Origin of the sequence: Kocuria sp. ICS0012, assembly GCF_001665945.1 — a bacterium.
In the GTDB taxonomy this organism is placed as follows: domain Bacteria; phylum Actinomycetota; class Actinomycetes; order Actinomycetales; family Micrococcaceae; genus Kocuria; species Kocuria marina.
Genome location: NZ_LZMM01000058.1, coordinates 1 through 57671 on the forward strand (window position 1 = coordinate 1; position 57671 = coordinate 57671).

50 protein-coding genes, 4 tRNA genes, 2 pseudogenes and 1 riboswitch (1 of these 57 running past the window's edge) are annotated in these 57671 nt (G+C 69.4%); of the genes and pseudogenes, 46 read left to right on the top strand and 10 right to left on the bottom strand.

Annotation, left to right across the window (positions count from 1 at the left end):
• Positions 1-17: 17 nt before the first annotated feature.
• Positions 18-1337 carry an esterase-like activity of phytase family protein gene (locus A5728_RS09420; protein WP_064846792.1) on the bottom strand — a complete coding sequence of 440 codons (1320 nt, stop codon included), beginning with the start codon at positions 1335-1337 and terminating at the stop codon, positions 18-20.
• 377 nt (positions 1338-1714) lie between these two features.
• On the opposite strand from A5728_RS09420, the gene A5728_RS09425 reads away from it, so the two are divergent.
• The 5 genes from A5728_RS09425 to A5728_RS09445 all read left to right on the top strand — a co-directional run bounded on the left by A5728_RS09425 (position 1715) and on the right by A5728_RS09445 (position 10264).
• Entirely contained in the window at positions 1715-2374 is a 660-nt protein-coding gene (locus tag A5728_RS09425) for a TetR/AcrR family transcriptional regulator (RefSeq protein WP_064846836.1), read from the top strand.
• Positions 2371-3318 (top strand): arsenic resistance protein, encoded by a 948-nt coding sequence (locus A5728_RS09430; RefSeq protein WP_064846793.1) that lies wholly within the window; start codon positions 2371-2373, stop codon positions 3316-3318. Before A5728_RS09425 ends, A5728_RS09430 begins: the two co-directional genes overlap by 4 nt.
• Before the next feature lie 127 nt (positions 3319-3445).
• Complete coding sequence (locus A5728_RS09435; protein WP_231885599.1) at positions 3446-4393, top strand: hypothetical protein; 948 nt, start codon at positions 3446-3448, stop codon at positions 4391-4393.
• 337 nt (positions 4394-4730) lie between these two features.
• Positions 4731-8834 (top strand): Pls/PosA family non-ribosomal peptide synthetase, encoded by a 4104-nt coding sequence (locus A5728_RS09440; RefSeq protein ID WP_064846794.1) that lies wholly within the window; start codon positions 4731-4733, stop codon positions 8832-8834.
• The gene (locus A5728_RS09445; protein WP_082943378.1) at positions 8831-10264 is read left to right on the top strand and encodes a DUF418 domain-containing protein; all 1434 of its coding nucleotides are present in this window, start codon (positions 8831-8833) and stop codon (positions 10262-10264) included. The genes A5728_RS09440 and A5728_RS09445 overlap by 4 nt, the downstream gene beginning before the upstream one ends.
• Positions 10265-10307: 43 nt before the next feature.
• Here the strand turns inward: A5728_RS09445 and A5728_RS09450 are convergent, their stop codons facing one another.
• On the bottom strand, positions 10308-11090 hold the full coding sequence (locus tag A5728_RS09450) for a 4'-phosphopantetheinyl transferase superfamily protein (RefSeq protein WP_064846795.1): 783 nt from the start codon (positions 11088-11090) through the stop codon (positions 10308-10310).
• Positions 11087-11851: a thioesterase II family protein gene (locus tag A5728_RS09455; RefSeq protein WP_064846796.1), complete on the bottom strand. Its 765-nt coding sequence runs from the start codon at positions 11849-11851 to the stop codon at positions 11087-11089. The genes A5728_RS09450 and A5728_RS09455 overlap by 4 nt, the downstream gene beginning before the upstream one ends.
• Positions 11852-12182: 331 nt before the next feature.
• Between A5728_RS09455 and ybaK the strand changes: the two genes are divergently transcribed.
• From ybaK to A5728_RS09480, 5 genes and pseudogenes are all read left to right on the top strand, one after another.
• Complete coding sequence (ybaK, locus tag A5728_RS09460; RefSeq protein WP_064846797.1) at positions 12183-12704, top strand: Cys-tRNA(Pro) deacylase; 522 nt, start codon at positions 12183-12185, stop codon at positions 12702-12704.
• An 87-nt stretch (positions 12705-12791) separates the two neighbouring features.
• Entirely contained in the window at positions 12792-13187 is a 396-nt protein-coding gene (locus A5728_RS14810) for a hypothetical protein (protein WP_231885600.1), read from the top strand.
• 12 nt (positions 13188-13199) lie between these two features.
• Positions 13200-13550, top strand: a pseudogene (locus A5728_RS09470) (enoyl-CoA hydratase-related protein); the annotation flags it as partial.
• Positions 13551-13552: 2 nt separating this feature from the next.
• Complete coding sequence (locus A5728_RS14190; protein ID WP_064846799.1) at positions 13553-13936, top strand: hypothetical protein; 384 nt, start codon at positions 13553-13555, stop codon at positions 13934-13936.
• 33 nt (positions 13937-13969) lie between these two features.
• Complete coding sequence (locus A5728_RS09480; RefSeq protein WP_064846800.1) at positions 13970-14536, top strand: SDR family NAD(P)-dependent oxidoreductase; 567 nt, start codon at positions 13970-13972, stop codon at positions 14534-14536.
• A gap of 13 nt (positions 14537-14549) precedes the next feature.
• Here A5728_RS09480 and A5728_RS09485 read toward each other — a convergent pair whose 3' ends face one another.
• From A5728_RS09485 to A5728_RS09495, 3 genes are all read right to left on the bottom strand, one after another.
• Complete coding sequence (locus tag A5728_RS09485; protein WP_064846801.1) at positions 14550-14885, bottom strand: putative quinol monooxygenase; 336 nt, start codon at positions 14883-14885, stop codon at positions 14550-14552.
• A gap of 435 nt (positions 14886-15320) precedes the next feature.
• The gene (locus A5728_RS09490) at positions 15321-15740 is read right to left on the bottom strand and encodes a PIN domain nuclease (protein WP_064846802.1); all 420 of its coding nucleotides are present in this window, start codon (positions 15738-15740) and stop codon (positions 15321-15323) included.
• Entirely contained in the window at positions 15731-15958 is a 228-nt protein-coding gene (locus A5728_RS09495; protein ID WP_064846803.1) for a hypothetical protein, read from the bottom strand. Before A5728_RS09495 ends, A5728_RS09490 begins: the two co-directional genes overlap by 10 nt.
• Before the next feature lie 189 nt (positions 15959-16147).
• Here A5728_RS09495 and A5728_RS09500 point away from each other — a divergent pair, with 189 nt between their 5' ends.
• From A5728_RS09500 to A5728_RS13665, 10 genes and pseudogenes are all read left to right on the top strand, one after another.
• On the top strand, positions 16148-16558 hold the full coding sequence (locus tag A5728_RS09500; RefSeq protein ID WP_064846804.1) for a hypothetical protein: 411 nt from the start codon (positions 16148-16150) through the stop codon (positions 16556-16558).
• 102 nt (positions 16559-16660) lie between these two features.
• On the top strand, positions 16661-20314 hold the full coding sequence (locus tag A5728_RS09505; RefSeq protein WP_082943385.1) for a DNA polymerase III subunit alpha: 3654 nt from the start codon (positions 16661-16663) through the stop codon (positions 20312-20314).
• A gap of 173 nt (positions 20315-20487) precedes the next feature.
• Entirely contained in the window at positions 20488-21702 is a 1215-nt protein-coding gene (locus A5728_RS09510) for a metallophosphoesterase family protein (RefSeq protein WP_064846805.1), read from the top strand.
• A gap of 178 nt (positions 21703-21880) precedes the next feature.
• Positions 21881-22951, top strand: coding sequence for an App1 family protein (locus A5728_RS09515; RefSeq protein WP_064846806.1), 1071 nt, complete (start codon positions 21881-21883; stop codon positions 22949-22951).
• Positions 22952-23040: 89 nt separating this feature from the next.
• Positions 23041-23898 carry an NAD(P)H-binding protein gene (locus A5728_RS09520; RefSeq protein WP_064846807.1) on the top strand — a complete coding sequence of 286 codons (858 nt, stop codon included), beginning with the start codon at positions 23041-23043 and terminating at the stop codon, positions 23896-23898.
• A gap of 295 nt (positions 23899-24193) precedes the next feature.
• The gene (gene nrdH / locus A5728_RS09525) at positions 24194-24430 is read left to right on the top strand and encodes a glutaredoxin-like protein NrdH (protein ID WP_064846808.1); all 237 of its coding nucleotides are present in this window, start codon (positions 24194-24196) and stop codon (positions 24428-24430) included.
• A 128-nt stretch (positions 24431-24558) separates the two neighbouring features.
• Complete coding sequence (gene nrdI, locus A5728_RS09530) at positions 24559-25053, top strand: class Ib ribonucleoside-diphosphate reductase assembly flavoprotein NrdI (RefSeq protein ID WP_064846809.1); 495 nt, start codon at positions 24559-24561, stop codon at positions 25051-25053.
• Positions 25050-27209, top strand: a complete 2160-nt coding sequence (gene nrdE / locus A5728_RS09535; protein ID WP_064846810.1) for a class 1b ribonucleoside-diphosphate reductase subunit alpha — start codon at positions 25050-25052, stop codon at positions 27207-27209. Before nrdI ends, nrdE begins: the two co-directional genes overlap by 4 nt.
• A 186-nt stretch (positions 27210-27395) precedes the next feature.
• Positions 27396-28085 (top strand): annotated as a pseudogene (locus A5728_RS14980) (ornithine cyclodeaminase family protein); the annotation flags it as partial.
• A gap of 206 nt (positions 28086-28291) precedes the next feature.
• Positions 28292-28684 (top strand): MerR family transcriptional regulator, encoded by a 393-nt coding sequence (locus A5728_RS13665; protein WP_231885603.1) that lies wholly within the window; start codon positions 28292-28294, stop codon positions 28682-28684.
• A gap of 223 nt (positions 28685-28907) precedes the next feature.
• On the opposite strand, the gene A5728_RS09550 is transcribed toward A5728_RS13665, so the two are convergent.
• The 3 genes from A5728_RS09550 to A5728_RS09560 form a co-directional block, all read right to left on the bottom strand.
• Positions 28908-28982: transfer RNA gene (locus A5728_RS09550), tRNA-Val, on the bottom strand.
• A 36-nt stretch (positions 28983-29018) separates the two neighbouring features.
• Positions 29019-29089 (bottom strand) — tRNA-Cys (locus tag A5728_RS09555).
• Positions 29090-29146: 57 nt separating this feature from the next.
• Positions 29147-29219: transfer RNA gene (locus A5728_RS09560), tRNA-Gly, on the bottom strand.
• A 243-nt stretch (positions 29220-29462) separates the two neighbouring features.
• On the opposite strand from A5728_RS09560, the gene A5728_RS09565 reads away from it, so the two are divergent.
• The 6 genes from A5728_RS09565 to rpe all read left to right on the top strand — a co-directional run bounded on the left by A5728_RS09565 (position 29463) and on the right by rpe (position 34711).
• Positions 29463-29534 (top strand) — tRNA-Val (locus tag A5728_RS09565).
• A 179-nt stretch (positions 29535-29713) separates the two neighbouring features.
• Entirely contained in the window at positions 29714-30634 is a 921-nt protein-coding gene (locus tag A5728_RS09570; protein ID WP_064846812.1) for a hypothetical protein, read from the top strand.
• 45 nt (positions 30635-30679) lie between these two features.
• A complete protein-coding gene (gene def / locus A5728_RS09575) occupies positions 30680-31360 on the top strand; it encodes a peptide deformylase (RefSeq protein WP_064846839.1) in 681 nt (226 codons plus the stop codon).
• On the top strand, positions 31357-32307 hold the full coding sequence (locus tag A5728_RS09580; RefSeq protein WP_064846813.1) for a methionyl-tRNA formyltransferase: 951 nt from the start codon (positions 31357-31359) through the stop codon (positions 32305-32307). The genes def and A5728_RS09580 overlap by 4 nt, the downstream gene beginning before the upstream one ends.
• Positions 32304-34001: an RsmB/NOP family class I SAM-dependent RNA methyltransferase gene (locus A5728_RS09585; protein WP_064846814.1), complete on the top strand. Its 1698-nt coding sequence runs from the start codon at positions 32304-32306 to the stop codon at positions 33999-34001. The genes A5728_RS09580 and A5728_RS09585 overlap by 4 nt, the downstream gene beginning before the upstream one ends.
• A 44-nt stretch (positions 34002-34045) precedes the next feature.
• Positions 34046-34711 carry a ribulose-phosphate 3-epimerase gene (gene rpe / locus A5728_RS09590; protein WP_064846815.1) on the top strand — a complete coding sequence of 222 codons (666 nt, stop codon included), beginning with the start codon at positions 34046-34048 and terminating at the stop codon, positions 34709-34711.
• Between the two features lie 46 nt (positions 34712-34757).
• Here the strand turns inward: rpe and A5728_RS09595 are convergent, their stop codons facing one another.
• Positions 34758-35114 carry a helix-turn-helix transcriptional regulator gene (locus tag A5728_RS09595; protein ID WP_064846816.1) on the bottom strand — a complete coding sequence of 119 codons (357 nt, stop codon included), beginning with the start codon at positions 35112-35114 and terminating at the stop codon, positions 34758-34760.
• A gap of 55 nt (positions 35115-35169) precedes the next feature.
• Between A5728_RS09595 and arsB the strand changes: the two genes are divergently transcribed.
• From arsB to pyk, 20 genes are all read left to right on the top strand, one after another.
• Positions 35170-36303 (top strand): ACR3 family arsenite efflux transporter, encoded by a 1134-nt coding sequence (gene arsB / locus A5728_RS09600; RefSeq protein WP_064846817.1) that lies wholly within the window; start codon positions 35170-35172, stop codon positions 36301-36303.
• On the top strand, positions 36300-36740 hold the full coding sequence (locus A5728_RS09605) for an arsenate reductase ArsC (RefSeq protein WP_064846818.1): 441 nt from the start codon (positions 36300-36302) through the stop codon (positions 36738-36740). Before arsB ends, A5728_RS09605 begins: the two co-directional genes overlap by 4 nt.
• A 57-nt stretch (positions 36741-36797) precedes the next feature.
• Positions 36798-36973: riboswitch (FMN riboswitch) on the top strand.
• A 147-nt stretch (positions 36974-37120) separates the two neighbouring features.
• A complete protein-coding gene (gene pnuC, locus A5728_RS09610; RefSeq protein ID WP_064846819.1) occupies positions 37121-37828 on the top strand; it encodes a nicotinamide riboside transporter PnuC in 708 nt (235 codons plus the stop codon).
• A gap of 95 nt (positions 37829-37923) precedes the next feature.
• The gene (gene ribD, locus A5728_RS09615; RefSeq protein WP_082943386.1) at positions 37924-39093 is read left to right on the top strand and encodes a bifunctional diaminohydroxyphosphoribosylaminopyrimidine deaminase/5-amino-6-(5-phosphoribosylamino)uracil reductase RibD; all 1170 of its coding nucleotides are present in this window, start codon (positions 37924-37926) and stop codon (positions 39091-39093) included.
• A gap of 88 nt (positions 39094-39181) precedes the next feature.
• The gene (gene ribB / locus A5728_RS09620; protein WP_082943381.1) at positions 39182-40576 is read left to right on the top strand and encodes a 3,4-dihydroxy-2-butanone-4-phosphate synthase; all 1395 of its coding nucleotides are present in this window, start codon (positions 39182-39184) and stop codon (positions 40574-40576) included.
• On the top strand, positions 40573-41274 hold the full coding sequence (gene ribA / locus A5728_RS09625; RefSeq protein ID WP_082943382.1) for a GTP cyclohydrolase II: 702 nt from the start codon (positions 40573-40575) through the stop codon (positions 41272-41274). The genes ribB and ribA overlap by 4 nt, the downstream gene beginning before the upstream one ends.
• The gene (ribH, locus tag A5728_RS09630; protein ID WP_064846821.1) at positions 41271-41750 is read left to right on the top strand and encodes a 6,7-dimethyl-8-ribityllumazine synthase; all 480 of its coding nucleotides are present in this window, start codon (positions 41271-41273) and stop codon (positions 41748-41750) included. The genes ribA and ribH overlap by 4 nt, the downstream gene beginning before the upstream one ends.
• 114 nt (positions 41751-41864) lie before the next feature.
• Positions 41865-42128, top strand: coding sequence for a phosphoribosyl-ATP diphosphatase (locus A5728_RS09635; protein ID WP_035962118.1), 264 nt, complete (start codon positions 41865-41867; stop codon positions 42126-42128).
• 69 nt (positions 42129-42197) lie between these two features.
• Positions 42198-43043 (top strand): ATP phosphoribosyltransferase, encoded by an 846-nt coding sequence (gene hisG, locus A5728_RS09640; protein WP_064846822.1) that lies wholly within the window; start codon positions 42198-42200, stop codon positions 43041-43043.
• A 48-nt stretch (positions 43044-43091) separates the two neighbouring features.
• On the top strand, positions 43092-43856 hold the full coding sequence (gene hisF / locus A5728_RS09645; RefSeq protein WP_064846823.1) for an imidazole glycerol phosphate synthase subunit HisF: 765 nt from the start codon (positions 43092-43094) through the stop codon (positions 43854-43856).
• A complete protein-coding gene (hisI, locus tag A5728_RS09650) occupies positions 43856-44260 on the top strand; it encodes a phosphoribosyl-AMP cyclohydrolase (protein ID WP_231885604.1) in 405 nt (134 codons plus the stop codon). Before hisF ends, hisI begins: the two co-directional genes overlap by 1 nt.
• Complete coding sequence (locus A5728_RS09655) at positions 44261-45850, top strand: anthranilate synthase component I (protein WP_064846824.1); 1590 nt, start codon at positions 44261-44263, stop codon at positions 45848-45850. It begins immediately after the preceding gene.
• Between the two features lie 2 nt (positions 45851-45852).
• Positions 45853-46494, top strand: coding sequence for a Trp biosynthesis-associated membrane protein (locus A5728_RS09660; RefSeq protein WP_064846825.1), 642 nt, complete (start codon positions 45853-45855; stop codon positions 46492-46494).
• A 132-nt stretch (positions 46495-46626) separates the two neighbouring features.
• Positions 46627-46872, top strand: coding sequence for an HGxxPAAW family protein (locus tag A5728_RS09665; RefSeq protein WP_064846826.1), 246 nt, complete (start codon positions 46627-46629; stop codon positions 46870-46872).
• A 131-nt stretch (positions 46873-47003) separates the two neighbouring features.
• Entirely contained in the window at positions 47004-49169 is a 2166-nt protein-coding gene (locus A5728_RS09670; RefSeq protein WP_064846827.1) for a bifunctional phosphoribosylanthranilate isomerase/tryptophan synthase subunit beta, read from the top strand.
• A 38-nt stretch (positions 49170-49207) separates the two neighbouring features.
• Positions 49208-50014 (top strand): tryptophan synthase subunit alpha, encoded by an 807-nt coding sequence (trpA, locus tag A5728_RS09675; protein WP_231885607.1) that lies wholly within the window; start codon positions 49208-49210, stop codon positions 50012-50014.
• Entirely contained in the window at positions 50014-50877 is an 864-nt protein-coding gene (gene lgt / locus A5728_RS09680) for a prolipoprotein diacylglyceryl transferase (RefSeq protein WP_064846828.1), read from the top strand. Before trpA ends, lgt begins: the two co-directional genes overlap by 1 nt.
• 327 nt (positions 50878-51204) lie before the next feature.
• On the top strand, positions 51205-55920 hold the full coding sequence (gltB, locus tag A5728_RS09685; protein WP_231885605.1) for a glutamate synthase large subunit: 4716 nt from the start codon (positions 51205-51207) through the stop codon (positions 55918-55920).
• Positions 55913-57376, top strand: a complete 1464-nt coding sequence (locus A5728_RS09690) for a glutamate synthase subunit beta (RefSeq protein ID WP_064846829.1) — start codon at positions 55913-55915, stop codon at positions 57374-57376. The genes gltB and A5728_RS09690 overlap by 8 nt, the downstream gene beginning before the upstream one ends.
• Before the next feature lie 182 nt (positions 57377-57558).
• Positions 57559-57671 carry the start of a pyruvate kinase gene (pyk, locus tag A5728_RS09695; RefSeq protein ID WP_064846830.1) on the top strand. Its footprint extends 1390 nt past the window's final position, so only the first 113 of its 1503 coding nucleotides appear in the window; it begins with the start codon at positions 57559-57561; its stop codon lies beyond the right edge, outside the window.

Below are 57671 nucleotides of genomic sequence, written 5' to 3' on the forward strand. Positions count from 1 at the left end.
CCACCCACCCTCCCCATCTATTTGTGGGTGTTCACCCGGAGCAGGTGGAACACCGTGTCCTGGGTGGCCAGGTTGAAGTTGTCGTCCGCCGCGAGCACGAGGGATGCGTCACCGTCCGCGAAATCCGGACCGAAACTCACGGCCTCCACGTTCCCGGGGGACATCCCCGATACGGCCAGGTCGATGACCAGTTCCTTCTTCATCGGGATTTCCGTACCCGTGAGGGCCGCCGAACGGGATACATCGGTGGCACCCTTGGTGCTGGCCCGGTAGACCTGGATCTGGTTCTCACCCTCGACGTACTGACGCTCGATCACCAGGTAATCGGCCTTGCTCAATTGCAGCATCTCGGAAGCGCCGCGGTCGCCGCCGGTCGAACCCCGCGGGACGGACATCGGCTCGGTCTCGTAGACGTACTGGGCCAGGTCGTGACCGGTCCGCCGGTCGAGCTGGGTCAGGCGCAGCGGACTCCCGGTCTCGGGTGAGGCGACCGGGCCGTCCTGGACCAGCGTTGCCTCGTTCATCACGGAGAACGTGGTGCCGCACGGCCCCAGGGTCAGATTCTCCAGCGCGAGGTTGTTGCGAACGCCCCGGATCTGATTGCCGCTCCGGTCGAACGCTGGGAGGTACTGCCGGGGCACGTCGAACGCGCGAACGAAAGCCCCTGTGCCGGTCATCTCCCGAATGGCCGGGGCGAGTCCCTTGGTCACGTCTCCCTCGTCCGTCCAGAGAGCCGTGTGCGAGGTGCGGTCCCATCGGATGGACTCCGGATCCACGGAGTTCTCCGGGTACGGGGAGCCATCTGCGCGCTGGAGCACCGTGGTGTCCGCGACGGAGTACCCCGGTGCGTCGAAGCCATCATCGTCGAAGGGTAGGTCCAGGGTGTAGAACCTGGCGGGTGCTTTTTGGGAACGGTCGTCGCTGAGGGCCAGATAGGAACCGTCCTCGGAGCGATAGTCCACCCCGGAGATCCCGCCGAAAGGCACGCCGTTCACGCTGCGCAACTCGTTCGGCAAGACCATGCTGTCCACGTAGCTCACCTCGAAGGCGTGCCCCTTGTGATGCCCTCGCCCCGGGCGGTGCTTTTTCCCGTGGCGACGATGCCGATCGTGATGGGCCCCGTGATCTCCCCGGTGCTCGCGTACACGGTGTCCCTGCGTGTTGGTCTTACCCTCGTGCGGGTGGGTGCCCGGTGCGGGAGAGCGGTCGTGCCCTCCCATGGGGACCTGGACGGCGGAGCCGGTGTTCACCGCCGGCGCCGCGGCCGCGGCCGGTCCCGCGGCAAATAGGCCGAACCCCACGGTGATCGCGGCCGCAGGGACGAGTGATCGGTGCATGGCGGTACTCCTCGGTCTGACCCGCCCGGGTCGGCGGTGGGTGTGCCGCAGACCCTACGAGCGTCCGGAAACCGCGAGGTGACCGACCGGTGAACGTCTCTGCGCGACGTCGGGCCCCGGTATGTCCGGGATGGCCGGGCGCCGCGCGGCACGGCCGTCGACAGCGAACGTCGATCGAACCCGTCCGGGCTGGCCAGAAACCGGGCAGGGGCAGGCCTGAGATGGACCCGGGCATGTCACGGGGCGTCGCCGGGGGTATGGGCGCGTAGCCGGAGCCGTTCGGTGACGAGGGGCAGGGACAGCCCAGAATCGTCAGGCATGTCCTTAAACTACTTAGTTCGCGTGCCGGGTGAACAGTGTTCGTTTACGCTGACCCCGTGAGTTACTGGGACCATCGCAAACCGGTGCACCGCACCCGCGCCGTGGACGCGGACGAGATCGGCCGAACCGCCGCCGCTCTGCTGGATGCGGGCGGGCTCCGGGCCCTGACGGTCCGCGCCGTGGCCGGTCGGTTGAACGTGGCGCCGGCGAGCCTGTACTCGCGCGTGTCGTCCGTGGACGACCTGTTCGACCTCGGGCTCGACCACGCGCTCGGCGCCGACCCCGCCATGCGACACGCGGTGGACACCTGCGAGCTCACGGACCTGATGCTCGCCTATCACGCGCACCTCACGCGCCACGGGTGGGCGTGCCTGGTAATCGGGATGCGTGCTCCCATGGGACCCCACTACCTCCGCTTGTCGGAGCGGATGATCGCTCTCCTGGACGAGCTCGGTGCGCCCGATCCCCTCAGTGCTGCGTACACACTCGCTAACTTCACGCTCGGCAGCGCTCTGACACAGCCGATGGCCCCTTCCGAGCGCGCCGCCCCGGTCGATGCGGAGATCGCGCCGCGCTATGCCCGCCTGCACACCGAGCACCCCGTGGACACCGACGCCGTCTTCCGGTCGGGACTCACGGCCCTGACCCGAACCGCGCTGACACGGGACGACACCGACGGCGCCGGACATGGTGGCGCGCGGCAGGGGCCCCGATGACCCGGTTCATGGAGCGGTTCCAGATACCCCTCTACCTCGCGGCGCTCGCGGTGGGCGCGCTCGCCGGCTGGTGGGCCCCGGGCCTCGGCGGCCTCGCCGCCCCCGCGGTGACCCCGGTGCTCGCGGCCCTGCTGTACGTGACGTTCCTGGGTATCCCGCTGCGCCGCGTGGGCGAAGGTCTGCGCGACCTGCGCTTCATGGCGTGCCTGGTGATCGTCAACTTCGCGGTCGTCCCGGTCATCGTGTTCGCGCTCGTCCGCGCATTCTCCATCGAGGGCCCGATGCTGATCGGGGTGCTACTGGTCCTGCTCACCCCGTGCATCGACTACGTGATCGTGTTCTCGGGCCTCGCGGGCGCCGCGAACGACCGGTTGCTCGCGGCGTCCCCCGTGCTGCTCGTCCTGCAGATGCTGACCCTGCCCCTGTATTTGTGGTCGTTCCTGGCGCCCGACGTCGCCATGGCCGTGTACTGGGGGACATTCGCCCAGGCCCTCGCGGTGGTGATCGTCATCCCTCTGGTGGCTGCGGCAGTGACCCAGTGGGCCGCAGCGCGGTCCCCGGTGGCCCGGCGGTGGGGCCGGCTCGCCGGTGGTGCCATGGTCCCGCTCATGATGCTCACCCTCGCGACCGTGGTCGCGTCCCAGATCGCCCTCGTGGGTTCACGCGCGCAAGCGCTGCTGCCGCTCGTACCCGTCTACGTGAGCTTCGCAGCGCTCATGACGGCGCTCGGCTGGGCGGCCGGTCGCCTTGCCGGCCTGCGCGTCCGCGAGCGCCGCGCGGTGCTCTTCAGCGGGGTCACGCGCAACTCCCTGGTGGTGCTGCCGCTCGCCCTCGCGGCGCCGGACGGCACGGTCCTCGCGCCGCTCGCCGTACTCACGCAGACCTTCGTGGAGCTGCTCGTCATGCTCGCACTCGTCGGCCTCGTGCCCCGTCTGGTGCGCTGAAGCGGACGACGACGCCGCGGCGCCGGGGCGTCGCGCGGACCCGGCCGAGCGACGTCGTCTCACGCCACAGGGGTGTCGCGGGGTGGAAGGTCGAGAACTCCCAGCCCGCGGGGGTACGATTCCGGCCATGCCTACCAGTCCCACGAGGACGGGCGCGAGACATGCCTCGTGGCGTGTCGTTCTGGTGCTGGTCCTGCTGCTGGTGCTGGTGGCGGCCGTGGTCCTCATCAGTGTGAACCCGTTCAAGTCCGCGGAGCCGCCCACGACCGACTGCACCCAGTACGGGCTGCGCGCGGACGACTCCCGAGCCTTCCCCCACTCGGTGACCCTGGCCACGCAGCCGACCACCCAGGACCAGACCCAAGCCGGGGCGCTCGGCCACCTGGAGCAGACCTACACGTACCGCGGGACCACGAGTTCCTACCACGTGATCGACGGCGGGGTGGACGTCTCCAAGCCCGTGGGGCTCGTGATCGACCTGCACGGGGACGGCGGGGCGGAGTACTTCGAACCGGGTGGGCGCACCACGTGCCTGTCCGCGATCGCGGCCTCCCACAACGACCTGTTGGCCGTGCCCCTCACACCCGACTGCCAGGGCGAGTGCACGTGGTGGCAGGGGATGAGTGCCAACATGCGCTGGTTGCGCGCTTTGACCGAGAACCGGCTGCTCGCGGACCTCCCGGTGCAACGGGACCGGGTGTCGTGGTTCGGGTACTCGGGTGGCGCGGAGATGCTCAGCTACGGGGTGCTCAGCGGTGCCCGGGACCTCGTGACCGGCGGTGCGGCCATGGTGGGCGGTGGTGGCGCGCCGGACGGGCTGTCGAAGGTCCCGACCCGCCAGGAGAAGGCCGAGGTGCGCATGTGGTGGTTCACGGGTCTGCTGGACAACGGCTCAGATCCCGCGTCCGATTTCGACGCCGTCACGGCGGCCACGGAGGGTCAGCGCTTCTACGAGAAGCGCGGCTTCACACGCACCCGCCTGGAACTGATGCCGCACCGCGACCACTTCAACATGCCGGACGCCGAGATCCTGGACGAACTGCTCGCGGCGGACGAACCCACGCCCTCCACGTGATCTACGGAACACGATTCACGGGCACACGGGGGGGGAAGTCCGTGGGGTGGGTCACGTTGAGTAATTCTTCAGCATGACATCCCCACCTGGGTGATGCCGGGACCGACACCGTACATTGCATCCAAGTTCATGCTTGTCGTATTCTGGCGACGTAATCTGGGCCAGCAGGGGGATATTTTCGCTGGACGCCATTGCGCATCTTCCGGATGTCACGCTGCCGTATCGGTCGGGGGACCCATCGGCATGATCCATACGTTTGCAGCACCGCGCCTCGACCGAGGACGACGTCCGCATCTCCCTGCACCACCGGTCCTTAGCAAGGGGGAGAGTACTAGCAGTGGACAGCCAAGATCTTAGGAGCGGAGTCCGAGCGCTCGCGCCGGACAGGGCCGTGTACCCGGTGGAGGAACCACCGGCACCGCGCACCCTCGTCGACATCGTCCTCGAGACGGTCGCGCAATACCCGGACGCCATCGCCTTGGAGGACGAGAACGAGAGCGTTCCCTACGGGGAACTCGAGGACCGGATCGAGACCCACGTCCAGCGGTTGTGGGACATGGGCATCGGACGCGGGGACCGTGTGGGCGTGCGTGTGCCCTCCGGCGGCGTGGACCTGTACGTTGCCATCCTGGCCACCCTGTTCGCCGGCGCGGCCTACGTGCCCGTGGACTGGGACGACCCCGATGAACGCGCGCGCACCGTGTGGGAGGAAGCCGGCGTGGCCGCCGTGTTCGGTCAGGGGCTCGAACTGACCCGCAACCCGGCCGTGACCACGGGTGAGCAGACCGCCACCCCGCGTACCCGCGACGACGCCTGGATCATCTTCACCTCCGGGTCCACCGGTAAGCCCAAGGGCGTGGCGATCTCCCACCGCTCCGCCGCGGCACTCGTGGACGCCGAGGCCCTCATGTACCTGCAGCGCCGCCCGCTCGGTCCCGGTGACCGCGTGATGGCGGGACTGTCCGTGGCTTTCGACGCGTCCTGCGAGGAGATGTGGCTCGCGTGGCGCCACGGCGCCACCCTGGTGCCCGCACCGCGCAAGATCGTGCGCTCCGGCCCGGACCTGGGCCAGTGGATCGTGGACAAGGAGATCACCGCGGTCTCCACCGTGCCCACGCTCGCATCCCTGTGGCCCAATGCCGCACTGGACCGGGTGCGCCTGCTGATCTTCGGCGGCGAGGCCTGCCCCCTGGAACTGACCAAGCACCTGGTGCGCCCGGGCCGTGAGGTGTGGAACACCTACGGACCCACCGAGGCCACCGTCATCGCCACGGGCGCCCTGCTCAACGGGGAGGCCCCAGTGCGCATCGGTCTGGCCGTGCCCGGGTGGGAACTCGCTGTCGTGGACGCCGACGGCCAGCCCGTGGGCTGGGGTGAGACCGGCGAGCTGATCATCGGCGGCGTGGGTCTGGGCCGCTACCTGGACCCCGCCAAGGACGCCGAGAAGTACGCGCCGCTGGAATCCCTGGGCTGGGACCGCGCGTACCGCTCGGGCGACGTCGTGCGCGCGGACCCCGAGGGCATCGTCTTTGCGGGCCGTGCCGATGACCAGGTCAAGGTCTCGGGGCGGCGCATCGAACTCGGTGAGATCGACACGCAGATGAGCGCCGTGCCCGGCGTGAAGCTCGGCGCGTGCGCCGTGCACTCCACCCCGGGCGGTGGCAGCGTGATCGCGGGTTACCTGGTCCCCGAGTTCGAGGGCTCCGTGGATCTCTCCGAGGCGCGGCGTTGGCTCGTGGAACGACTCCCGGGGCAGATGGTCCCCGCGCTGTGCATCATGGACGAACTGCCCATGAAAACCTCCGGCAAGGTGGACCGCAAGGCCCTTCCCTGGCCGCTGCCCACGTCCAACGACGACGGCTCCGAGTCCCTGACCGGGGACCTCGCGTGGCTCGCGGAACTGTGGGCGGACCAACTCGGACCGCTGCCGTTCGGCCCGGACAGCGATTTCTTCGCAATGGGTGGCAGCTCCGTGGCGCTCGCCCGGTTGGTCTCCGCGCTGCGCAAGACCCACCCGGACACCGAGATCGCCAAGATCTACGCCCACCCCACCCTCGAGGGCATGGCCGGTTACCTGGCCACGCTGGGGGAGTCCCACGACGTCAAGCGGGACCCCGAGCCCACCCCCGCGAGCACCGGCTGGCTGCAGGGGCTGTTCATCCTGGCCCTGAACTTCCTGAACGGGTTCCGCTACGTGGTGGGCGCGCTCATCGTGGTGTGGCTGCTGGCCGTGGTCGCGGACGCCGGTTGGGTCCCCACGCCGCCGTTGTGGCCGCTCGTCCTGGGGTGGCTCGTGATGTTCTCCCTGCCGGGGCGCGTGTTCATCGGCGCTGCCGCGGTACGCGCGCTGACCGCGGGGTTGAAACCCGGGCACTATCCGCGGGGGAGCTGGAACCACCTGCGCGTGTGGGCCGCCGAGCGCATCGTGGTCTACAACAAGTACGACGTCCTCACCGGCACCCCCATGGCCCGCGGCCTGCACCGGTTGTTCGGCAACAAGATCGGTAAGGGCGCACACCTCTACAACACCCCGCCCGTCACGGGTCTCGTGAGCGTGGGGGAGCACTCCACCCTGGAGTTCGAATCGGATCTGTCCGGCTACTGGCTGGACGGGGACGTCTTCCACGTGGGCGCCATCGAGATCGGTGACAACGCCCGCGTGGGCACCCGCACCCTCGTGGATCCCGGGATGCGCGTGGGCCACGGCGCCGAGGTGCTGCCCGGCTCGCACGTCAGCCGCAACGTCCCGGACGGCGAGCTGTGGGGCGGTTCCCCTCTGCGCCACCACGGCTCGGCCGGCCTCACGTGGCCCGAGGAGTCCCCGGAGGCCACGGGCGGCATGAAGACCTGGGGCTCGGCGACGTCGCACCTCGCGTTCTCCGCGGGCGCCGTGCTCGTGGGGTTGTTGCCCTTCCTCGCCCTGATCCCCGGGGCGCTGATCGTGCTGTCCCAGGTGATCACCATCCAGCAGTACGAGGTCGTCTTCCCGATCGTGGCCGTGTGGGTCCCCGTGTTCACCATCGTGACCGCGGTGGTGTGGTTGTTGCTCGTGGTCGCGCTCGTGCGCCTCGTGGCCGGGATGATCGTGCCGGGGTACTTCCCCCAGAACGGTCCCGTGGGGTGGGCCATGTGGCTCACCGAGACGCTCATGCAGCGCACCCTGATCTCCACCTACCCCGTGTACGCGTCCTGCATCACTCCGTGGTTCATGCGCCTGCTTGGGGCCAAGGTGGGGCGCAACGTGGAGATCTCCACCGCGGAGACCATCCCGCACCTCACCACGCTCAAGGACGGGTCCTTCCTGGCCGACCACGCCCTGGTCACGTCCCACCGCGCCGGGTTCGGATGGTTGCACGTGGGTACCTCCGTGATCGGTGAGCGCACCTTCGTGGGCAACTCCGGGATCGTGGGACCGGACCGGGACCTGCCCGCGGACGCCCTCGTGGCCGTGCTCAGCTCCGCCCCGCACCACGCACCCGCCGGTTCGTCCTGGCTGGGTCGCACGGCCGAGCCGATCGCCCGCGCCAAGACCGAGGCCGACGCCGAGTCCACGTTCCGCCCGCAACGGCGGCTCAAGGCGGCGCGTGCGTTCGTGGAATTCTTCCGCTTCGTGCCCGCCATGGTCTCGGCCTGGTTGGACCTCATCATCGTGTACGTCCTCACCGAGATCTACATGTCCCACGGGATGGGCGCCACGGGTGTGGTGGCCGCGTTCGCGTGGTCCGGTGTGGTGCTCACGGTCGCCAGTACCGTGGCCTGCCTGGTGCCGGTGCTCGTCAAGTGGGCCCTCGTGGGCCGCTTCCGACCGAGCGAACGGCCGCTGTTCAGCTCATTCGTGTGGCGCAACGAACTCACGGACGTGTTCGCCGAGTCCCTCGCGGTCCCGTCCATGATCCGCCTGAGCGTGGGTTCGCCCATGTTCAACCTGTGGGCGCGCCTGATGGGTGCGCACATCGGTCGCGGCGTGTGGTGCGAGTCATGGTGGCTGCCCGAGTTCGACCTCGTGCGCCTCGAGGACAACGTGTCCGTCAACCGCGGCACGGTCCTGCAGACCCACTTGTTCCACGACCGGGTCATGCGGATGGAGCCCGTGACCATGCGGCGGGGATCCACGCTGGGCCCCAACAGCTTCGTGCTGCCCGGTGCGACGATCGAGGAGCGCACCACCGTGGGCCCCGGGTCCCTGGTCATGCGGCAAGAGACGGTGCCCCCGGATGGCAACTGGGGCGGTAACCCCATCCGTCACCTCGCACCGGGGGACCAGGCGATCAGCGCCGAGGTCGTGCCCGCGATCGAGTCGGACCACGTGTCCACCGCACCGTTGCTCGGAGCTGCACCGGCGCCGCAGTTGAGCGCGGGATCGTCCGCGATGGCCACGGTCCGCACCGACGTCGTCCCCGCGGGGAAGACCTCCGGTAAGCACGAGGGAGTCACCGAATGACGCAGCAGAGCACGCAAGAAGTCGTCCTGGAGGGTGACCTGCCCGTGGGACAGCGCCCGCAACCGGGGCGCCGTCCACCGCGAGAGGTGTGGTTGGGCGACCGCGGGGACGAGGGCCGCACCGCGGCGGAGAGCGGTCTGTGGACCGCCGCGACCCCGGTGGTCACCGCGCCGCCACGTTCCACGTCCGCACCGCGTCAGGGTGCGGCCACCCGCAACGTGACGAGCGCGGACGGCCGCCGCACCAAGCGCCGCATCATGGGCGTGGACGTGGCGCGTGGATTCGCGCTCATCGGGATGATCGCGGTGCACGTGCTCTCCGCGACGAACGCCGCGGGGGAACCGTCCCTCGAATGGACCCTGTTCGCCGGGCACTCGGCCGCGCTGTTCGCCACGCTCGCCGGTGTGAGCCTCGCGTTCATGACCGGGGGGCGCACCCCGCGCCACGGTCGTGACGGCTCCCGGGCGCGGTTCTCCATCCTGGTGCGTGCCCTGCTGCTGTTCGCGATCGGTCTCACGGTGAACCTGCTCGAATTGCCCGTATACAACATCCTGATCTACTACGGTCTGATGTTCCTGCTGGCCATCCCGTTCACGCTCATGAGTGTGCGGTGGCTGCTGGCCTCGGCCGCGTTCTTCGCGGTGGTCATGCCGTTCGTGATGCAGTGGTCGCTGTCGGTGCTGCCCGCCCACGTGTACGGCAACCCCAGCTTCCTGGAGATCTTCTCGGACCCGGGATCCGTGTTCGCGGAGCTGTTCCTCACGGGCACCTACCCGGCGCTGCCATGGATGACGTTCATCTGCCTGGGCCTGGCGCTGGGCCGGTTGCCCCTGTCCCGCGACCGGGTGCAGGTGCTGCTCGTGATCGTGGGCGCCGTCGTCGCGGCCCTGTCCCGCGGTATCTCCATGCTCATGCTGCTGCGGTTCGACCTCGAGGACGCGTTGATCAATGCGACCCCGTGGATGACGTCCGAGGACGTGTGGAACATCCAGTACTACGGCCCGGACCCCCAGCTGCCGGACACCACGAACCTGTGGTTGCTGCTCACGGGCCCGCACACCAACACCCCGCTCGCCCTGTTCGAGAGCGCGGGCATGGCTATGATCGCACTGGGCGCGTTCCTGCTGCTGTGCCGCGTGATCGGCAAGTGGCTCACGTGGCTGGGTGCCATGGGCTCCATGACGCTGACGCTCTACGTGTCGCACCTGATCTTCATGGCGTTCGTGTGGACGGACGGCACCCCGTGGTTCTGGTACATCGTCCAGATTGTGGTGGCCGCCCTGTTCGCGGTGGCGTGGCAGCACGCCGTGGGGGCGGGTCCGCTCGAGCGGTTCGTGACCCGGGCGTCCAAGGGCGCGGCGGCCGCGGTGATCCGGCCCAAGAAGGCGCTCCCGCGGCGTCGTGCGGAGACCCCGCGGCGTCGCCACTGAGTGATGCCGCTGCCCCGCGGGGCGGATGACGAATGAACGGACCTCAGCCCTGCGGGGCGGGGTCCGTTCGCCATGCCACGGCCAGGCGCGCGTTCTCCCGCGCCGTGGTGCGCACGTCGCTCACGCTCCACCCGCGGCCGTAGTCCGCGCGTGCGGCCGATCCCACGTGGATGCTTGCGGGGTCGCGGGACAGTCCCGTCTGCCAGCCCTTCACCAGCGCTTCCACCCGCACCCATGTGCGCGTCACGGCCACGGCACGACGCCGCCCGCGCACGCGGGAAAGCCGGGCGCGGTCCGCGGGGTGCAGGACGTCGAGCAGCACGTTCGCCTCCACCTCGGACTGCAGACGCTCCACGTCCACGCCCACGGCACGCTGGGCCGTGACGAGAGCGATGACCCCGGCCGTGCGCGAGACCGAGAACCGGACGGGGCGAACGTGACCCAGCGCGGAGGACGCCGCGAGCTCGGGACCGGCGTCACCGCGGGACCCGGTCACCGCCGCCGCGCGACCGTGCACCTCGTGGGGTGCCCCGGTGCGTGGGTCGTGGCTGATCGGGACCTCGTGGGCGGAGCACCCGAGTCGGTGGGCCAGAACGTGGCGCAGAGCAACGCGTGAGACCACGAACAGTTCACGGGTGTGGGAGTCCTGCAGCGCACACGCCCGGGACAGTTCGTCCTCCGTGAGGCAGTCCACGGCGGAGAACGCCCAGGACGAGACATCCTCAAGGTGCAGGACGTGCAGCGTGAGATCCGCCGGTGCACCGGGCACGCGGCGTCGTTGTGCTGCCCACACGGGCTGGCGGTGCGCGAGCGCGTGCGCGCTCATCGGGCGCCACCCGTCGTGCCGTCGACAGCGGACCGCAACGCGTCGTGCAGCTCGCGTGCGTGATCGAACAACCCGTGATGGCCCCCGGGGATCGTGAGTGTGGCAGTGCCCCCGGTGCTCGTCCACCCCGCCATGGACTCCGCCGACGCCGTGTGGTCCTCCTGTGCGTGGACGAGCAGCAGGGGCGTGGCGAGGTCCGGCGGGGCGGCGTCGTAGCTCAACGACGCCCGAAGATCCGCGCGCAACGGGGCCAGGACGAGCTCACGCAGACCAGGGTCCGTGAGCAGCTCCTCGGGGGTGCCCCCGAGCTCGAGCAACCAAGCGGCCAGAGCGGCGTCGTCCTCGAGGATCGACGCGAGGTGCGGATCGCGATCCGGGGGCGCGGCCTTGGCGGAGAGCACCGTGCGCTCGAGCCGACCCGGGCGCTCGCGGTCCAGGGCCGCGGTGAACTCGGCGGCGAGCAGCGCGCCGAAGGAGTGACCGAGCGCGACCGTGGGCCGCTCGTCCGCGTCGAGGATCGGCAGCAGCGCCGCAAGCGCTTCCGCGACGAGCTCCGGGACGTCCACGACAGCGGGTTCGGCCATACGTGATTCCCGGCCTGGACGGCGGTGGGTGAGCACCTCGGTGTCCGCGGCCTGCAGATCGCGGCCGGACAGTGCCCCGGCGCCGGCGTGGGGAAAGACGACGAGGCGCCGTTGCGGGGTGAACGGGCCGGAGAACCACTGGGCGAGGGCCGTGGCGGGGGGTGGGGTCGTAGCCAACTTCCCGGACCTCCTGAATCCTGAGTGTGCCGACTGCCGCCGGTGCCGCGCGTGGGCGACGCTCGCTCGGTACGGTGCCGGACTGTTCCACCGGGCGGCCCTGTGGGGCGTTGCGGCGGGTGCTCCGATGCGGGTCCGGGGTGCTGCGAGTGGGCGTCTTACTGCGAGGCGTCCGGGGGAGAGGCTGCGGTGGGGGGACTTCTCGTCCGCGCTGCGGGAGGACCTAGACTCGAGGTAGGGGGCGCCGGCCCTTCCGTGGTGTGGACGTGGTCCCACAGTACCGAACCCGGCTGGGTGTGCTCCCCCGCAATCCGGGAAGTGACCCGGGTGCATGACGGACGCGGCATGGGAGGAACCCGTGGGGAAGAAGACACAACGAGCATCGGCCACGCCCGCCACACTCGCCCTCGAGCGCGCTGGCGTGCAATTCGAGGCCATGGGTTACGAGCACGATCCCCGCGTCACGGCCTACGGGCGCGAAGCGGCCGAGGCGCTGGGGCTGCCGCCGCAGTGCGTGTTCAAGACCCTGGTGGTGCAGACGGATCACGATGGCTTTGGGGTGTGCGTGGTGCCTGTGGCGCAGAGTGCGGACCTGAAAGCGGTGGCCGTCGCGCTGGGTGCCAAGAAGGCCCGGTTGGCGGATCCCGGGGATGTCCAGCGACTGACTGGCTACGTGCTCGGCGGAGTGAGCCCTCTGGGTCAGCGCACCCGCTTGCCCACGGTGATCGACGACGGCGCTCGGCGGTTGGACCGGATGTACGTCTCCGGTGGCCGACGCGGGCAGGACGTGGGTCTGGCCCCGCGAGATCTGGCCGAGCTCACCGGGGCGGTGTTTGCGGCGATCGCCCGCTGAGGTGGTCGCCGCGATCGCGCGGTGACCGGGCACGGTTTCATCTTCCGACCCTTGACGCGCCATGAAGTGGATCCAGATTTATTCGTGATGAATACTGATTCACTTACCGACACCTCGGCCCTCGCCCCGGAGGGCGCGGCCCGTCGCGCCCGCAAGGAGGCCCGCCGGAACCAGCTGCTGCGTGCGGCCGGTGCGGTGCTGGATGAACTCACCGAACGGGTCCCGGCCGCTGTGGCCGCGGCGGACGAGGACCCGGTGGAGCGGGCGAGCGCCGTCGCGCCCGAGGACCGGCCTCAGAGGAGGCCCGGAAGTCCGCTCGGAGGGCCGTCCCAGAATCCGTCCAGGAGCCCGCTCCTGGACCCAGCCGAGAATCCGCCCCGGAATCCACCCGAGATGAGGAGACGCGTCATGACCGCCGAGCACGAGTTCGAGGACATCCTGTACGAGATCCGCGGCGCCGCGGCCGTGACCACCATGAACTGACCCCAGCGCTACAATGCGTTCCGGTCGCAGACGGTGTACGAGCTCATCACCGCGCTCCGGCTCGCCTGGGCGGACCGGGCTGTGCAATCCGTCATTCTGACCGGTGCGGGCGAGAAGGCCTTCTGCACGGGCGGGGACGTGAAGCAGCGCGCCGAGATCGGCGACTATGGTCCGTCGCCGTCGGGGATGGTCGAGATCGGGAACCTGCACAAGGTCATCCGTGACATCCCCAAGCCGGTGATCGCGGCGGTCAACGGACTCGCGATCGGTGGCGGGCACGTGCTGCACGTGCTGTGCGATCTCACGATCGCCTCGAGCACCGCGCGCTTCGGTCAGTCCGGGCCCAAGGTGGGTTCGTACTGATCGTGGAGGAGATCGCCCGCGGTGACGTCAACGCGGGCTACGTCCAGGTGGTGGGTTCGCTCGTGGGACAGATCCCGGCGTCGTCGGCGTCGCCCGAGACGGCGGAGAAGTACGTGCCGCTCATCACGAGCGGGCGCGGCATCGTGGGCATCGCCCTCTCCGAATCGCACGCGGGCTCGGACGCCGGCAACCCGAGGATGACGGCCCGGCGCACTGACGACGGTTGGGTCATCAACGGCACCAAAGCGGTGGGCCGCGGCCTGATGCGCTGCGAGGACGTCCTGGTCCCGCGCGAGCACCTGATCGGCCCCGGGGGCGCGGGATTCACCCAGGTCATGGAGCTCATCATTTCCCGCGAATCGGCCGGACGCGGGTACGCACCCTAACCGGGATCGACAGCACGACCAGGAGGATTGCCCATGAACGAGCACAACACCGGCACCACCGCACGGGTGGCGATCGTGACCGGCACCGGACAGGGCATCGGAGCGGCCATCGCCGAGCCGCTGCACGAGGTCACTGAGGAGTGGACCCGCGAGATCGTGACCGTGGAGCGGCTCGGGGTGCTCACTGTGGCTCGCCATGTCCTGCCGCATCTGCGTGTGGCGGGAGCCGCGGGTCGGCGGGCGAGCTTGGTCGTGGTGTCGTCGGACAGGGCCAAGGCGGGCTCGTTCGGGGACGCGGTGTCGTCGGCCGCGCGGGCGGGTGTGCTGGGCATGGTGCGCTCCGTGGCGCGCGAGAACGCCGTGGTACCCATGATGGCCGATGCCGGGTGCCCGGGTCCCACGGACACCGCGATGTACCGCGAGCTCGCGGACGCCCAGGGCCTCACGGGGAAGGTCTTCTCCGGGATGACGCGGGGCATCCCCGCCCGCAGGCTCGGCACCCCCGAGGAGGTCGCGGCCACGATCCACTTCCTGCTCTCCCCGGGGACGGCCTACATCACGGGCCAGGCGATCTCGGTGAGTGGTGGGTTGACGATGTGATGGTGGCGCCGGGTCAGCGCGGGATGCCCGCCACGGCTTGCAGCCGGTGGCTGGTCATGCCTTCACGGTCGATGATCGGTAAGGCCCGCTGGATCCGCTCCTGGACGGCCGGGATCTGCAGGGACGCCTGATGGCCCTCCTCGGTGTCCCAGACCTCGGTGACCCACACGGCATCAGGATCCTCGGGATCGGTGGCAACGAGGTAGAGGCGGCAACCGGGCATGGGCTCGGCGGCGTCGTTCTCGGCCAAGATGCCCGCGAGCGCGTGCCCGTTCCCGGGGGTGGAGCGGAGGCATCCGTGGAGCATGAACAGGGCAGTGGTGTCGGCTGTCCCGATGGATGTCGTCATGGGGCCAATCTAACCGCTGTGTGGCGTGGAACACAGGGGTGCGGGCGGACAATGCCGGCGCTCCCGAAAGGGGCACGGACACCATGCCCCGGAACTGCTCCAGGGCATCATCTCCGGGCGCTTCGTCCGGGTGTGCAACGTCCAGACGGTGCCCGAGCGGCGTCGTAGTGTGAGCTCATGCGCCAGCGGACGACGACGGACACGGCAGCGCGCCCCGGCGCTGGCAGGGCGCTTTTCGCGGCGATAGCGGGAACGGTTATCGAGTGGTATGACTACGCGTTGTACGGCACCGCGGCCGGGCTCACCATCGGCCGCTGTTCTTCGCGGGATGGACTCCGGGGCGTCGCCCAGGGCGGCGGGCCCGCGGTATTTCCCCGGTCACGGCGCAGAGAATCACCGACCGGGAGGGCCGATAATCGCCTCACGCGTGTTCTGTCATCGCAGCGTGAGGGTTTCCACCGGCTGGCCTGTGACCGCGGCAATCAAGTCGAAGTCCTTGTCCATGGCCAGCACCGTCAGCCCAGCCTTCTCTGCACATGCTGCGATCAGCAGATCCGGAATGGACGGCGCACGATGCTGACCTCTATCGGCGAGCAACATCTGCACCTGGAAGGCACGGTCCTCCATCGCGGGCGTCAGATGTTCGATGGGCATCAGCGACAGCGGCGGCAGCCCGAACGCCTGACGCCCGCCTTCGCCGGAACGGGATGAGAATCCCAGTTCAAGTCGCGTGACCGTCGAGAGTCGAACCAGTCCTCGTTCGATGCGGGCATTCCAGTCCTCGAGGTGCGCGGCCTTCCCTGCCTGCATTCGTGCATACGCAGACTTGTCGATTAACCAGCCGGTCAGTGCCACGCGGCAGCCATGATGTCGTCATCCATGAGGTCGCCGAACGCGCGGGAGGAGCGCTCCCAGTCCTCAGTGGTCACCGTGGCCTTGTCGCCCGTCATGGCTGCCGCTGTCTCAAACTTCCGGCGCAGGAACTCGTTGCGGGATAGCCCCAGCGCGGATGCCTCCGCATCGATGCTTTCAACCGCCCTGTCACTGAGTCCCCGGATGAGGACATTCTTCATCGTCAGCACCTCCTCGAAGAATGCTATCGCGATATCGTTTAACGGAAAAGATCTCACCCACGCCCGTGTGCGGGCATCTCTCCGGCGACCGACACCGCCGTGGCGTCGGTCGCTTATGCGTGTCGGACGATCTTGGCACCGTCTCAGTAGTCGAATAAATTTTCGAATAATCAGGGAGGGTGAGCCACCATGACGGTGCTGGAGATGACGGAGACCGGGCAATACGAGGACCCGTGGGACACGGTTCCGGTGATCGGCGCGGGCATGCCGGTAGAGCGTCCCACGGGGCTGGTGGGCGGCTCCACGGACCCCGCCCTCGATGATCTCGCGGTGGTGTGTGACATCACCGGGACGCCGTGTGTGGTGACGTACCGCGGTGAGGAGCATCGCGTCCTGCAGCCCGCCGTTCGCTGGTACGAACGCCGGAATTGGTGGGACGTGGAGGTCCGCGTGCCGCGTGAGAGCCGCACGAGCGCGGTGGATCAGGAGCGGTGGCGGGTGCAGGTCGTCCGGCCCGGGGTGGTTATCGCACGCACCTTCGAACTGGTCCGGAACCAGTTCACCGATCAGTGGCGGGTGCTCCGTGTCAGCGCCGCATGAGACCGCCCGTGGTCGCTGTGCGGAGTCCTTCCGTGTCACTTCATGTCGCCCGCGGAGCCGTCCGCGATTGACAGAAGTTCGAATAAAGTTTCGAATATGGGCATGTGGTTCCCCCATCTTCACGTGGCCTCGGCCTTCAGCTCGCACTACGGTGTGGCGCGTCCGGAAGAACTCGCCCGGGCGGCCGCGTCCCAGGGAGCACAGGTCCTCGCGTGCACGGACCGGGACGGCCTCTACGGGGCCGTCAAACACGTGCTGGCATGCCGCGCGCACGGTCTCGCTCCCGTCCTGGGTGTGGACATCGCCCTGCTGCGGACCCCGCGCGCCGGCGCGGGAGGCGCGCAGGGCCGGGTGGCCGGGCAGAATCGGGCGGCCGGACAGCGACGTCGTCCGGCGGCACCCGTGGTGATCGGCCGGGTGGTGGTCCTGGCCACGGGACGCAACGGGGGAGCCGGGTACGCGGCCCTGTGCCGGGTGGTCTCCGCCGCCCACCGGGCTCATGACCGGCACGCGGCCCACCCCATCGGACTCAGCGCGGAGCAGTTGGCGCGGCACGTGCATCGTGCGGCGCGCCACGGTGATCCCGGGCTCGTGGTGCTGCTCGGCCCGGACTCGGACGTGGGTCGGCTACTCGTGGGACGGCACTACCACGCGGCGCGCACCGCGCTGAACCGATGGCGTCACGCGCTGCCCGCGGGGACCCTCGTGGTGGAGACGGTGACCCACCTGGCGCCCCAGGGTGCGCCCCTGAGCATGGGGCACGCGGTGCGGATGTTCCAGATCGGGCGGCAGGCGCAGCTGCCCGTGGTGCTCAGCAACGCCGTGCGCTACGCCCACCCGGGGCAGGCCGTGACCGCGGACGTCCTGGACGCCGCCCGGACCTTGATGTCCCTCGACGAACTGGCCGGGGCGGATCGCGGTGTGCTGCAACCCAACGGGCAGGGCTGGCTCAAGGACGGTGACGAGATGAGTCTGCTGGCCCGGGAGATCGCCCTCGCCGCGGACCACGGTCAGGCGGGACACGGCGCGCTGCTCGCGGACACCCACCACCTGGCCCAGCGCTGCCGTCTGGATCCGGAGGGGGATCTCGGGGTGGACCGTCCGGTGATCCCGGAGGCCTCGGTGATCGGGGTGAGCGGTGACCCGGACCGGGAACTGGCCCAGCGTTGCTACGCGGGACTCGCCCGGTTGCATGCCGGCGAGGACTGGGACCGCACCGTGCCCGGACTCAACCGGGAGTCCCTGCGCGGACGGTTGGAACGGGAACTCGCGGTGATCGCCCAGCTCGGCTTCGCCGGGTACTTCCTGACCGTGGGGGAGGTCTCGGAACTGATGAGCGGCATGGGTGTGCGTCACGCCGCCCGCGGTTCCGGGGTCTCGTCCCTGGTGGTCCACCTGTTGGGGATCTCACCGGCGGATCCGCTCGAGTACGACCTCGTCTTCGAGCGCTTCCTCTCCCCGCTGCGCCCCAGCCTGCCGGACATCGACATCGACATGGAGAGCGCGCAACGCCACGCCGTCTACCACCGGATCTTCGAACGCTTCGGCCCCCGCCGCGTCACGCTCATGAGCATGCAGAACGCCTACCGCTCCCGCGGAGCCGTGCGGGACGCCGGACTAGCACTGGGGCTCGAGGCCCAGGAGGTGGACCACGTGGCCACCCAGTTGTGGCGCGTGCCCGGGGGCACCCTGCGGGAGGAGATCGCACGCCGGCCCGAACTCGCCCCGCTCGCGGAGCGGCTGCGCAACAACCGGCAGTTGGACCTGCTCGTGGATCTCACCGAACGCCTCGACCGACTACCCCGGCACATCTCCATGCATCCGTGCGGGGTAATCCTCTCCGACACCACCCTGTTGCAGCGCACCCCCGTGCAGGCCAGCGGGATCGGGCTGCCCATGTCCCAGTACGACAAGCACGACATGGACCCCATGGGGCTGATCAAACTCGACATCCTGGGCGTGCGCATGCAGTCCGCCCTGGCCCACGCCGTGGAGGAGATCACCCGGTTGCGACCCCACGAACCCCCGCCCAGCCTCGACACCATGCCCCGGGACGACCCCGACACCTTCCGGCTGATCAGCTCCACCCACACCCTGGGGTGCTTCCAGATCGAGTCCCCCGGGCAGCGGGAACTGATCGGGACCATGGGACCGGAGGAGTTCAACGACCTCGTCGTGGACATCTCCCTGTTCCGCCCCGGGCCCATGCAGGCCGCCATGGTCCGGCCCTACCTCAACGCCCGCCACGGCTGGTCCACGCCCACCTACCCCCACCCGGACCTCCAGGAGATCCTCGCCGAGACCCGCGGGGTGGCCGTCTACCACGAACAGATCATGCGCATCATGGACCGGATGACCGGGTGTGGTCTGGCCCGCGCGGACATCTGGCGGCGACTGCTCGGCTCTGCCTCGGAGGAGCCCGTGGAAACCGCTTTCCGCGACGGCGCCCGCGCTCGCGGCTACGCCCCGGACGTGATCGACACGGTGTGGGGGATCCTGCACGCGTTCGGCAGTTTCGGTTTCTGCAAGGCCCACGCGGTGGCCTTCGCGGTGCCCACCTATCAGTCGGCGTGGTTGAAGACCCATCACCCGGAGGCGTTCATGGCCGGGGTGTGGGAACATGACCCCGGGATGTACCCCGCCCGCCTGCTCGTGGGGGAGGCCCGCCGCATGGGGATCCCCGTGCTGGGCCCGGACGTCAACCGCAGCACGGACCACCACCGGGTGGAGTCGGTCACGCCGCGGCCAGGGACCGTGGTCTCGGGGGACCTGGACCGGGGGATCCCCCACACCCAGGACGGTGCGTGGGGGATCCGCATGTCCCTGGGTTCCATCACGGGGATCAGCGCCGCGGAGATCGAACGTCTCGTGGCCGCCCAGCCCTACAGCACCCTCGCCGAACTGCGGGTGCGCGCCCGGCCCACCCGGCGCACGCTGCAACGGCTCGCGGAGGCGGGCGCCCTGGACTCCCTGTTGCACCGCGCCGAGACGCGGGCCTCCCACACGGACATGGTCCACTTCCTGCGGGAACAGGCGGATCGGCCCGCGACCGGGCGCGGGACCTCGGCCCGTGCGCAGCCCGGGGAGGGGCAGCTGGCCCTGCCCCTCGGGGACGTGGACCTGGCCGCCCTTCCGGCGCGGCTGCCTGAACCGAGCACGGGGGAGCGGGTCAAAGCGGAGATGGACACCATGCGCATCGAGGTCAGCGCCCACCTCATGGACTCGCACGGTGAGCTCATGCGTTCCTACGGGGCCACCCGCGCCGAGGACCTGTTGGGGTTGCGCAACGGCACCGAGGTGATCGTAGCTGGCGTGCGGGTCTCCACCATGACCCCGCCCATGCGCAGCGGCAAACGCGTGGTCTTCATCTCCTTGGACGACGGCTCCGGGGCCGTGGACTGCACGTTCTTCGACGAGGCCCAGGCCGCCTCCGGTGAGGTACTGTTCGCCCCCACGCTGCTGTTGGTCCACGGCCACACGCGCCGCACGGGCCCGCGGGGGATCGGGATCCAGGTGGCCCAGGCGTGGGACCTCTCCCGCCCGGAGACCCTCCCGGATCCCCGGTCCCTGCTGGGTTCGCGGCCCACACCGTCCCGTCCGCCGCGACCGGAGTCCGCTGAGGGCCCCGGACGACGCCGCAGCCACGGCCCCGAACGGCCCGGTGCCTCCCGGGGCCGCGCTCCCCAGGGGGACAGCGCCGTCGCCGGTGCGCACCCCCGCACCAGAACCGAGGTGAAACCCCAGGTCAGAAGGTGAATAACCGGCGCGCGGCTCGTGCCCCACGGGACACCGGGGCGCCACGTGGCCGTAACGCGGTGACCCTAGCGTGTGACTCACCCACCGCCCGTCGCGGTCGGATGCTCACCGCCCGTAGTAGCCGGACCCCCTCCGCCCGCAGCGGTCGGAACCCTTCGCACCAGGAGCACCACATGACCGAGAACACCTCACGTCCCTCGCGCCGGAACCTGATCACCGGAGGCAGCGCCATCGCGGCCGCCGGTGTGCTCGCCGCCGCGCCGTCGACCGCCCACGCGGCACCGGCGCTTGTGACCCAGCACGGCCACGGTCACAGCCGGATGCCCCTCTCCTTCGGGCGCAACGGCAGGTTCAAGATCGTCCAGTTCAACGACACCCAGGACGGCCCGCGCACCGACCGGCGCACCATCGAGCTCATGAACAAGGTGCTGGACCGGGAGAAGCCCCAGTTCGTGCTGATCAACGGGGACGTGATCGACGGTTCCCCGCGCACCGACCGCGAGGTCAAGCAGGCCGTGAACAACGTGGTGCTGCCCATGGAGTCCCGGGGCATCAAGTGGGCGGTGACATTCGGCAACCACGACGAGGACTCCACCGAGGAGCACGGCACCGGGATGCGTGAACCGCAGTTGGTCGAGTTCGTGCGCCAGTACAAGCACAACCTCAACCCCGGGGACGACCAGAAGGTCTTCGGCTCGTCCAACGCCCAGCTGTTGATCCGCGGGTCCCGCGGCCACGCCCCCGCGTTCGCCGTGTGGTTGCTGGACTCCGGCCGGTACGCGGAGGAACGCCCCGGCGGGCAGGACCGTGAGGGTCTCATGGGCTACGACTGGATCCGTCCCCAGCAGATCCGCTGGTACAACGACCTCTCGGTGGAGACCGAGCGCCGTTACGGGAAGAAGATCCCGGGGCTCATGTACTTCCACATCCCCACGTGGGAGCACCACCACATGTGGTTCGGTCAGCAGTTCACTTCGGACGAGTCCGGGCACGCGGCCGCCGTGAAGCGTCACGGGATCGTGGGGGAGAAGCACGAGAACGTCTACACGGGCATGGTCAACTCGGGGATCTACGCCGCGGTCCTGGAACGCGGGGACGTCCTGGGCCTGTACTGCGGCCACGACCACATCAACACCTACATGGGCAACTACTTCGGGGTCGAACTGGGCTACGGCCCCGGCACGGGTTTCGGGACCTACGGGCTCAACGACGGCACCCGTGACGAGCACACCCTGCGCGGTGCCCGCGTGTTCGAGCTCGACGAGCGCACCAAGCGCGTCTACACCCGCACGCGCCTGGTCTTCGCCAAGGACCTCGGGATCGACATGAGCCCCGAGACCCAGCCCATCGACCACCCCGAGCGCTTCCCGCGCTACGTGCGCGGCTGAGCCGCGGGCACCGGGACTGGGCCCCGGGTCCGTCCTCGCGCCCGGGGCCCGACGCCCTGCCCGCAGCCCTGCCAGGGGTTCGACGGCGCGGCCCCGCTCCACGACGCCGCGCGCCGTCGTCCGCGGCACGGTACGCCGCGACGTCGTGGGTCGGGAGTGCTGTGCAAAACTGTGAGGCATGGCGAAAAACAGTGGCGGGGGAGATCTGCTGCAGACCGTGGACCAGGTCACGGAAGAGGCGATCAACATCGCGTACCGCTTCGACCAGAAGCTGCAGCGATGGCGTCAGGGACGGGCCGTGCAGCGCGGGGACATCCCCACCATGCTCGCCTTCGACGGCTACGGCAGCCCCCGCTACGTGCGGGCCCTGGGGCGCGTGCTCCTCAAGACGGGCTTGCTGATCGAGGACACCGACGACGCCGCGGAGTCGATCCGCGGGTGGCGTTCCTTCACGTCCGTGCCCTTCGCGTTCGCCCACGTCAACGTGTGGTTGGGCGAGCACGAGTTCCACCTCGTGGCGGACAAGGGCGGCGTGATCGACGTGGACCTCAAGGTCTCCATGACCCCCGGGGTGCACACCATTTACATGCAGGCCGAGGGCTCGGAGGTCACGGAGGCCAAGGTCACCGTGGTCTCGGACGAGCAGCACGTGGGGGTCGTGTGCGACGTGGACGACACCGTGATGGTCACCGCCCTGCCCCGCCCCATGCTCGCGGCCTGGAACTCGTTCGTGGCCAACGAGCACGCGCGCATCCCCACGCCGGGGATGTCCACCATGATGGACCGGCTGCGCCGCAGCCATCCGCACGCACCCTTCCTCTATCTCTCCACGGGGGCGTGGAACGTGGCGCCCACCCTGCGTCGGTTCCTCACGCGCAACGCGTACCCCGCCGGAGCGCTGCTGCTCACCGACTGGGGGCCCACCACGGAGCGCTGGTTCCGGTCTGGTTCCCAGCACAAGGTGCAGAACCTGCAGCGTCTGGCGCGCAACTTCCCCCACGTGCGGTGGATCCTGATCGGCGACGACGGTCAGCACGATCCGCAGATCTACTCGGGCTTCGCGCAGCGTCACCCGGACTCGGTGGCCGCCATCGTGATCCGCAACCTCTCACCCACCGAGGCCGTCCTGGCCGCGGGCACCCGCGCCTCGGAGGGCCATCACGTGACCGTTCCGGAGGGCACGCTGTGGATCGAGGCCAACGACGGCGCCTCCATCTCGGATCAGCTGAAGGACGCCGGGTTGCTCTGAACCCGCGCGGGCCACGGGGGCCCCCGCATCCGGGCGCCCGTCGACCCGCCCCGAGCACATTGTCGGATGCACCCCCGAACGGAGGAACCATGGCACACACGACCCTCGGCATCACCGGCGCCACGGGACGCATCGGCGGGGCCGTCTCGCGCCGGCTCGAAGAACGCGGCGTCGCCCACCGGCTGCTCGTGCGTTCCCCGCACCAGGTCGCGTCCCACGTGGCCGCAGCGAACGGCCTGCTCGACGCCGCCACCATGGACTTCGCCGACCCGGAAGGGGCCGCGGAGTCGATGGCGGGACTGGACACTGTGTTCCTGGTGTCCGCGTCCGAATCGGCGGATCGCAAGCAACAGCAACTGGCCATGGTCGAGGCGCTGTCCCGCGCGGGCGTGCGCCGGGTGGTCTACACGTCCTTCGCGGCACCCGCACCGGACGCGACCTTCACGTTCGCCCGCACCCACTACGCCACGGAGCAGGCCATCGAGCGCGCCGGTCTCGAGTACACCTTCCTGCGGGACAACTTCTACCTGGACGTCTTCCCGGACTTCGCCAGCGCCGACCGCGTCCTGCGCGGGCCCGCCGGGGACGGGCGGGTCGCGGCGGTGGCCCGCGCCGACGTCGTCGACGCCGCGCTCGCGGTGCTGCTGGATCCGCGAGGGCACGAGCGCGCGGCCTACACCCTGACCGGTCCCAGTGCACTCACCCTGGACGAAATGGCGCGGATCATGACCCGTGTGACGGGGCAGGACCACCGCTACGAGCCCGAGACCCTCGAGCAGGCCCGGGCGTCCCGCGCTGGCTACGACCCCGAGCCGTGGCAGATGGAGGGCTGGCTCTCCACGTACACGGCGATCGCCTCGGGGGAGCTCTCGCGCGTCACGAACGACGTCCAGATGCTCACCGGGCACGCGCCCCGCTCTCTCGAGGACGTGCTGCGCGGCGCGTGAGACACGCTGTGCAAAAAAATTTTTCGTGACTTCCCCCGCCCGTCTTGTCCACATGGGCCCCGCGAGAACCGCGTGTTCTCAGGGCTCCCGGACGCGGCCCCTGTGGACAACCCAGGGAAAAGACAACATCCCCCTGTGGATCACACGACCACATCATGTTGGGTCCTGTTCCGGCACACGACACTAGATGTAGTATTGACGTAGATCTTCAACCACCTGGCGCACCACCCGGATCCAGAGCCGAACGGCCCCGGAAGCGCCCGAAAATTGGTACTTCCCGCAAGGAGAATGGGCTATGTCTGTCACCGTGTATTCCAAGCCGTCGTGCGTCCAGTGCAACGCCACCTACCGTGCTCTCACCAAGAAGGGCATCGACTACACCGTCGTGGACGTCACCGAGGACACCGCCGCCTACGAGCACGTGGTGGGCCTGGGATACCAGCAGGTCCCCGTCGTGGAGACCGCCACCGAGCACTGGTCCGGCTTCCGCCCGGACAAGATCAACGCGCTGGCCCTGCTGCGCTCCGCCTGAGCCGGAAACGGACGGGCCGCCGCGGGCGGCCTGGCACCACCCGGGCGAGTGGCCCCGAACCCCACCGCCAGCCCGCCCCCGGAATCACACGAATTGGTACGACCCCCCCAGAATCGAAGTGACCCGGCATGAGTGCTCTCGCCACGGTTCTCGCCCAGGCGAAGGAGCGGGAACTCCATCGCACACCCGTCGTCGCGGGGGATGATGCACCCCTAGTGGTGTACTTCTCCTCCGTGACGCGCAACACGGACAGGTTCGTCACCAAACTCCCGGTGCGGTCCGTCCGGTTGCCCCTGAAGACCACCGAGACCGCTCCCCGCATTGACGAACCCTACGTGCTGGCAGTGCCCAGTTACGGGCGTCCCGGGGGAGCGGGATCGGTCCCACCGCAAGTCGTGAAGTTTCTCAACGATCCCGTCTCGCGCGCGCACCTGTTGGGGGTGCTCGGCGCGGGCAACACCAACTTCGGCCCCCTGTTCTGCGTCGCCGCGGAGAAGGTCGCAGCCAAGTGTCAGGTTCCCCTGCTCTACAAGTTCGAGCTCATGGGAACCGACGAGGACGTCGAGAAGGTTACCCAAGGATTGGACAAGTTTTGGCAAGCATCCATGCAACCCCGGGCGTGAGCGTCGAACCCGGTCACGAGGATCCCACCTGCCCCGAGAAGTACCGCGGGCTGGGCTACCACGAGCTCAACGCGCTGTTGAACCTCTACGACGCGGACGGCAAGATCCAGTTCGAGGCCGACCGCCAGGCCGCGCGACAGTACTTCCTGCAGCATGTGAACAAGAACACCGTGTTCTTCCACGACCTCGAGGAGAAGCTCAAGTACCTCGTGGACCACCAGTACTACGAGGCCGAGGTGCTCGAGAAGTACAGCTTCGAGTTCGTGAAGGCGCTGTCCAAGCAGGCCTACGGCTACAAGTTCCGGTTCCAGACCTTCCTGGGCGCGTTCAAGTTCTACACGTCATACACGCTCAAGACCTTCGACGGTCAGCGTTACCTGGAACGGTTCGAGGACCGCGTGGTCATGGTGTCCCTGTACCTCGCGGACGGGGACGAGGCCCTCGCGCAGCGGCTCGTGGCGGAGATCATCTCCGGACGGTTCCAGCCGGCCACGCCCACGTTCCTCAACGCGGGCAAGAAGCAGCGCGGCGAGCTCGTCTCGTGCTTCCTGGTGCGCTTCGAGGACAACATGGAGTCGATCGGGCGCAACATCAACTCCGCGCTGCAGCTGTCCAAGCGCGGCGGTGGCGTGGCGTTCGCGCTGACCAACCTGCGCGAGTCCGGTGCGCCCATCAAGATGATCGAGAATCAGTCCTCCGGTGTCATCCCCGTGATGAAGCTGCTCGAGGACTCCTTCTCCTACGCCAATCAGCTGGGTGCCCGCCAGGGCGCCGGCGCGGTGTACTTGAACGCCCACCACCCGGACATCCTCAACTTCCTGGACACCAAGCGCGAGAACGCGGACGAGAAGATCCGCATCAAGACCCTCTCGCTGGGTGTGGTCATCCCGGACATCACGTTCGAGCTGGCCAAGAAGGACCAGGACATGTACCTGTTCTCCCCGTACGACGTGGAGAGGATCTACGGCGTGCCGTTCGCGGACGTCAACGTGAGCGAGAAGTACCACGAGATGGTGAACGACTCCCGCATCGCCAAGAAGAAGATCAACGCCCGCGAGTTCTTCCAGACCGTGGCGGAGGTGCAGTTCGAGTCCGGGTACCCGTACATCATGTTCGAGGACACGGTGAACCGCGCCAACCCCATCGACGGCAAGATCATCATGTCCAACCTGTGCTCCGAGATCCTGCAGGTCTCCGAGCCCTCCGTGTACAACGAGGACCTCACGTATGCGCAGGTGGGCAAGGACATCTCGTGCAACCTGGGGTCCATGAACATCGCCATGGCCATGGAGTCCCAGGACTTCGGCGCGAGCATCGAAATCGCGATCCGCGGTCTCACGGCGGTCTCGGACATGTCCAACATCGACTCGGTGCCCTCCATCCGGCGCGGCAACGAGATGTCCCACGCAGTGGGCCTGGGGCAGATGAACCTGCACGGGTACCTCGCCAAGGAGCACATCCACTACGGCTCGACCGAGGGCGTGGACTTCACCAACATGTACTTCTACGCGGTGACCTACCACGCGATCCGCGCGTCCAACCTGATCGCCAAGGAGCGCGGCGAGTCCTTCGTGGGCTTCGAGAAGTCGGCCTACGCGAGCGGCACGTTCTTCGACAAGTACGTCGACGGCGTGTGGGAGCCCGCCACGCCGCGCGTCGCCGAGCTGTTCGAGCGGGCGGGCATCGCCCTGCCCACCGCGGACGACTGGCGTGAGCTGCGCGAGAAGGTCATGGCGGACGGGATGTACAACCAGAACCTGCAAGCGGTCCCGCCCACGGGGTCCATCTCGTACATCAACAACTCCACGTCCTCGATCCACCCGATCGCCTCGCGGATCGAGATCCGCAAGGAGGGCAAGCTCGGGCGTGTGTACTACCCGGCGCCGTTCATGGACAACGAGAACCTGGAGTACTTCCAGGACGCGTACGAGATCGGCTACGAGAAGATCATCGACACGTACGCCGCCGCGACCCAGCACGTGGACCAGGGCCTGTCCCTCACGCTGTTCTTCAAGGACACCGCCACCACGCGCGACATCAACCGCGCGCAGATCTACGCGTGGCGCAAGGGCATCAAGACCATGTACTACTCCCGCATCCGCCAGCTGGCGCTCGAGGGTACCGAGGTCGAAGGCTGCGTCTCCTGCATGTTGTGATCCCCGCCGTCTCCTGACGGCACCGCGTCGGCAACGACGCCGCTCCCGCCCCACCCGGGTCTCTTAGCCGGGTGGGGCGGGAGTTTTTCCCTGAAGTCCGGCCCTGGCCGGGGATATGCTGACGGAACGGTCGAGACAGTGAATCGGCCAATGCCGGAGCACCGCATCCCTGGGAGGAACCGCATCATGACCACCGCGGAATCGACCCCCCAGAAGCAGTGCTCGACAGGAATCCAGGGTGCACCCGCGTGGTACACCGAGGAACAGATCGTGCGGGCGGTTCCCGCCGAGCGTGCACGTCGGCTTCTCGAAGCCACGCTGCGTTCCGGATTCCGCCCGGAAGATGACCCCGCGCGCAGCAATGTCTCCGCCGGCGAGGGCCACCTGCTGTTGATGCCGTCGGTCATTGGTGACTGGGCAGGCATCAAGGTCGCATCGGTCTCGCCCGGGAATCCCGAACGCGATCTGCCCCGCATCCAGGCCACCTACATGCTCATGGACTCGGCCACCCTGAGTCTTCGAGCTCTGCTGGAAGGCAACGTCCTCACCACCCTACGGACCCCCGCGATCTCGGCCGTGGCCACCGATTACCTGGCCCCGAAGGAGGCGACCAAGCTCGTGGTGTTCGGCACGGGGCCGCAGGCGCTCGCCCACATCGCGGCATTCGCCGAGATCCGCTCGTTCACGGAGGTCGTGGTGTGCGGCCGGACTCCGCGCAAGGTGGACGCCGCCGTCGACTACGCCCGCACGCTGGGTCTCGCGGCCCGATCGGGGGACGCGAGCGAGGTACGCGACGCGGACGTGGTGGTGTGCACGACGTCGGCGGCGGAGCCCCTCTTCGACGGTGCCCTGGTGCCGGACACCGCGGGCGTCGTGGCCATGGGATCCCACGAGCATGTTCCGCCGGCGCATTCGGACGTCGCCGTGCAGGATCCCCCACATGGCCAACCCCACCGAGAAGAGCGTGAACGCGGCGAGTCCGTGCAGCCAGGTCAGGCCGTGGGGGTGGATGAAGGTTGGGGTATCCAGCGCGCGCCATCAGGACAACTGGCGCGCGGAGGACTATCCGAGGGAGCTGCGTCATGCTGCTCAATGCCCTGGCCGAGGTCAGTAACACCACCACGGCCGGCATTAAGTTCTACCGTCGGGAGGGACTGTCGCCCGCCGGTACCAGGCTCACCGCCACGCGGCAGGACTACGATCAGGGTCACGCGGAACGCCTGCAGCTCATCCGGGTACTGCGGGAGGAGGCCGGTGCCACGATCCCCGACATCCGTGCGCTGGTCACCCTGATCGACGATCCGCGGCGGGCCCCTCGTGGACGCCCTCGAAATCGCCCAGGCGCTCGCCGCGGGCCTGTCACCTGCCGAGGCCAGCGGGCCCCCGGAGCGCCGGGAGGATCCGATGATCCGGGACATGCTCACGCAGCTGGGGTGGCCGGACGTGGCAAGCGGGCCGCGCCGGGCGCTCGGTGAGTTGTTGGAGGGCGTGCGGGCCACTGGGTCACCCGTGGACCGGGGGAGACGCCGTCCTGGGACGTCATCGTGGCCCGCGCGGTGCGGGGAATGGTCTCTTACAATCGGCTGACCCGGGTGCTGCGGGCTCTGGGCCATGTCTCCCACTCGGTGCGCGCCGCCGGGTCGTAGGTCAGCGGTGGCACTCGAAAGGCCCCGGAAAGTAGTGTTCCGGGGCCTTGTCTGGTGCGCGATACTGGGATCGAACCAGTGACCTCTTCCGTGTCAGGGAAGCGCGCTACCGCTGCGCCAATCGCGCTCAATGTTCATCATATTGAACGAGGTGGTTGCACCGAGGTGGAGACGGGATTCGAACCCGCGTAGACGGCTTTGCAGGCCGCTGCCTAACCACTCGGCCACCCCACCGGGGACCAGATCCTTGGAGGACAAGGTCTCAGGTCTCGACCAGGGTCGAAAACTGCGAGCGGACGACGGGAGTCGAACCCGCGACCCTCACCATGGCAAGGTGATGCTCTACCAGCTGAGCTACGTCCGCATTGTCGGTCGATCGAGGCCCTGGAACTCAGTGCTCCGTTCTTCCGAGCGGAAACTTTATCACAAGACTTCATGCCCTTCCGTGCTTGTCCATCCGGGGTGTTGCCATCGGAGGACTTCGCTTTCGGGGCGCTGCCAACGAGCAAGAACATTACCCACCGGAGCGGGTCCGGGCAAATCGATCGCGGACGCCGGGGAATTTGCCGTTCCTGGACGAAGTGTTCTAGAGTCTTCAACGTTGCAAGCGCGATTGGCGCAGCGGTAGCGCGCTTCGTTCACACCGAAGAGGTCACTGGTTCGATCCCAGTATCGCGCACGGTAACGAGGAACCCGGTCCCGGGAGGGGCCGGGTTCTTTCGTGTCCAAGGCCGATCGGACCGGTCGGTCCGGCCCCGACCGCGTGAAGTCCGGCTCCTGGACGGACGTCCGAGCCCGCTCCGCCCGGGTGAGCCCGTGATCGTTGTCCGTGTCTGGACCCCTTCCTACGCTGAGCCCATGACTCAACCCCGCTTGGCCCAGCAGACCGCCACCGGCCGGATGTACGCCCGGAGTGAGGGAGGGGACCTCGAGGTCCCCTCCATCACCACGGTCATCGGGTGCGAGGCCAACGACCTCGGGGGCTGGTACGCCTACACCGCAGCGCAGGCCCTGGCCACGGATCCCCAGTTGCCGGACGCGCTCCGGGACACGCGGCGTCGTCGTTCGCTCGTGAGCCACGCGGCCAAGGCGGCGGAGCGGCACCGGGACCACGCGGCGCAGCGCGGTGACCGCGTACACGACTACTGCGAGCAGCTCGCGCTGCGGGCCATGGGCCGCGACCACGAGGTGGACCGGGCCCGGGACACGCTCGCAGAACACCACGAGACCCGATTCGCGGACAGTGCGGACCAATGGTGGCAGTTGTTCCGCCCCGAACCGCTGGCCGCGGAGATCACGGTATGGAACTCCACGGTGGGCTACGCCGGCACTCTGGATCTCGTGGCACGCATCGGCGGCAAGGTGTGTCTGATCGATTACAAGACCCGCGGGACCGACCGCGCCGGGCGGGTCAAGGCCCCGGACCCCAAGGTCGTGACCCAGTTGGTGGCCGGGCTCAAGGCCGAGGAATCCCTCGTGGACGCTACGGCGGGGGAGTGGGAACCGTGGCGCTACCGGGACGCGGAGGTCTTGATGGCCGTGGCGATCGGTGAGACCGAGGCGCTCACCGTGCAGGCCGCGCCCGAGCACCTCCCCGTGCACTGGTACAAGTTCTGCGCCCTGGCCAAGGTGTGGGCGCGCAATTCCCAATTGGCCACCGCCGGGGCGCAACTGCGCAGCATCGCGCCCCCGCCCCTGGATTCCCTCCCCACGGGTCGCGTGGCGGGCGGCACGCAGGTCGTGACGGCCGAGACGGTCGCGGGCCCCGCCGTAGACTGACAGGCACACCCCGTCCCACGACCCCCATGAGGAGTGCACTCCGCGGTGAGTATTCTGCGCATTCGTACCATCGGTGACCCCGTCCTGCGCACCCCGGCCCAGGAGGTCACGCAGTTCGACGACGCCCTGGCTGCCCTCGTCCGGGACATGATCGAGACCATGTACGCCGTGGGCGGTGTGGGTCTGGCCGCACCGCAGGTGGGCGTGGGTTTGCGCGTCTTCACGTGGGGCATCGACGGGGACGAAGGGCACGTGATCAACCCCCAGCTGAGCATGGGGGAGGAGCCGCAGGAAGGCGGCGAGGGCTGCCTGTCGGTCCCGGGCCTGTCCTACGAGACCCCCCGCGCCGAGCACGCCGTCCTCACCGGGGTGGATTGCCACGGCGAGCCCGTGCACCGTGAGGCCACCGGCCTGTTGGCCCGCTGCTTCCAGCACGAGAACGATCACCTGGGCGGCATGCTCTACGTCGACCGTCTCGTGGGTGACGAGCGCAAGGACGCCATGCGGCAGTTGCGCGCGCAGTCGTTCACGGACACGACCGCCCGTGTCACGCGCGAACGCGAGGCGCAGCGCGCGGGTCACTCAACATCGGACGCACACGACGCCGCTGGGTCGGCTTTCGGTGCGGCCCGCACCTCGGGTGCCGCGTCCGGCAAGGCCAGATCCGCATTCGGTGCCGCACACACGGCCGGTTCCGCGTTCGGCGCGGCGGGTGATGCCCGATGAGCCCCGACACGAACCAGCAGCCCCTCAAGATCCTGTACGCGGGAACCCCGGAGACCGCCGTCCCCCCGCTCGAGGCACTGCACCAGGATCCCCGGATCGAGATCACCGCGGTGCTGACCCGTGAGGACGCCCCTGTGGGCCGCAAGAAGGTCATGGCCCCGTCCGCGGTGGGTCGTCGGGCCGATGAGCTCGGACTGCCCGTGATCAAGGCCAATCGGGTCCGGGGCGAACTCCTGGACACCCTGCGTGACACCGGCGCGAGCATCGCGGCGGTCGTGGCCTACGGCGCCCTGCTGCCGCGACCGGCCCTGGAGGTCTTCGAGGACGGGTGGATCAACCTGCATTTTTCCCTCCTGCCCCAGTGGCGCGGCGCTGCCCCGGTGCAGCGGGCCCTCATGGCCGGGGACTCCGTGGTCGGGGCCACCACCTTCGTCCTGGACGACGGCATGGACACCGGCCCCGTGGTAGGCACCCTCACGGACGAGGTGCGTCCGGAGGACACGTCCGGTTCGGTCCTGGATCGGCTCGCACATGAAGGTTCGCCCCTGCTCGCGGAATCCTTGCTCGGTGTGGCCTCGGGCCGCGTGCACCCCACGCCGCAACGCGGTGAATCCACCGCTGCCCCTAAACTCACGGCCCAGGACGGGCGCGTCGATTGGTCACATCCCGCCGTGGCCGTGGCTCACCGGGTGCGCGGTGTGACCCCCGAACCCGGTGCGTGGACCGAACTCGACGGCCAGCGCTTCAAGCTCGACCGCGTGATCCCCGCCCCGGAGGTCACCGGGATCGCCCCGGGCCACGTGGAGCTGCGGGAGAAGCGGGTCTTCGTGGGCACCGGGTCCTACGCCGTGGAGCTGACCCGCGTGCAACCCAATGGCAAGAAACCCATGGCGGCCCTCGACTGGGCGCGCGGCAAGCAGAACACGGAACAGGTGGCCTTCGGATGAGTCGGGACCAGCAGCACCGCGGCCACGCCGGTAGCGGCAACGACCGGTCTCGGGGGAACAACCGCCGTCGTGACGATCGTCCGTTCCGTGATGCCGGCGGCCGGGGCCGCGACGACCGCTCGCCCCGCGACTCCGGTGGGCGCCGTGGTGACGACCGCTCGCCCCGGGAGGCCGGCGGGAGGGATCGACGAGCGGGGGACGGCTCGCGTCGCGACGCCAAGGGCCACGAGCGCAACCGCCTGGCCCAGCACGAGCGCTCCTACTCCGCGCAGGCGCCCTCGCAGCGTCGCAAGCGCTCCGATCCCGCACGGCTGACCGCATATCAGGCCCTGCGCGCGGTCAACTCGGAGGACGCCTACGGGAATCTCGTGCTGCCACGCCTGGTCCGTGAAAACCGCCTCGACAAGCGGGACGCGGCGTTCGCGACCGAGCTCGCCTACGGGGCCATGCGGTGGAGTGGCACGTGGGACGCCGTGCTCGAGAAGTGCGTGGACCGCCCGCTGGACCAGTTGGACCCCGCGGTGCTGGACGCCCTGCGCCTGGGCGTGCACCAGTTGCTCGCGATGCGCGTCCCCGATCACGCCGCGCTGGACGCGACCGTGGGTCTGGTGCGCGGGGAGATCGGGCAGGGACCCTCGGGACTCGTCAACGCCGTCCTGCGCAAGGTGACCCGGCGCAGCCACGACGAATGGCTGGACGCGCTCGCCGCCGAGCACACCGACGAGCTGCGGCAGCTCGGTGTCCGCCACGCCCACCCGGTGTGGGAGGTCCGCGCGTTGCGCCGGTCCCTGCGCGCCAACGGCCGAGACACCGCGGAGATCGAGGCCCTGTTGGAAGCGGACAACGAGGCGCCCCGTGTGCACCTCGTGGCCCTGCCCGGTATCGGCTCGCTCGAGCCCGCACTCGCAGCAGTCGCCGAACCCGGTGACCTGGTCCCGAACAGCGCGGTCAGCGCCGGGGGAGACGTCCACCGCGTCCCGGGCACGCGGGAGGGAACGGTGCGTGTCCAGGACGCCGGTTCCCAGCTCGTGGCCCGCGTGCTCGCGCAGGTGCCCGTGGCCGATGACAGCGGGGCGTGGGCCGACTTCTGTGCCGGACCCGGCGGGAAGGCGGCGCTGCTCGCGGCATTGGCCCACGAGCGCGGTGCCACGTTGCTGGCCAACGAGGTCAGCGGGCACCGTAGTGACCTCGTGAGCCAGGCGCTGTCGGCCGTGGACCACGAGGCGTGGCACGTCCGCACCGGCGATGCCCGGCAGATCCCGTCCGGCCAGGACACGCGTTTCGATCGGGTGCTCGTGGACGTGCCGTGCACCGGACTGGGCGCGCTGCGGCGTCGTCCCGAAGCGCGATGGCGGCGCACGCCGTCGGACGTCGCGAACCTGGCCCCGCTGCAGCGTGAGCTGCTCGACGCCGCGCTGGACGCCACCCGCCCCGGCGGCGTGGTGCTCTACGCCACGTGTTCGCCGCACACCGCCGAGACGCACGACGTGCTCCAGGACGTCCTGGCGCGGCGCGGCGACGTGTCGGTCCTGGACACCGCGCAGCTCGCCCTGGATGCCGCCCTGCCCGGCGCGCTCGACGACGCTCGGGCGGCGGGGCACGACGTCCCCGGCGGGGGTACGAGTGTGCAGTTGTGGCCGCACGTCCACGGAACCGACGCCATGTTCATGGTCGCGCTGCGCAAGAGCGCGTGAGCCGCGGCTCGGTCATTGATCCGGAACTATTCCCAGGAGGAACCATGTCCCGCTGTGACATCCACCCGTCAATCCTCTCCGCGGACTTCTCCCGGCTCGCGGAGGAACTCCAGCGCATCTCGAACGCGGATGCGGCGCACGTGGATGTGATGGACAACCACTTCGTCCCCAATCTGACCCTGGGGTTGCCGGTCGTGGAACGGTTGCAGGCCGTCTCCCCGATCCCCCTGGACCTGCACCTGATGATCGAGGACCCGGACCGGTGGGCCCCGGCGTACGCGGAGGCCGGGTGCGCATCCGTGACGTTCCACGCGGAAGCCGCCACGGCGCCGATCAAGCTCGCGCGTGAACTGCGCGCGGCGGGTGCCCGTGCGGGACTCGCCGTACGCCCGGCCACGCCGATCGAGCCGTACCTGGACCTGCTGCCCGAGCTGGACATGTTGCTCATCATGACCGTGGAACCCGGCTTCGGCGGCCAGAAGTTCCTGGACGTGACCCTGCCCAAGCTGCGCCGCGCCGCGGCGGCGGTCAAGGCCCACGGGGGCACGATCGCGCTGCAGGTGGACGGCGGGATCACTGAGGAGACCATCGTGCGCGCCGCGGAGGCCGGGGCGGACACGTTCGTCGCCGGTTCCGCGGTCTACGGCCAGGACGACCCCGCCGCCGCGATCGAGGCACTCCGCAGGACCGCGCGGGAGCACCGGGCCTGAATTTATGCGCGCCCCGATGACGGGTCCGCGGAGAACGCCTTGCCTGTCAGCGCAGGTCCAGGAGTTCACGCAGTTCCGTGAAGGCGCCGCGCACCACGGTGTAGTGCGCCCACTTGCCGCGCTGCTCGCGTGTGAGCAGTCCGGCGTCCACCAGCTTCTTGAGGTGATGACTCACGGTGGGCTGGCTGATGTCGAGGACGTCCAGCAGGTCGCAGGCGCACACTGCGTCGCAGCCCTGCGTGGCGATGTGGGAGAGCAACCGCAGGCGCGTCGGGTCGGAGAGCGCCTTGAGCTTCGCGGTCATGCGCTCGGCCTCGCCGGCCCCGAGCGGCGAGGAGGCGAGCGAGCAGCACTCGGTTGCTTTCTCATCGATCAGCTCGGGTCGTTGCGCGGGTGCTTTCATACCGAGATTTTACATTGACGGACATCTATATGACCTCGTAGCGTGTGTCCCATAGATGACCGTCGATACGAGGAGCTCGCCGCCCGTGAGTACCACCATCGCCTCCGCACCGGTGAGGCAGAGCATGTCGTTCCTGGACCGGTGGCTGCCGGCCTGGATCCTGCTGGCCATGGGCGTGGGCCTGCTGCTGGGTCGGCTGGTGCCGGGGCTGAACACGGCCTTGGAAGCCATGACGATCGGACAGGTGTCGCTGCCGATCGCAGTCGGTCTGCTGGTGATGATGTATCCCGTCCTGGCGAAGGTGCGCTACGACGAGACCCGCCGCGTGACCGGCGACAAGCGATTGCTGGGCCTGTCGCTCGTGCTCAACTGGGTCGTGGGACCGGCGTTGATGTTCGTGCTCGCCTGGGTGTTCCTGCCCGATCTGCCCGAGTACCGCACCGGGTTGATCATCGTGGGCCTGGCCCGGTGCATCGCCATGGTCCTGATCTGGAACGACCTCGCATGCGGCGACCGGGAGAGTGCGGCCGTGCTCGTGGCCATCAACTCCGTCTTCCAGGTCGTAGCCTTCGGCGCTCTTGGGTGGTTCTACCTCCAGGTCCTGCCGTCGTGGCTGGGGCTGCCGACCACCACGGCCGAATTCTCCGTGGGGGCGATCGTGGGATCCGTCCTGGTGTTCCTCGGCATCCCCCTGCTCGCCGGCTTCCTCACCCGCGTCCTGGGTGAACGGGCGAAGGGCCGGGACTGGTACGAAGAGAAGTTCCTCCCCGCGATCGGCCCGTGGGCCCTGTACGGCCTCCTGTTCACCATCGTGATGCTCTTCGCGCTCCAGGGGGACGCCATCACCTCACAGCCCCTCGACGTGGTCAGGATCGCGCTGCCGTTGCTCGTGTACTTCGTTCTGATGTTCGTCATCGGCCTCTTCGCCTCGAAAGCGGTGGGGCTCGACTACGGCAAGTCGGCCACGGTGGCCTTCACCGCGTCGGGCAACAACTTCGAACTGGCGATCGCCGTGGCCATCAGCACCTTCGGTGTTACCTCCGGGCAGGCAATGGCCGGCGTCGTGGGGCCGTTGATCGAAGTGCCCGTCCTGATCGGCCTGGTCTACGTGGCACTGTGGGCCGGCCCGCGCGTGTTCCCGAACGATCCCTCCGTCCCCACCCACCGAACCCGGGAGACCGCGTCATGAGCGCACCATCACCCACGAAACCGACCGTGCTCTTCGTCTGCGTCCACAACGCGGGCCGCTCCCAGATGGCGGCGGGCTACCTGGCCGCGATGTCAGGCGGCAGCATCGATGTCCGTTCGGCCGGGTCCGAACCGGCAGAGAGCCTGAACCCGGTGGCCGTGGAGGCAATGGCTGAGGAGGGCATAGACATCACCGCAGCCGTGCCCACGCTCCTGCGGGCGGAGCAGGTCAGGGCCTCCGACGTCGTCATCACCATGGGCTGCGGGGACACCTGCCCCGTGTTTCCGGGCAAGCGCTACGAGGACTGGGACCTCGACGACCCGGCCGGTCAGCCCCTCGCGGACGTGCGCAGGATCCGCGACGACATCAAGGCCCGCGTCGCCGGACTGCTCTCGGATCTGCAGGGCCGGGAGAACGGCCGGAAGAACAGGACGTGACCGCGCGGTGTCCCCGATCATGGGCATGGTGAGGCCGCGTGGCATAATGAGCGCAGCAACGTGTTCCGGGGTCGGTGCAATTCCGAACCGGCGGTGACAGTCCGCGAACCGTGAACACCGTGCACAGCACCGAGCAGGTTCCCGTGGGAACCACCGGGGATGCGCACGGAGGGATCGGCCGAACCGGTGGAAATCCGGTACCGACAGTACAGTCTGGATGGTAGGCACACGTGAGCGTCACGGCGTCCTGACCGTGCGCGGTCGCACGCGATCGCGGTCCGTCGGGTGGTGCTGTGACGTGCTCCGCCGCGCGATCGTGTTCGACGCGTGTGCGCATTCCTCCCCGGGACCACCGACAGTGGCGGGTGAGAGGAGACACCGTGGAGGTCCTGCGTTGGTTGTTCGACGCGCAGTTGCGGGTGGGTGACGGTTTCATCCTGTGGCGCGAGGTGCTCGGCAACGTGTTCGGGCTGTTGTCCGCGCTGGGCGGGATGCGCCGCAAAGTGTGGGCGTGGCCCGTGGGGATCGTGGGCAACGCGATCCTGCTGACCGTCTTCCTGGGCGCGGTGTTCGACACCCCCAACCCCGTGAACCTGTTGGGCCAGGCCGGCCGTCAAGTCATGTTCATCGCGGTGTCCGTGTACGGCTGGGTGCAGTGGCGCCGGTCCCGAGGGGCGTCCGAGGAGGCCGTGTCCCCGCGTTGGGCCACCGCCCGCGAACGCGTGTTCCTGGTGGTCGCCCTCGTGTTCGGGACGGCACTTCTCACGCCCATCTTCCGTGCCCTGGGCTCGTACGAACCCGTGTGGGCGGACGCCTGGATCTTCATGGGCTCGCTGCTCGCAACGCTCGGGATGGCCAAGGGCTGGGTCGAGTTCTGGCTGTTGTGGGTCGCCGTGGACATCGTGGGCGTGCCCCTCCTGTTCTCCGCCGGTTACTACGCCTCGGGCTTGATGTACGTGTTCTACGGCGCGTTCACGCTCGCAGGGTTCTTCGTGTGGTGGCGCGTGAATACGCGCCAGCGCCGTCGCGCGACGATCGAGACGGGCTTCCCGGACCTGCGCCTGTCCGTGGGTGAGGACGAGAAGTGACGGCGTACGACGACGCCGCTGCGCCGGGGCCCGCGCCCCGCTCCCGTCCGGGGGCGGGGCCGTCCCGCGACTACTCGGCGGCGGAAAACGAGGCGATGCGCGCCGCTCTGGAAGCGGCTCGGCGAGGGATCCGCGGGGCCAATCCCGTGGTGGGCGCCGTGATCCTCTCCGCCGCGGGGGAGATCCTGCACGTGGGTCATCACCGCGGGGCGGGCACCCCGCATGCGGAGGCGGACGCCCTGCGTCTGGCCCGTGAGGCGGGGACACCTCTCGAGGACACCACCATGGTCGTGTCCCTCGAACCCTGCAACCACACCGGACGCACCGGCCCGTGCTCGCGCGCGATCCTCGACGCGGGGATCCCCCGGGTCATTTACGCGGTGGCCGACGGCACCGACACCGCCCGCGGGGGCGGCGCGTTCCTCGCCGCACACGGGGTGGACGTGCGTCAGGGGCTGCTCGCGAGGGAAGCCCACGATCTCAATGACCGCTGGTTCATCGCCCAGCATGATGCGCGACCGTTCGTGACGCTGAAACTCGCGCAGACGATCGACGGCCGCGTGGCCGCCGCGGACGGGACGAGCCAGTGGATCACGGGTGCACCCGCTCGGGATCAGGGCCACGCCCTGCGCACCCGGGTGGACGCGATCCTGGTGGGCGGCGGGACCCTGCGCGCGGACGACCCGACCTTGACCGCGCGGGATGCCGCGGGTGAACCCCTCGCGCGACAACCCCTGCGGGCAGTCATGAGCACCCGCCCCGTGCCCGCGGATGCCAAGGTCCGGCGCGGCGTCGTCGACCGCGCGCCCCGGGAAGACACCGAACGTGGAGCCCCGGGAGACACCGGAACGGATCACGGAGAGGTCGCATACGCCGACCGCGGGCACGACGGGCGGTTCATCCACCTCACCACGCACGATCCCGCCGAGGCGTTACAACACCTCCGTGAACGCGGGGTTTCCCACGTGCTCGTGGAAGGCGGGCCCACGGTGTCCGCCACGTTCCTCGCCGCCGATCTCGTGGACGAGCTGTGGTTGTACCAGGCCCCACTGATCCTCGGGGACGGCGCTGCGTCGGTCGCGTCGCTCGGGATCGGGACGCTTGCCGCGGCGTCGTCATGGCGCGGTGACCCCGTGCGGCACCCGGCGGACCTCGCGCACCCCGGCCACGAAGAGGCCACGGAGCAGATGGAGGCGATCAGCCGCGTGGGCGTCGATGGACGGTGGCACTTGCGGCCCGCGGGTCCCGTACCCGACGCCCCATGACACGCCCCTGAACTGACGCAGCACACCAAGACCTCGCGCCGGGAAGTTCCCGAGAACCCCGCGCACCCCGGATCCCCAAGGAGAATCAGTGTTCACCGGAATTGTCGAAGCCCAGGCCACCGTGGAACGTGTGGAACGGTTGGCGCAGGACGCCGCCCGGCTGCACGTGTCCGCGGGGCCACTCGTCGCGGACCTGCCCCACGGCGGCTCACTCGCGGTTAACGGGGTGTGCCTGACCGCGGTCCCCTCGGGCGCGGCGGGGGACTTCACCGCGGACGTCATGGGTGAGACACTGCGCCTGACCACCCTGGGGGCGCTCGGACACGGTGACCTGGTGAACGTGGAACGCTGCACCGCAGCCGGGCAGCGCCTGGACGGGCACGTGGTTCAGGGGCACGTGGACGGCGTGGGCACCGTGGTGCAGCGCACGTCCCACACCGGATGGGAGACCGTGCGGATCAGAGTTCCCGTGGCACTTGCGCGCTACATCGCGGTCAAGGGTTCGATCGCCGTGGACGGCGTGTCCCTCACGGTCACTGCGGTGAACTCCACGGACGAGCCCGAGGCGTGGTTCGAGGTGGGGCTGATCCCGGAGACCCTGCGCGCGACCACGCTCGGCGCTCGCACGCCGGGTTCCACCGTCAACCTCGAGGTGGACGTGCTCGCCAAGTACGCCGAGCGCCTGGCCTCGTACGCGGCACCCGCGACACCGCGCGGCGTCGCCCTCGATCCGGTCGCGGACGCCGTGGCCGCGATGGCCTCGGGTGCCGCGGTCGTTGTCGTGGACGACGAGGGCCGGGAGAACGAGGGCGACCTGGTGTTCGCGGCCCAGCACGCGACCCAGCCCCTCATGGGCTTCACGATCCGGCACAGCTCCGGGGTGGTGTGCGTGCCCATGACCGACGAGCGCGCGGACCGGCTTGCCCTGCCGCCCATGACCGAGCACAACGAGGACGCCAAGGCCACGGCGTACACCGTGACGTGCGACGCCCGCACCGGGATCACCACCGGGATCAGCGCGCGGGACCGGGCGCTGACCACGCGACTGCTCGCGCTGCCCGGCACCACCGCGGCCGAGCTCACGCGGCCCGGCCACATCCTGCCGCTGCGCGCGGTCCCTGGCGGGGTGCGCGAACGAGCGGGGCACACCGAGGCCGCCGTGGAGCTCGCGCGGCTCGCAGGGTGCGAGCCCGTGGGTGCGATCGCGGAGATCGTCGACGACGCCGGGCAGCCCCTGCGCGCCCCCGCCCTGCGGCGGTTCGCGGACGAGCACGGGCTCGTAATGATCAGCATCGCCGATCTGATCGCCCACCTGGACGCGACGGATGCCGCTGAGGACGCCGTCCCGCGGGCGGTCGCGAACGACGCCGGTGCCGCGGCTCAGGACGCGAAGGGCACAACTCGACCGAGCGCCGTCGACGTCGCCGGGGGCGCCACCGCGCCGTCGGTGGACACCACGGGGGAGGGAGACCGCATCGCATGAGCGTTTTCGACCACGGTGAGATCCCCGAACACGCGTCACCGGCCGACAATCACGCGGCTCCGGGAGCGGAGCCCCTGCACCACAGCGACCCCGTGACCGTGCCCTCCGAGTACGGCACGTTCTCGGTGACCGGTTGGCGCGTTCCGGAGCCGTCGGGGATCCCCGCCGCCGAGCACGTCTCGCTCACGGCACCCCCGCCCGCCGACGAAGCCGCTCTGCCACCGTTGCTGCGGCTGCATTCCGAGTGCCTCACCGGGGACGTCTTCGGCTCGTGGCGCTGTGACTGCGGACCGCAACTGCACCTGGCGCTGGAACGGATCTCCCGCCACGGGGGCACGGTGCTGTACCTGCGCAACCACGAGGGCCGCGGGATCGGGCTGATCAACAAGCTGCGCGCCTACAAGCTCCAGGACGGCGGAGCGGACACCGTGGACGCCAACACCATGCTCGGGCTGCCCGCGGAGGCCCGGGACTACACCGCCGCCGCCCGGATCCTCGCGGCCATGGGCCTGACCACGGTGCGGCTGCTGACCAACAACCCGGACAAGGTCGCCAAGCTCGAGGCGCTCGGGATCACCGTGGCGAACGTGATCCCCCACGAGGTCCACGCGCGCACCGAGAACCTGGACTACCTGCGCACCAAGCGCGACCGCATGCACCACCACCTGACCCACCTCAACCCAGGAGAAACATCATGAGCGGACACGGCGCCCCGACCACCCTCGCCTCGGACCTCGACGCCTCGGACCTGACCGTGGCCGTGGTCGCCGCGAGCTGGCACACGACGATCATGGACGGGCTGCTCGACGGCGCCCTGCGCGCCCTCACGGAAGCGAACACCGGCACGGTCGTGCGGGTGCGCGTGCCCGGGAGCTTCGAGCTGCCCGTGGCCGCCCGCCGCCTGGCGGAGACGGCGGACGCGGTGGTCGCGCTCGGCGTCGTGATCCGCGGCGGCACCCCGCACTTCGACTACGTGTGCCACGCCGCGACCTCCGGACTCACGGACGTGTCCGTGGCCACCGGGACCCCGGTGGGCTTCGGCGTACTCACGTGTGACACGGAGGAACAGGGCCTGGACCGCGCCGGCCTCGAGGGCTCGCACGAGGACAAGGGCTACGAGGCCGCCCACGCCGCCCTGAGCACCGCCCTGACCCTGCGCGAGCACGGGGTCTGAACGGAGCAGACGCTCGCGGCCGGTCCGCCACGCTCGATCCGCGGAGGCCGGCCGCGAGCGGCGTGCATGTGCCACGCGTTCGGGACGGGCACGCGCACCCATTACCCTGAAGGGGTGAAAACCTTCGAAGACCTCTTCACCGAACTGCGCACCAAGGCCGAGCAACGCCCCGAGGGATCCAGGACCGTCACGGAACTGGACTCCGGGATCCACGGCATCGGGAAGAAGGTCGTCGAGGAGGCCGCCGAGGTCTGGATGGCGTGCGAGTACGAGTCCGACGCCGAGGCCGCTGAGGAGATCTCCCAGTTGCTCTACCACGTGCAGGTCATGATGATCGCCAAGGGTATGAGCCTCGAGGACGTCTACAAGTACCTCTGAGCCCCGCGCGTCACCCGCTCCGGGCACCGCCCCGATCCCCGTCATCTGCGCCCCGCGGAAAGGAATCCCATGCTGCGAGTAGCCGTGCCCAACAAGGGCGCGCTGTCCGAAGCCGCCATCACCATGCTCACCGAGGCCGGTTACCGGCAGCGGCGCAGCACCCGGGAACTCGTGCTCGTGGACAACGACAACCACGTGGAGTTCTTCTACCTGCGCCCGCGGGACATCGCGATCTACGTGGGTGGCGGCACCCTGGACCTGGGGATCACCGGACGGGACCTGCTGCTCGATTCCGGCGCGGAGGCCGAGGAGGAGCTGGGCCTGGACTTCGCCCGTTCCACCTTCCGGTTGGCAGGCCCGCACGGCCAGTTCGAGTCCGTGCAGGAACTCGAGGGCAAGCGGATCGCCACGAGCTACCAGTTGCTGCTGGAGCGTTACCTCGCGGACCGCGGCGTGGATGCCGAGGTCGTGCGCCTGGACGGCGCCGTAGAATCCTCCATCCGGTTGGGTGTCGCGGACGCGATCGCGGACGTCGTGGAGACCGGCAACACCCTGCGCGCGGCGGGCCTCGAGATCTTCGACGAACCGATCATGACCTCCGAGGCGCTGCTCATCCGCCGCGGCGACGAACCGGAACCCGAGGGACTGCGCGTGCTGCGACGTCGTCTGCAGGGTGTGCTGGTCGCGCGGCAGTACGTGATGATGGACTACGACATCACCGAGGACCTGCTGGCCGCCGCCACCGAGATCACCCCGGGTATGCAGGGCCCCACTATCTCCCCGCTCGGTCACGACGGCGCGGTGGCCGTTCGCGCGATGGTGCGCAAGAGCGACACCAACAAGGTCATGGACGCGCTCTACGAAGTGGGGGCCCGGGCCATCCTGGTCTCACCCATCCAGGCCGCGCGGATCTGACGCGGGCGCGGGCGAAGAGAAGTCGAGAGCAGTAAGGACGGTGGCGTAATGGGTGTGGCCGTACGAGTCATTCCGTGTCTGGACGTCGACGCCGGGCGCGTGGTCAAGGGCGTGAACTTCGAGAACCTGCGGGACGCGGGGGATCCTGTGGAACTCGCGGCGCGCTACAACCTGGCCGGCGCGGACGAGCTCACGTTCCTGGACGTGACCGCGTCCTCGAGCGAGCGGGACACCATGTTCGACGTCGTGGCCCGCACCGCAGAGAAGGTGTTCATCCCCCTGACCGTGGGGGGCGGCGTGCGCACGGCGCAGGACGTGGACCGGTTGCTGCGCTGCGGCGCGGACAAGGCCTCGATCAACACCGCGGCGGTCACGCGCCCGGAGGTCATCGACGAGATCACGAACCGCTTCGGCAACCAGGTGCTCGTGCTGTCCCTGGACGCGAAACGCACGGGCAACACCCCGTCCGGTTTCGAGGTCACCACGCGCGGTGGGCGCACGCTCACGGGCCTGGACGCGCTCGAGTGGGCCCGGGAGGCCGAGGAACGCGGGGTCGGGGAGATCCTGCTCAACTCGATGGACGCGGACGGGACCCGCGAGGGCTTCGACCTGGAGATGATCTCCGCCGTGCGGGATCGGGTAAACGTTCCGCTCATCGCGTCGGGCGGGGCCGGGGCACCCGAGCACTTCCCGCCCGCGGTCGCCGCCGGCGCGGACGCGGTGCTGGCGGCCTCGGTGTTCCACTTCGGCCCGGACGACGCGATCGCGGACGTCAAGAACGCCCTGCGTGCCGCAGGTTACGAGGTGCGCTGATGTCCCAGAACCAGGAGACGCGGATGAGTACCGCCACGGACGAGTTCACGACCCACAACCTGGACCCCCGCATCGCCGAGCAGCTCTCGCACAACGAGGCGGGACTCGTGGCGGCGATCATCCAGCAGTACGACACCAAGGAGGTGCTCATGCTGGGCTGGATGAACGACGAGGCCCTGCACCGCACCCTGACCGAGGGTCGCGTGACCTTCTGGTCGCGGTCCCGCCAGGAGTACTGGCGCAAGGGGGACACCTCCGGGCACTACCAGAGCGTGCACTCCGTGAGCCTGGACTGTGACGGGGACGCCTTGCTCGTGCAGGTGGACCAGCACGGCGCGGCATGCCACACGGGCTCGCGCACGTGTTTCGACGATCGAGACCTCCACGCGGAACAGGCGGTTTAAATGCACGAACTCGGCAGCATCACCCCCACCCTTGAGGAGTTCCGGCAGTATGCCGCGACCCGCCGCGTGATCCCGGTGCGCACCACGGTGCTCGCGGACTCACTGACCCCCGTGGGTCTGTACCGCGCGCTCGTGACCCGCGAGGGCGAACCCCGCCCGGGCACGTTCCTGCTCGAGTCCGCTGCGGAGGGCGGGGTGTGGTCCCGCTACTCGTTCGTGGGTGCCGGTTCCGTGGCCACGCTGACCTCCCGGGACGGGCAGGCGCACTGGATCGGTGACGCACCGGCCGGGGCACCGGTGGACGGCGATCCCCTCGACGCACTGCGCGCGACCATGCAGTTGCTGCACACCGCACCCTTCGAGGGCGTCCCACCGCTCACGAGCGGGATGGTGGGTTTCGTGGGCTGGGAGGCCGTGCGCCGCTGGGAGACCCTGCCCAACCCGCCCGAGGATGACCTGCACATGCCCGAGCTGGCCATGAACCTGGTCGCGGACATGGCCGTGCACGACAGCAAGGACGGCTCCGTGCTGCTCGTGGCCAATGCCGTGAACGTCAACGGCACGGACGAGAACGTGGATGCCGCCTACCACGACGCCGTGTCCCGGTTGCGCTCCATGGTGACCCGCCTGGCCACCCCGCTCGAGCGCACTACGGTGTCCATCGCGGAGCAGGGAGCACCGGAGCTCACGGACGTGGAGTCCGTCGCGCGCCAGTCGTGGGACCGGGAGCTGTTCATGTCCGCGATCGACCGCGGCAAGCAGGCGATCGTGGACGGCGACATCTTCCAGGTGGTGGTCTCGCGCCGCTTCGAGGCTGAGTGCCACGCGAGCTCGCTGGACGTCTACCGCACGCTGCGCCGGATCAACCCGAGCCCGTACATGTACCTGTACTCGTTCGAGGACGCCCAAGGTCGGCCGTACTCGATCGTGGGTTCCTCACCCGAGGCGCTCGTGACGGTCACGGGCCGCCAGGCCATGACCCACCCGATCGCGGGCTCCCGCCCGCGCGGTGCCACGGTGGACGAGGACGTGGCCCTGGGCCAGGACCTGCTCGCGGACGAGAAGGAACGCGCGGAGCACCTCATGCTCGTGGACCTGGCCCGCAACGATCTTTCCAAGGTCGCCGAGCCCGGCAGCGTGGACGTGAGCGAGTTCATGGAGATCGAGCGTTTCAGCCACATCATGCACCTGTGCTCCACGGTGGTCGCGCGCATGCGCGAGGACGTCACCGCCTACGACGTCCTCGCCGCCACGTTCCCCGCGGGCACGCTCTCGGGCGCGCCCAAGCCTCGCGCGTTGCGCCTGCTCGACGAGTACGAACCGCTACGCCGGGCCGTCTACGGCGGCGTCGTGGGCTACATGGACTTCGCGGGGAACATGGACATGGCGATCGCGATCCGCACGGCGCTGCTGCTCGAGGGTACGGCGTACGTCCAGGCGGGCGGCGGTATCGTGGCTGATTCGGATCCCGAGTCCGAGGCCCAGGAATCCCTCAACAAGGCCACCGCGCCGTTGCGCGCCGCGCTGATCGCCCAGACCCTGCGCGAGCCGGGCACGGACACCCGGGCCTCCCGTCCCCCGAGGAGCTGACGTTGCTGCGCCGCACCGCACCCGCCGTCCTGGTCACGCTGTTGTGTGCCCTGGCGTTGTTCGCCACGACCACCGCCACCTGGATCCACGCGGACGTCCCCACGTCCCTGCAGTCGGTCACGGTGGACGTCCCCGGGGCCGACGCCGCTCCGGCCGTCACCGCCCTGGGTCTTGTCGCCGCCGTGGCCGCGGTGGCCTCCACGCTGGGAGGCCGGGTGCTGCGCATGATCGTGGGCGCCGTCGTCGCGCTAGCGGGCGTGGGCGCGGTGCTCGCGGTGCTGGCCGTCACGGGGGACTCGCGTGCGGCCGCGCAACCCACGGTTGGCGCGCAGACGGGTGTGATCAACGACGGCGGGGACTACGCCCTTACCGGGTGGCCGTGGGCCGCCGTGACCGCCGCGGTGCTGCTCGCACTGTGCGGCGTGTGGCTCGCGGTGGTCGCCCGGCACGCGCGACGGCGCAATGCGCAACGCTACGATCGCGCTGCGGTCGCCGGCAGCGTGGGAACCGCCGCGACGACGGCCGCGATGCACCCGCGGGGTGGCGAGGCCTCGGCAGGGGAGACCCAGGCCGCGGAGCACGCGGACGACATCGACACGTGGGACGCGCTGACCCGCGGCGAGGATCCTACACAAACCGACTGAACCGCGTGGGCTGCGGCGCGCACGCGCCGGGAAGTGGCACAATGGGGTCAGAGAATCCTCGGTCCCACGGCTCACGCGGGACCGGCAATCCAAGAGCCGAGCGGCTCAACCGGCACGGGAGAGTGGACACGCATGTCGAACACCGATCAGATCATCCTGGACCACACCGCCGCGGTGGGCCACGGCAACACCGTGGCCGCGTGGGCCTGTGTGGGCGTGATGACCGTGGGTGTCATCGTGGGCTGCATGGGTTTCGTGATGGCTTCGGTCCCTGTGACGGTCGTGGGCATCGGTCTGATCATCGTGGGCGTGATCGTGGGCGGCGTGCTCAAGTCCATGGGGTACGGCAAGGGCGGGTCCAAGACCAAGTCCCACTGATCGCCGCAGGGGATCGGTACCGCATTCATCCGTCGATGACCAGTTCCGCGCTGTCGGGGAACTGGTCATCGTCGTCCGCGCGCCGGGTGCACCGTACGCCGGCGTGCACCGAGAACTAAGTGAGGAATCGCATGACGCAGCAGCACACCGGTACGGTGCTGGACCGGATCATCGAGGGGGTGCGCGAGGACCTCGAGACCCGGAAGGCATCGGTGTCCCTGCAGGACGTGCGCCATGCCGCCGCGGAACAGACTCCCGCGCTGGACGCCGAGTCCGCGCTGCGCGGTTCGGATCCCGCGTCCGTGCAGGTGATCGCCGAGGTCAAGCGCTCGAGCCCGTCCAAGGGTGCGCTCGCAGCGATCGAGGACCCGGCGCAGCTGGCCGCCGCGTACGAGCGCGGTGGGGCCTCCGTGATCTCGGTGCTCACCGAGCAGCGCCGCTTCGGGGGCTCGCTCGCGGACCTCGACGCCGTGCGCCGCGCCGTGGGCATCCCCGTGCTGCGCAAGGACTTCGTGGTCGAGGAGTACCAGGTGTGGGAGGCCCGCGCGCACGGTGCGGACATCGTGCTGCTCATCGTGGCGGCCCTCGACGACGCCACCCTGCGGGACCTGCTCGAACTGACCCACCACCTCGGCATGCATGCGCTCGTGGAGACGCACACCGAGGAGGAGATCGATCGCGCCGTCGCCGTGGGTGCGCGGATCATCGGGGTGAACACCCGCAACCTCAAGACCCTGGACGTGGACGTGGACACGTTCGGTCGGCTCGCCGAGCGGTTGCCACGCGAGGCCGTAATCGTGGCGGAGTCCGGTGTCCTGGGGGAGGAGCAGATCCGGTTGTACGCGGGCCACGGCGCCAACGCGGTGCTGACCGGTGAGGTGCTCGTGCGCGCCGAGGACCCCGCGCAGACCATCGGTCGCTTCCGGGAGGTCGGCGCAATGTCCCGGGCCGAGTACTTGGCTGGGGCCACCCCGACCGCCGCGCAGGAGGAACTCGCCGCGGCCCAGGTCTCGGGGGAGGCTTCCGCACGGGACGCCGAGTCCCTCCGGCACGCCCCGGGCCCTTACTTCGGGGACTTCGGTGGCCGGTGGATGCCCGAGTCCCTCGTGGCGGCCCTGGACGAGCTGACCGAGACGTTCGACAAGGCTCGTACGGATGAGACCTTCCAGGACGAGTTCCAGCGGCTCTCCCGCGAGTACTCCGGCCGGCCCTCCCTGCTCACCGAGGCCGAGCGCTTCGGCGCGGAACTCGGGGTGCGCGTGTTCCTCAAGCGTGAGGACCTCAACCACACCGGTTCCCACAAAATCAACAACGTGCTGGGGCAGGCCCTGTTGGCCCGGCGCATGGGCAAGACACGGCTGATCGCCGAGACAGGCGCGGGCCAGCACGGTGTGGCCACGGCCACCGCAGCGGCTCTGTTCGGCATGGAGTGCTGCGTGTACATGGGCGAGGAGGACACGCGCCGCCAAGCGCTCAACGTCGCGCGCATGCGGCTGCTGGGAGCGGAGGTCGTGGCCGTGAAGAACGGTTCCCGCACCCTCAAGGACGCGATCAACGAGGCCCTGCGGGACTGGGTCGCGTCCGTGGAGACCACTCACTACCTGCTCGGCACCGCCGCCGGACCGCACCCGTTCCCGGCTATGGTCCGCTACTTCCACGAACAGATCGGTGAGGAGGCCCGCGCGCAGATCCTCGAGCAGGCAGGCCGCCTCCCGGACGCCGTGACCGCGTGCGTGGGCGGCGGGTCCAACGCCATCGGGATCTTCCACGGTTTCCTGGACGATGAGTCCGTGCAGCTCTACGGCAACGAGGCCGGGGGTGACGGCGTGCAGACCGGCCGCCACGCCGCGACCATCACACTGGGCCGACCGGGCGTGCTGCACGGCGCCAAGACGTTCCTCATGCAGGACCCGGACGGGCAGACCGTGGAGTCCCACTCGATCTCCGCCGGCCTGGACTACCCCGCCGTGGGGCCGGAACACTCCTACCTGCACTCGATCGGGCGCGTGAACTACGAAGCGGTCACGGACGTCCAGGCCATGGACGCCTTCCGGCTGCTGTGCCGCACCGAGGGCATCCTCCCGGCCATCGAGTCCTCCCACGCGCTCGCCGGCGCCCGCGAGGTCGCTGCCCGCTGGGTCGCGGAACTCGGGCCCGAGGAAGCGGCGCAGAAGATCATCGTGGTCTCGCTCTCCGGGCGCGGCGACAAGGACGTGGCCACCGCGGGGGAATGGTTCGACCTCCTCCCGCAGGACAGCCACGAGGAACGCGTGGCGCAGAAAGGCGAACAACTGTGAGCACCACCGACCACACCCCTGCGGGCTTGACCGAACGCATCGTCCCGCGTGACCTCACGCGCAGCGCGGACTCCGCGCTGTCGCGGCGGATCGAACAGTGTAAGGCCGAGGGCCGCCCGGCCCTCGTGGGCTATCTGCCCGCCGGGTACCCCACCGTCGAGGAGTCCGCCGCCGCCGCCGTGGCGCTGGGTCGCAACGGCGCGGACATCATCGAGATCGGCATCCCCTACTCGGACCCCGTGATGGACGGACCGGTCATCCAGGCGGCGACCACCCAGGCGCTCGCCAACGGTTTCCGGGTTGAGGACGCGTTCACCGTGGTGCGCGCCGTCGCCGAGCAGACGGACGCGGTCCCCGTGGTGATGACGTACTGGAACCCCGTGCTGCAGGCGGGGGTGGACGAGTTCGCGCGCCGGCTCAAGGACGCCGGGGGAGCCGGGATCATCACCCCGGACCTGATCCCGGACGAGGCCTCGGAATGGTTCGCGGCCTCCGAAGAGCACGGTCTGGACCGGATCTTCCTGGTGGCCCCGTCCACCACCCGTGAGCGCATGGACATGACTGTGAGCGCGGCCTCCGGCTTCGTGTACGCGGTGTCCGTGATGGGCGTGACCGGGACTCGGGACCAGGTGTCCTCGGCCGCCGAGGACGTCGTCGCCCGCGCACGCGGGGCCGGTGCGGAGCGGGTGTGCGTGGGTCTGGGGGTGTCCAGCCGCGAGCACGTGCTGGAGATCGGGGCGTACGCGGACGGCGTGATCGTGGGCACGGCTCTCGTGCGCGCGCTCGGTGAGGGCGGACCGCAGGCCGTGGGTGAGCTCGCCGCGCACCTCGCGGGACGCGACTGATGCCGCCGGTGTTGCCCGCCTCCATCCCGTCCCCGAGCATCAGCAGCATCCACCTGGGGCCGCTCACGGTGCACTTCTACGCGCTGTGCATCCTGCTCGGCATGGCCCTGGCCATCTGGCTCACCATGCGGCGCTGGAAGCAGTGCGGTCAGGACCCGGACGTACTGTGGGACATCGTGTTCTGGGCGGTGCTCGCCGGGATCGTGGGGGCGCGCGCCTACCACGTGCTGATCACGGACCCCGCCGGGTACTTCGGGCCCGGCGCGGACCCTCTGGCCGTCTTCCGGATCTGGGAGGGCGGACTCGGCATCATGGGTGCCGTGCTGTTCGGCGCCGTGGCCGCGTGGCTCGTCTCGCGCAAGAACGGGTTGTCGCTCGCCGTGTTCGCGGACTGCGTGGCCCCCGGACTCCTGCTTGCCCAGGCCGTGGGACGGTGGGGCAACTGGTTCAACCAGGAACTGTTCGGCAGACCCACCACACTGCCGTGGGGGCTCGAGATCTCCCCGGCGTCCCCGAACTTCCCCGCGGGGCTGCCCGCGGACACGCTGTTCCACCCCACGTTCCTGTATGAGAGCCTGTGGAACCTGCTGGGTGTGGTGCTGCTGCTCGCAATCGACCGCCGCATGCGGGACCCGCACGGGCGCATATTCGCGCTGTACATGATCTACTACGGGATCGGGCGACTGCTCATCGAGCTGTTCCTGCGCGTGGACCCGGCCCTGATGATCGCCGGTGTGCGCGTGCACGTGTGGACCTCGCTGCTGATCGTCATCGCGGGCATCATCCTCTTCGCGGTCCTGGGTAGGCGTGCCCGCTCTCGTGCCGGGGCAGCGGCCGAGCCTGCCCGGGCCGTGCGTTCCTGACGCGTCCTCCGGGTCTCCGACCACGGCGCCGCACGCGGGCCCCGCAGAGCTCTTCACGACTCCGCGGGGCCCGCGTCGTCGTCCGTGCGATCCGTCACGCATGTTCGTGTGACGTGGCCTACGTGGTAAATTACCCGAGCACCGTGCCTGTCCCGCTCATCCGTGGGACCCGCCGGTTCGATCCACGGCCCACGGGCCGCTTCCTTCCGCAACGGGGCGGACACGCGCGTCACCTGGATCCCGCGTCGCCCGCTGCGCACCCACCGAGTGCTCCCCGGGCCTCGTCCGACGCATTCGACCTGCCGGCCCTTGGTGAGGAGTACCGCCATGAGCAGTGACCAGATAGCAGCCCCGAACTCCCGCGAGCAGCATCGCGTGAGCACCACGGATCCCGTCCACCGGGACGCACCCGAACCACGCGACGCCGCCGAACCGGTGTCCCCGTTCGAGCGTTTCTCGGCAGTGCCCGAGGATCAGGGCCTGTACCGCTCGGAGGACGAGAAGGACGCGTGCGGTCTGGCCGTCGTGGCCACCCTGGACGGCGTGGCCTCCCACGACATCGTGGACGCCGCGCTCACGGCCCTGCGCAACCTCGAGCACCGCGGTGCGGTGGGTGGGGACGAGGGCACCGGGGACGGCGCCGGTCTGCTGACCCAGATCCCGGACGAGTTCCTGCGCGAGGTGGTGGACTTCCCGCTGCCGCCCCAGGGGGCCTACGTGGTGGGCACGGCGTTCATGCCCACCGGCGGTAAGCACCTCGAGGAGCTCAAGCGCTCGCTCGAGGAACTCGCCCGCATGGAACGCCTCACGGTCCTGGGCTGGCGGGACGTCCCCGTGGTCGACGACGCCGTGGGCGCGTCCGCGCGCGCCGTGATGCCAACGTTCGTGCAGTTCTTCGTCTCCGATAGCAGTCACAACGAGCGGGCGGCGTCCCTGTTTGCGCAGGACGCAACGTCCTACGATCCCGTGGCCGCCCAGCTCGAACTGGACCAGAAGGCGTTCCGCGTGCGCAAGCGCGCGCAGAACAAGTTCGGGGTGTACTTCCCGTCCTTCTCGTCCCGCACGCTCGTGTACAAGGGCATGCTCACCACGGCTCAGCTCGAACCGTTCTACCCGGACCTGTCCGATCCGCGGTTCACGACCAAGCTCGCGGTGGTGCACTCGCGCTTCTCCACCAATACGTTCCCGTCCTGGCCGCTCGCCCAGCCCATGCGAACGCTCGCGCACAACGGTGAAATCAACACCGTGGTGGGCAACCGCAACTGGATGCGCGCACGCCAGTCCTCGCTGTCCGGGGCCGTGCTGGGCCGCCAGCCCGAGGACCTGTTCCCCATCTGCTCGGAGGGCGCGTCCGACTCGCAGTCGCTCGACGAGGTTGCCGAGCTGCTCCAGCTCGCGGGCCGGCCCGTGACCGAGACCATGCTCATGCTGATCCCGGAGGCGTGGCAGAACCATGAGACCATGGATCCGCAGCTCAAGGCTTTCTACCAGTACCACGCCACGCTCATGGAGCCGTGGGACGGTCCCGCGTGCGTGTCCTTCACGGACGGCGTGCGCGTGGGCTCGGTCCTGGACCGTAACGGGTTGCGCCCGGGGCGGTTCTGGCAGACCGACGACGGTCTGGTGATCTTCGCGTCCGAGGTGGGCGTCGTGGACGTGGGGGAGCGCGTCGTCGTCCGCAAGGGCCGGGTGTCCCCGGGGACCATGTTCCTCGTGGACACGGACGAGGGCCGGATCGTGGAGGACAGCGAGATCAAGGCCGAACTCGCCGCCACCAAGCCGTGGCAGGACTGGGTGCGGGACTCAGTGCTGCCCATCACGGAGCTGCCCGAACGCGAGCACATGACCCACCCGCCGCACTCCATCCGGTTACGGCAGAAGACCTTCGGCTACACCGAGGAAGAGCTCAAGCTGATCATCGGTCCCATGGCCGCGGCCGGCGCCGAGCCCATCTACGCGATGGGCACGGACACGCCCGTGGCGGTGCTGTCCAACCGCTCGCGGCTGTTGTTCGACTACTTCGTGCAGTCCTTCGCGCAAGTGACCAACCCGCCGCTCGACGCGATCCGCGAGGAACTCGTCACGTCCATGGCCGGTGCCGTGGGGCCCATGGCCAACATGCTCTCCACGCAGCAGACCCGGACGCGCCAGATCCAGCTGAACTTCCCGGTGATCGACAACGACCAGCTGGACCAGTTCGTGCACCTGGACGACGACGGCGTGCCCCTGAGCCTGCGCGTGCGCGGGCTGTACCGTCCCGTGGACGGTGCGGACTCGCTGCGGGCCCGGATCGCGGAGATCTGCGAGAAGGTCTCCGCGGCCGTGAACCGCGGGGTGCAGTTCGTCATCATCTCCGACCGGGACTCCAACGGCGTGTGGGCTCCCATCCCGTCCCTGCTGCTGACCTCCGCCGTGCACCACCACCTGTTGCGCTCGGCAACCCGCACCAAGGTGGCCCTGATCGTGGAATCGGGGGACGTGCGGGAGGTCCACCACGTGGCCCTGCTGCTGGGCTACGGGGCGTCGGCCGTGAACCCCTACCTGGCCATGGAATCCGCCGAGGAACTCGTGCGCCGCGGGGAGATCCGGGGGGTCACGGAAGAACAGGCCGTGGCGAACCTCATCAAGGCGCTGGGCAAGGGCGTGCAGAAGATCATGTCCAAGATGGGCATCTCCACCGTGCAGTCGTACTGCGGTGCGCAGACGTTCGAGGCCCTGGGCCTGTCGAGCGAGCTCGTGGACGACTACTTCGCGGGCACACGGACCCAGATCGAGGGTGTGGGTCTGGACGTGATCGCCGCGGAGATCCAGTCCCGACACCGCCTGGCCTATCCGGAGGACGGCGTCACCGAACCGCACCGGGACCTCGCCACGGGCGGCGAGTACGACTGGCGCCGCGAGGGACCGCGGCACCTGTTCGACCCGCACACGGTCTTCCGGTTGCAGCACGCGACCCGCACGGGCCGCTACGACATCTTCAAGTCCTACACGTCCCGTGTGGACGACCAGGCCAAGGAGCTCGCGACCCTGCGCGGACTCATGAGTTTCGCGTCCACGCGCGAGCCCGTGGACATCGACGAGGTGGAGCCCGTGAGCGAGATCGTCAAGCGGTTCTCCACGGGTGCCATGAGCTACGGCTCGATCTCCGCGGAGGCCCACGAGACGCTCGCGATCGCCATGAACCGTCTGGGCGCCAAGTCCAACACGGGCGAGGGCGGTGAGGACGTCGAGCGGCTGATCGACCCCGAGCGGCGTTCGGCGATCAAGCAGGTGGCCTCTGGCCGGTTCGGGGTCACGAGCCTGTACCTCGCGACCGCGGACGACCTGCAGATCAAGATGGCCCAGGGCGCCAAGCCCGGCGAGGGCGGGCAGCTCATGGCGCAGAAGGTCTACCCATGGATCGCGCGCACGCGCCACGCGACCCCGGGGGTTTCGCTGATCTCCCCGCCGCCGCACCACGACATCTACTCGATCGAGGACCTCGCGCAGCTGATCTACGACCTCAAGCACGCCAACCCTCGCGCTCGCGTGCACGTCAAGCTCGTGTCGGAACGCGGGATTGGGACGGTCGCGGCGGGCGTGACCAAGGCCAAGGCCGACGTCGTACTGGTCTCCGGCCACGACGGCGGCACGGGCGCGGCGCCCCTGAACTCGCTCAAGCACGCGGGCATGCCGTGGGAGCTGGGACTCGCGGAGACCCAGCAGACCCTGCGGCTGAACGGGCTGCGCGAGCGCGTGGTCGTGCAGGCGGACGGCCAGCTCAAGACGGGGCGCGACGTCGTCGTCGCCGCGTTGCTGGGCGCCGAGGAATTCGGCTTCGCCACGGCGCCGCTCGTGGTGGAGGGCTGCATCATGATGCGCAAGTGCCATCTGGACACGTGCCCCGTGGGAGTTGCCACGCAGAACCCCGAACTGCGCAAGCGCTTCACGGGCAAGGCCGAGCACGTGGTGAACTTCTTCGAGTTCATTGCCCAAGAGGTGCGCGAGATCCTCGCCGAACTCGGGTTCCGCAGCATCGCGGAGGCCGTGGGGCACGCCGAGGTACTGCGCACGCGGGAGGCCGTGGCGCACTGGAAGGCCAAGGGGCTGGACCTGAGCCCCGTGCTCGATTCGTTCCGCGCGGAAGGGGTCACGGGCGGACTGCGCAATACCGGCGTCCAGGACCACGAACTCGAGAAGCACTTCGACACGAAGCTCATCCCGCTCGCGCAACCGGCGATCGAACGCGGTGAACCCGTGCGCGTACAGGAACGCGTGATCAACACGGACCGCGCCGTGGGCACGATGCTCGGATACACCGTGACCAGCGCGCTCGGGACCCGGGAACTGCCGGATGACACGATCGACGTGACCCTGACCGGTCAGGCCGGCCAGTCGCTGGGCGCCTTCGTGCCCCGCGGTATCACGCTGCGGCTCGAGGGGGACGCGAACGACTACACGGGCAAGGGTCTTTCCGGCGGACGGATCGTCGTGCGGCCCCCGCGCGACGCCGGGTTCGTGGCCCACGAGAACGTGATCGCGGGCAACGTGATCGGTTACGGCGCCACGAGCGGCGAGATGTTCTTCAACGGCACCGTGGGGGAGCGCTTCCTGGTGCGCAATTCCGGGGCCACCGCGGTGGTCGAGGGCATCGGTGACCACGGCTGCGAGTACATGACCGGGGGTGTGGCCGTGGTGCTGGGTGAGACGGGCCGCAACTTCGGGGCCGGGATGTCCGGCGGTGTGGCATACGTGCTGGACCTGGACGAGCGGGACGTGAACAAGCAGGCCCGCGAGAGCGGTGAACTGCACCTCGAGCACCCGGACGCCAACGACCGTGAGTTGCTCGCCGACCTCATCAAGCGCCACGGTGAGGAGACCGGGTCCGAGTTCGCGCGTCAACTGCTCGCGGACCCGGACCGCACGATGTCGCGCTTCACCAAACTGCTGCCGCGGGACTACTCCGCGGTGCTCGCACTGCGCAACGAGGCCGAAGCCGCCGGGGACGACCCGGACGGCGACGGCACCTGGCACAAGATTCTGGAGGTGACCGGCCGTGGCTGATCCCCGTGGTTTTCTCAAGGTCCGCACACGCGAGGACCGTCCCAAGCGCCCCGTCCCGGTGCGCCTCATGGACTGGGCGGAGGTGCAGCAACGCCAGGAGGCGGGGACGCTGCACGAGCAGGCCGGGCGCTGTATGGACTGCGGTGTGCCGTTCTGTCACCAGGGGTGTCCCCTGGGCAACCTCATCCCCGAGTGGAACGACCTCGTGTGGCGTGACCGGTGGGACGAGGCCTCCGAGCGGATGCACGCGACCAACAACTTCCCGGAGTTCACCGGGCGCGTGTGCCCCGCGCCGTGCGAGTCCTCGTGCGTGCTCGGGATCAACCAGGAGCCCGTGACCATCAAGCAGGTCGAGTACGCGATCGGCGAGAAGGCGTTCGACGACGACCTCATCAAGCCCTACGTCCCGCAGCGGCTCGTGGGCAAGACGGTCGCGGTGGTCGGTTCCGGTCCCGCCGGACTCGCGGCGGCCCAGCAGCTCACGCAGGCGGGGTTCACGGTGGCCGTGTACGAACGGGACGACCGGATCGGCGGTCTGCTGCGCTATGGCATCCCCGACTTCAAGCTCGAGAAGTCCGTGCTCGAACGCCGGCTCGAGATCATGCGCCAGGAGGGCACCAAGTTCCGCCCGGGCGTGGAGATCGGCACGGACATCACGTGGGACGCGCTGCGCAGGCGTTACGACGCCGTGATCGTGGCCACGGGTGCCACGCGGCCCCGTGAGCTCGCGATCCCCGGCCGTGAGCTCGCGGGGATCCACTACGCCATGGACTTCCTCGTGCGAGCCAATCACCTGGTGGCCGAGGACCACGTCCCCGACCCCATCGACGCGCGCGGCAAGCACGTGATCGTGTTGGGCGGCGGTGACACCGGTTCCGACTGCATCGGCACCGCGCTGCGCCAGGGTGCGGCGTCCGTGACGTCGCTCGCGATCGGTCGCAAGCCTCCCGTGGACCGCGCGGACGAGGAACCGTGGCCCATGATGCCCCGGGTCTTCGAGGTCTCCACGTCCCACGAGGAGGGCGGCGAACGAACGTACCTGGCCTCCACGGTGGAGTTCGTGGGGCAGGACGGCCGGGTCACGGGACTGCGCGTGGCGGAGACCGAGTACCGCGAGGACGGCTCCCGCGGTCCCGTGGCCGGCACCGAGAAGGTGTTGCCTGCGGACCTGATCCTGCTCGCCCTGGGATTCACGGGCAATGAGTCCCGCGAGCTCACCGAGCAGCTACCCGTGGCGCTGGACTCCCGGGACAACGTGGCGCGGGACGAGACCTACATGACCGCCGTGGACGGGGTGTTCTCGTGCGGTGACGCAGGTCGTGGGCAGTCCCTCGTGGTGTGGGCCATCGCGGAGGGCCGGGCGTGCGCCGCTCACGTGGAACGCCACCTTACAGGCCAGACCCGGTTGCCAGAACCCGTGACCCCGTCCGAGCGGGCGATCGACCTGAGCCTGTGACCCGCACGCATCCGTGATCCTCCCGGCACCCGCCATGAGTCCAGCCATATCAATTCCCAGGGCTCGTTGCTAAGGTAGGAACGGACATCGGCGAAGCGGCCGCGGGCGGGCAGCACCAGGCTGCTCGACCCGGCCGCTTCGTCATATGCACCAACCATCCGCCATTCGAAAGGGAGTCACCCATGCGTCGAGCGAAGATCGTGGCCACCATCGGCCCCGCCATCTCCTCGTACGAGAACGTCACCCAGGCGATCCAGGCCGGAATGAACGTGGCTCGCCTCAACATGAGTCACGG

Excerpts from the sequence above, each read along its gene's own strand:
- A5728_RS09420 (WP_064846792.1), bottom strand. The coding sequence starts at position 1,337 with ATGCACCGATCACTCGTCCCTGCGGCCGCGATCACCGTGGGGTTCGGC.
- A5728_RS09430 (WP_064846793.1), top strand. The coding sequence starts at position 2,371 with ATGACCCGGTTCATGGAGCGGTTCCAGATACCCCTCTACCTCGCGGCG.
- A5728_RS09435 (WP_231885599.1), top strand. The coding sequence starts at position 3,446 with ATGCCTACCAGTCCCACGAGGACGGGCGCGAGACATGCCTCGTGGCGT.
- A5728_RS09445 (WP_082943378.1), top strand. The coding sequence starts at position 8,831 with ATGACGCAGCAGAGCACGCAAGAAGTCGTCCTGGAGGGTGACCTGCCC.
- A5728_RS09450 (WP_064846795.1), bottom strand. The coding sequence starts at position 11,090 with ATGAGCGCGCACGCGCTCGCGCACCGCCAGCCCGTGTGGGCAGCACAA.
- ybaK (WP_064846797.1), top strand. The coding sequence starts at position 12,183 with ATGACGGACGCGGCATGGGAGGAACCCGTGGGGAAGAAGACACAACGA.
- A5728_RS14810 (WP_231885600.1), top strand. The coding sequence starts at position 12,792 with ATGAATACTGATTCACTTACCGACACCTCGGCCCTCGCCCCGGAGGGC.
- A5728_RS09480 (WP_064846800.1), top strand. The coding sequence starts at position 13,970 with ATGAACGAGCACAACACCGGCACCACCGCACGGGTGGCGATCGTGACC.
- A5728_RS09485 (WP_064846801.1), bottom strand. The coding sequence starts at position 14,885 with ATGACGACATCCATCGGGACAGCCGACACCACTGCCCTGTTCATGCTC.
- A5728_RS09495 (WP_064846803.1), bottom strand. The coding sequence starts at position 15,958 with ATGAAGAATGTCCTCATCCGGGGACTCAGTGACAGGGCGGTTGAAAGC.
- A5728_RS09500 (WP_064846804.1), top strand. The coding sequence starts at position 16,148 with ATGACGGTGCTGGAGATGACGGAGACCGGGCAATACGAGGACCCGTGG.
- A5728_RS09505 (WP_082943385.1), top strand. The coding sequence starts at position 16,661 with ATGTGGTTCCCCCATCTTCACGTGGCCTCGGCCTTCAGCTCGCACTAC.
- A5728_RS09510 (WP_064846805.1), top strand. The coding sequence starts at position 20,488 with ATGACCGAGAACACCTCACGTCCCTCGCGCCGGAACCTGATCACCGGA.
- A5728_RS09515 (WP_064846806.1), top strand. The coding sequence starts at position 21,881 with ATGGCGAAAAACAGTGGCGGGGGAGATCTGCTGCAGACCGTGGACCAG.
- A5728_RS09520 (WP_064846807.1), top strand. The coding sequence starts at position 23,041 with ATGGCACACACGACCCTCGGCATCACCGGCGCCACGGGACGCATCGGC.
- nrdH (WP_064846808.1), top strand. The coding sequence starts at position 24,194 with ATGTCTGTCACCGTGTATTCCAAGCCGTCGTGCGTCCAGTGCAACGCC.
- nrdI (WP_064846809.1), top strand. The coding sequence starts at position 24,559 with ATGAGTGCTCTCGCCACGGTTCTCGCCCAGGCGAAGGAGCGGGAACTC.
- A5728_RS13665 (WP_231885603.1), top strand. The coding sequence starts at position 28,292 with ATGCTGCTCAATGCCCTGGCCGAGGTCAGTAACACCACCACGGCCGGC.
- A5728_RS09570 (WP_064846812.1), top strand. The coding sequence starts at position 29,714 with ATGACTCAACCCCGCTTGGCCCAGCAGACCGCCACCGGCCGGATGTAC.
- A5728_RS09580 (WP_064846813.1), top strand. The coding sequence starts at position 31,357 with ATGAGCCCCGACACGAACCAGCAGCCCCTCAAGATCCTGTACGCGGGA.
- A5728_RS09585 (WP_064846814.1), top strand. The coding sequence starts at position 32,304 with ATGAGTCGGGACCAGCAGCACCGCGGCCACGCCGGTAGCGGCAACGAC.
- rpe (WP_064846815.1), top strand. The coding sequence starts at position 34,046 with ATGTCCCGCTGTGACATCCACCCGTCAATCCTCTCCGCGGACTTCTCC.
- A5728_RS09595 (WP_064846816.1), bottom strand. The coding sequence starts at position 35,114 with ATGAAAGCACCCGCGCAACGACCCGAGCTGATCGATGAGAAAGCAACC.
- arsB (WP_064846817.1), top strand. The coding sequence starts at position 35,170 with ATGACCGTCGATACGAGGAGCTCGCCGCCCGTGAGTACCACCATCGCC.
- A5728_RS09605 (WP_064846818.1), top strand. The coding sequence starts at position 36,300 with ATGAGCGCACCATCACCCACGAAACCGACCGTGCTCTTCGTCTGCGTC.
- ribD (WP_082943386.1), top strand. The coding sequence starts at position 37,924 with ATGCGCGCCGCTCTGGAAGCGGCTCGGCGAGGGATCCGCGGGGCCAAT.
- ribA (WP_082943382.1), top strand. The coding sequence starts at position 40,573 with ATGAGCGTTTTCGACCACGGTGAGATCCCCGAACACGCGTCACCGGCC.
- ribH (WP_064846821.1), top strand. The coding sequence starts at position 41,271 with ATGAGCGGACACGGCGCCCCGACCACCCTCGCCTCGGACCTCGACGCC.
- hisG (WP_064846822.1), top strand. The coding sequence starts at position 42,198 with ATGCTGCGAGTAGCCGTGCCCAACAAGGGCGCGCTGTCCGAAGCCGCC.
- hisF (WP_064846823.1), top strand. The coding sequence starts at position 43,092 with ATGGGTGTGGCCGTACGAGTCATTCCGTGTCTGGACGTCGACGCCGGG.
- hisI (WP_231885604.1), top strand. The coding sequence starts at position 43,856 with ATGTCCCAGAACCAGGAGACGCGGATGAGTACCGCCACGGACGAGTTC.
- A5728_RS09655 (WP_064846824.1), top strand. The coding sequence starts at position 44,261 with ATGCACGAACTCGGCAGCATCACCCCCACCCTTGAGGAGTTCCGGCAG.
- A5728_RS09665 (WP_064846826.1), top strand. The coding sequence starts at position 46,627 with ATGTCGAACACCGATCAGATCATCCTGGACCACACCGCCGCGGTGGGC.
- A5728_RS09670 (WP_064846827.1), top strand. The coding sequence starts at position 47,004 with ATGACGCAGCAGCACACCGGTACGGTGCTGGACCGGATCATCGAGGGG.
- lgt (WP_064846828.1), top strand. The coding sequence starts at position 50,014 with ATGCCGCCGGTGTTGCCCGCCTCCATCCCGTCCCCGAGCATCAGCAGC.
- gltB (WP_231885605.1), top strand. The coding sequence starts at position 51,205 with ATGAGCAGTGACCAGATAGCAGCCCCGAACTCCCGCGAGCAGCATCGC.